Here is a 56,335-nt window from a genome sequence, read left to right on the forward strand (position 1 = left end):
TACAGGGCGCCCGCGCCCAGCAGCCCAGCAGCCCGGCGGCCAGGGCGGACCGGGTGAAGCCGCGGCTCGCGGTCTCCCTCACCGCGTACACGACGCCGATCGTCCCGGCCAGGGACAGGGCGGCGGCTCGATCCCGGCGACCAGGCGGCGCACGGCGTCGGCGGCCGGTCCCTCGTCGGGCCGGGCCGCGGTCGGGGCGGCCCCGCACTCGGCGACCCCGAGCGCCTCCAGCGCCCGGACCGGCGCGTCCCGCCCGGCGAACTGACGGTGCAGCGTGGCACGGCTGACCCCCCGCGGCCTTGGCCACCTCGTCCATGGTCGCGGTGGATCCGCGGGTCGGCAGGGCGGCGGCGCTGCGCAGCACATGGTCACGATCGACAGCCATGAGACGACAGCACCCCACATGAGACACAGATGTCCCATCCGAGGCGTACGTGTCTCATGGCCGCCGCGTGAGGAGAAGCCGCCGCTCAGTGCCAGGGCAGCTGTCCGCGCCGTTCCCAGTAGGTTCCCGGCTCCTCGGCCAGGGTGGCGAGGCGGGACAGCTGGTCGTCGGTGAGATCGACGGCGGCGGCGTGCAGGTTGGAGACGAGTTGGGCGGTGGTGGCCGCGCCGGAGAGGACCACGCCGGCCCACGGCTGCCGCAGGACCGCCGCGAGGGCGACGGCGTCGCAGCCGAGGCCGGTCTCCTCGGCGACGGTCCGCAGCGCCTCCGGGGCGTTCGCGGCGGCGAGCCGGCCGTTGGCCATGCCCTCCTTGACGATCACGGTGAGCCCGGTGTCACGGGCCTCGGCGAGCGCGGGCCCGGCGGAGGTCTCCAGGACGTTGTACGTCGACTGGACGGTACGGAAGAGGGGCTCACCGTCGACCGTGACAGCGAGGGCGGCGCGGATGGCGTCGGCCTGGGCGGGGCCGCTGGTGGAGAAGCCGACGGTGAGGCCCTCGCCCGCCGCCTCCGCGAGCCGGGCGTGCAGCTCCTTGTCGGTGAGGGCGGGGCTCTCGGGGGTCACCGAGTGGATCTGGTAGAGGTCGAGCCGGTCCCCGAGCAGCGCCTCGGTCTCGACGCGCTGACGCTCGTACGCCGTGAGGGAGTGGTCCTTGACCTCGTGCCGCTCGGCGTCGGTGGACCAGTCGGCGGTGTAGGCGTAGCCCCACTTGCTGCCGATGACGACGTCGTCGACGTCGGGACGGGCCTTCAGCCAGTCGGCGAGGAACTCCTCGGAGCGGCCGTAGGAGCGGGCGGCGTCGAAGTAGCGGACGCCCTGGGCGTAGGCGGCGTCGAGGAGCTCGTGCGTGCGGGTGCGCAGCGTCTCGACGCTGCGGTCCTCTCCGAGGTCGTCGTCCCGGCCGAGGTTGATGTAGCCGGGGCGGCCGACGGCGGCGAGGCCGAGGCCGAGGTGGCAGGTGGGGGTCGTCGCTGTCGCCAGTCGGGCGAAGGGCATCGCGGGCTCCGTCGGTCGGGTCCGGTTTCGGCGTTCCGACCAACGTAACCCGCGGTGCCCTTTCGCTCCGCCCGGGGAAGCGTGCACCGAAGAACCCGGGACCTGCCGCGCATCGGCCGGCGCGAGTGGTTCGCGGTTGTTCGCGCAGCTTCCCGCGCCCCCGGGAACCGCCCCCGCGGGGGCCGGCTCAGTTCTGCCGCCTCGCGTTCGCCCAGGCGTGCTGGGCCGCCACGTTCGCCTTCACTTCCGCCAGCTGGACCGCGACCGCGCTCGGGGCCGTGCCGCCCCGGCCGCTGCGGGAGGCGAGGGCGCCCGGGACGTTCAGGACCGACCGCACCTGCGGGGTGAGGTGGGCGGAGATCCCGGCGAACTGTTCGTCGGTCAGTTCGTCCAGCTCCTTGCCCTCGGACTCGGCGACCTTGACGCACTCGCCGGCCACCTCGTGGGCGACGCGGAACGGGACGCCCTGCTTGACCAGCCACTCGGCGATGTCGGTGGCGAGGGAGAAGCCGGCCGGCGCCAGCTCCTCCATGCGCTCGCGGTGCACGGTGAGGGTGGCCATCATGCCGGTGAAGGCCGGGAGCAGGACCTCCAGCTGGTCGATGGAGTCGAAGACCGGTTCCTTGTCCTCCTGGAGGTCGCGGTTGTACGCGAGGGGCAACGCCTTGAGGGTGGCCATCAGGCCGGTCAGGTTGCCGATCAGCCGGCCGGACTTGCCGCGCGCCAGCTCGGCGATGTCCGGGTTCTTCTTCTGCGGCATGATCGAGGAGCCGGTGGAGAAGGCGTCGTGCAGGGTCACGAAGGAGAACTCCTTCGTGTTCCAGATGATGATCTCCTCGGCGATCCGGGAGACGTTCACGCCGATCATCGCGGTGATGAAGGCGAACTCGGCGACGAAGTCCCGGGAGGCGGTGCCGTCGATGGAGTTGGCCGCGCTGCCGTGCTCGAAGCCGAGGTCCTCGGCGACGGCCTCCGGGTCCAGGCCCAGGGAGGAACCGGCGAGCGCGCCCGAGCCGTACGGGGACACGGCCGTGCGCTCGTCCCACTGGCGCAGCCGCTCGGCGTCCCGGGACAGCGCCTGGACGTGGGCGAGGACGTGGTGGGCGAAGAGCACCGGCTGGGCGTGCTGGAGGTGGGTGCGGCCGGGCATGGCCACGTCCGGGTGGGCCTCGGCGAGGCCGGTCAGCGCGTCCTGGAGGTCGGCGATCAGACCGCCGATGGTGCGGGCGTGGTCCCGCAGGTACATGCGGAAGAGGGTCGCCACCTGGTCGTTGCGGGACCGGCCGGCGCGCAGCTTGCCGCCGAGGTCGGGGCCGAGGCGCTCCAGCAGGCCGCGCTCCAGGGCGGTGTGCACGTCCTCGTCGGCGATGGTGCCCGTGAAGGAGCCGCCGGCGACGTCCGCCTCCAGCCGGTCGAGGCCCGCGATCATCCGGGTCAGCTCGTCCTCGGTGAGCAGCCCCGCCGCGTGCAGCACGCGGGCGTGGGCACGCGATCCGGCGATGTCGTAGGGCGCGAGCCGCCAGTCGAAGTGGACGGACGCGGACAGCTTCGCCAGGGCCTCGGCGGGACCGTCGGCGAAACGGCCGCCCCAGAGCCGGACGTCACCGTTGTTGCTGCTCACTTGGGTGCTCCTCGAGGGTTCCGGATGTGCCGCCGCCTCCCCACGGTCGAGTGAGGAGGCGGCTGTCAGGCCAGTGCGTGGGAGGGCCGTCGGCCGGTCACGCCAGGTCGCGCTTGGCGGCGATCTTCGACGACAGGCTGTAGATGTCGATGAAGCCCTTGGCCGCCGCCTGGTCGAAGGTGTCGCCCGTGTCGTAGGTGGCGAGGTTGAAGTCGTACAGCGACGACTCCGAGCGCCGACCGGTGACGACGGCGCGGCCGCCGTGCAGGGTCATCCGGATGTCGCCGTTGACGTGCTGGTTGGCCTCGGCGATGAAGCCGTCCAGGGCGCGCTTCAGCGGGGAGAACCACTGGCCGTCGTAGACGAGTTCGCCCCAGCGCTGCTCGACCTGCCGCTTGTAGCGGGCGAGTTCGCGCTCGACGGTGACGTTCTCCAGCTCCTGATGGGCGGTGATCAGGGCGATCGCGCCGGGGGCCTCGTAGACCTCGCGGGACTTGATGCCGACGAGGCGGTCCTCGACCATGTCGATCCGGCCGATGCCCTGGGCACCGGCGCGCTCGTTGAGCTGCTGGATGGCCTGGAGCACGGTGACGGGCTTGCCGTCGAGGGCGACCGGCACACCCTCCTTGAAGGTGATGACGACCTCGTCGGGCTCGCGCGCCACGGCCGGGTTCTGCGTGTACTCGTAGACGTCCTCGATCGGCGCGTTCCAGATGTCCTCGAGGAAGCCGGTCTCGACGGCGCGCCCGAAGACGTTCTGGTCGATGGAGTACGGGGACTTCTTGGTGGTCGCGATCGGCAGACCCTTGGCCTCGCAGAAGGCGATGGCCTTGTCGCGGGTCATGGCGTAGTCGCGGACCGGGGCGATGCACTTCAGGTCGGGGGCGAGGGCGACGATGCCGGCCTCGAAGCGGACCTGGTCGTTGCCCTTGCCGGTGCAGCCGTGGGCGACGGTGGTGGCGCCGTGCTTCTGCGCGGCGGCGACGAGGTGCTTGACGATCGTCGGCCGGGACAGCGCGGAGACCAGCGGGTAGCGGTCCATGTAGAGGGCGTTGGCCTTGATCGCCGGAAGGCAGTACTCCTCGGCGAACTCGTCCTTGGCGTCCGCGACCTCGGCCTCGACGGCACCGCAGGCGAGGGCGCGCTTGCGGATCACGTCCAGGTCCTCGCCACCCTGGCCGACGTCGACCGCAACGGCGATGACCTCGGCGCCCGTCTCCTCGGCGATCCAGCCGATGGCGACGGAGGTGTCCAGACCGCCTGAGTAGGCGAGTACGACGCGCTCGGTCACGGGTTTCTCCTCACAGTGCATTCGCTGATATGCATGAGTATGCAGCAGTCCGCATGAATCGTCAATCCGGCGGCGAAACCGCGGCCGGGTTGGACACCGGGAACCGTTCTCGCGCACTCGTCACCGGACGCAGGCGTCGTGTCGGACCGATCGAGACATCACGACGGACGACACCCGTGACACCCCGGCCCGAGTGAGGCATCCACATGCCCAGGGCCCTTCGAAGGACGACAAGCGCCGCGTCGGCTTCGTCGGCGGCGGCGCCGCGGTGGCGTCGGCCGGCGCGGCGATCACCGGCCCCGCCCTCGCCGGCAGGTCGTCCGGGGACGGCGGCGACGCGACCGCCCGCACGCCGACGGGACCGGGCCCGATCCCCTGCCCCGAGGTGGCCCCCGAGCCTCCCGCCCCCGCGCAGGCCGAGGCCGGACGCGACCTCGTCGGCCTCGACAAGCAGATCACCGAGGCCGACGAGCGCCCGGCCGGCACCGCCGGACAGGGGGCGGACCCGGCTTCGTCCGGAACGCCGTCCTCGGCCCCCTCGAGGACGAGCGCGACGCCGCCGTCGACCGCATCGCCACCGCCATCGGCCGCACCGCCGAACGCCCCTGCGGGCCGGACTCCCCGGCCGCCCGCACACCCATCCCGTGAGGTGACAGGCGCCGTGGCCGCCCCGTACAAGCGCCGGCCGGGGCGGCCACGGTCTCTCCCGGTGTCCGACCGCCGGGCAATTCCTTAGACAGGCGAAAGATCTGGCCCCATAATCGGTGGCCATGGGAAAGATCCATGAGCGCATAGACGGCCGCCTCCGCACCTTCATCGAGGAACAGCCGGTCTTCTTCACCGCCACCGCCCCGCTGTCCGCCGACGGCACGGTCAACCTCTCGCCCAAGGGGCTCAGGGGGTCCTTCGCGGTCCTCGACGAGCTCACCGTCGCCTACCTCGACTTCGCCGGCTCCAACGCCGAGACCATCGCCCATCTGCGCGAGAACGGCCGGATCACCCTGATGTGGTGCGCCTTCCAGGGGCCGCCGAACATCGTGCGCGTGCACGGCCGCGGCGAGCCCGTCTTCCGGGACGACCCCCGCTTCGGGGAGCTGCTCACCCGTTTCCCCGACATCGACCCCTCCGCCCACGGACTGCGCGCCGTCATCCTCGTGACGGCCGAACTGATCCGGGACACCTGCGGATACGCCGTGCCCTTCATGGCGTACGAGAGCGACCGGGACCTGCACGGGAAGCGGTTCGCGCGGGAGGACGACGCCTCGCTCGACGCGTACTTCACGAAGAAGGAGCACATCGCGACCAGCCTGGACGGACTGCCCGGGCTGCCGTTGCCACTGCCCCCCTCCACCGTCTGACCGCGGCGAGGTGCTGCTGGTGGCGGGCGGGGGGACCACCCCGATGCGGGCGCTGTTCGAGACGCCGCCCGGCGCCTCGGGCGACATCACGCTGCTGTACCGGGCCGACAGCACGCAGGACCTGGCGCTGTGGGGCGAGCCGGCCGAGATCGCCGACGAGCGGGGCGCCCGGCTGATGTACGCGGTGAACGGGCCCGGACGGGGAACGCCCCGGCATCTCGGCGGAGACCCTGCTACGGAAGATCCCGGACATCGGCCGCCACGACGTGTTCATGTGCGGTCCGCCCGGGTTCTCGCAGTCGGTGTACGAGGCTCTGCGCGGCGCCGGAGTCCCCGCGCGTCGTGTCCATCACGAGTCGTTCGAGATCGGTTCCCTCAGGGACGCGGGGAACCGCGCGACCGGCCACGGACGGTCCGCGGCCGGCGAATCCGCCGCCCCGTCCCTTCAGTGCCCGTTCTGGGCCAGGCGCAGCAAGTGGTCGGCCAGGGCCTGGCCCCCCGTCGGCTCCCTGCTGATCAGCAGCAGCGTGTCGTCGCCGGCGATCGTGCCGAGGATGTCGTGCAGTTCCGCCTGGTCGATCGCCGAGGCGAGGAACTGCGCGGCGCCCGGCGGAGTGCGCAGGACGACGAGGTTCGCGGAGGCCTCCGCGGAGATCAGCAGCTCCTGGGAGAGCCGCCGCATCCGCTCCTCCTTCGCGGACCCGCCCAGCGGCGCCCGGGGGGTGCGGAAACCCCCCTCGCTCGGCACCGCGTAGATCAGGTCGCCGTCGGTGTTGCGGATCTTCACCGCGTTCAGCTCGTCCAGGTCGCGGGAGAGCGTCGCCTGGGTGACGCTCAGCCCGTCGTCGGCGAGCAGCTTCGCCAGCTGGCTCTGCGACCGCACCGGCTGCCGGTTGAGGATGTCCACGATCCGGCGGTGGCGTGCGGTGCGCGTCTGCGGCACGGCAGGCCCGGCGTGCTGGCCCTGGTCGTCCTGCTCCTGGCTCATCGTCGTCTCATTCTCCGGATCGTCCTTCCCCGCCCGCCGTGCCGGCCTGGTCCAGGATGCCGGGCAGCGCCCCGAGGAAGGTGTCCACCACGTCGTCCCCGAGGTTCAGCGGCGGCATCAGCCGTACGACATCGGGGGCGGGCGCGTTCACGAGGAACCCGGCGTCCTGAGCCGCCTGTTGCACCTGGGGTGCGAGCGGCTCGGTGAGCACGATACCCAGGAGGAGGCCCGCGCCCCGGACACGGTCGATCAAGGCGTGGCCGGACCCCTCGATTCCGTCGCGGAGTTTTTCGCCCTGCCGCTTGACGTTCTCCAGCAGTCCCTCGTTCTCGATGGTGTCGAGAACGGCGAGTCCGGCGGCGCAGGCGACCGGGTTGCCACCGAAGGTCGTGCCGTGGTGGCCGGGCCGCAACAGGTCGGCCGCGCGCCCGAAGGCGACGGTGGCGCCGAGCGGCAGCCCGCCGCCGAGCCCCTTCGCCAGCGTGACGACGTCCGGCAGGACGCCCTCGTGCGCCTGGTACTCGAACCAGTTGCCGGTGCGGCCGACACCGGTCTGCACCTCGTCCAGCACGAGCAGCGCCCCCGTGGCCGCCGTGATCGCACGGGCCGCCTTGAGATAGCCGGACGGAGGCACCACGACCCCGTTCTCGCCCTGGATCGGCTCGATGACCACCAGCGCGGTGTCCTCGGTGACCGCCGCGGCCAGCGCCTGGGCGTCGCCGTACGGGACGTGCGTGACGTCACCGGGCAGCGGCAGGAACGGCTCGCGCTTGGCGGGCTGGCCGGTGAGGGCGAGCGCGCCCATGGTGCGGCCGTGGAAGCCGCCGTCGGTGGCGACCGTGTGCCGTCGTCCGGTCAGCCGGCCGATCTTGAACGCGGCCTCGTTCGCCTCCGCCCCCGAGTTGCAGAAGTAGACCTTGCCCTCGCGGCCGAAGAGCTGCACGAGCCGTTCGGCGAGCGCGACGGGCGGCTGTGCGACGAACAGGTTGGAGACGTGGCCGAGGGAGGCGATCTGCCGGCTCACGGCCTCGACGACCGCCGGGTGTGCGTGGCCGAGCGCGTTGACGGCGATGCCGCCCACGAAGTCGGCGTACTCCTTGCCGTCGGCGTCCCACACCCGCGCGCCCGCACCGCGCACCAACGGCAGTCGCGGAGTGCCGTAGTTGTTCATCAGCGCGCCCTGCCACCGCGCGGTCAGTTCCGCGTTGCTCACGACTCCCCCTGTTCGTCGGGCACGACCATCGTGCCGATACCCTCGTCCGTGAAGATCTCCAGCAGGATCGAGTGCTGGACCCGGCCGTCGATGACCCGGGCGGTGGTCACACCGTTGCGCACGGCGTGCAGACAGCCCTCCATCTTCGGCACCATGCCGGAGGACAGCTCCGGCAGGAGTTTCTCGAGCTGGGACGCGGTGAGCCGGCTGATCACCTCGTCGGAGTTCGGCCAGTCCTCGTAGAGTCCCTCGACGTCCGTGAGGACCATGAGTGTCTCGGCACCCAGTGCAGCAGCGAGTGCCGCAGCCGCCGTATCAGCATTGACGTTGTAGACATGGTGGTCGTCCTGGCTCCGGGCGATCGACGAGACGACTGGGATGCGGCCGTCGGCGAGCAGGGCCTCGATCGCGCCCGTGTCGATCTCGGTGATCTCGCCCACCCGCCCGATGTCGACCGACTCGCCGTCGATCTCGGGCAGGTGCTTGGTGGCGGTGAGGGTGTGCGCGTCCTCGCCGGTGAGGCCGACGGCGAACGGGCCGTGCCGGTTGAGCAGCCCGACCAGCTCCCGCTGCACCTGTCCGGCGAGCACCATGCGCACGACGTCCATGGCGTCCTCGGTGGTGACGCGCAGGCCGGCCTTGAACTCGCTGACGATGCCGTGCCGGTCGAGCGCGCGGCTGATCTGCGGGCCGCCGCCGTGCACGACGACGGGCTTGAGGCCGGCGTACCGCAGGAAGACGATGTCCTGGGCGAAGGCGGCCTTGAGGTCCTCGTCCACCATGGCGTTGCCGCCGAACTTGACGACGACCGTCCTGCCGTGGTGCCGGGCCAGCCAGGGCAACGCCTCGACGAGGATCTGGGCCTTGGGGAGCGCGGTGTGCTTACGCGTGCTGCTCATGACGAGTAGGCGCTGTTCTCGTGGACGTAGTCGGCGGTGAGGTCGTTGGTCCAGATGGTGGCGGTGGCGTCGCCGGCCGCGAGGTCGGCGACGACGTGGACCTCCCGGTAGCGCATGTCGACCAGTTCGCGGTCCTCGCCGACGCCGCCGTTCTTGCAGACCCACACGCCGTTGATGGCGACGTTGAGCCGGTCGGGCTCGAAGGCGGCCTTCGTGGTGCCGATGGCGGAGAGGACACGGCCCCAGTTGGGGTCCTCGCCGTGGATGGCGCACTTGAGGAGGTTGTTGCGGGCGATGGAGCGGCCCACCTCGACGGCGTCGTCCTCGGTCGCGGCGCCCACGACCTCCACCTTGATGTCCTTGCTGGCGCCCTCGGCGTCGCGGATGAGCTGCTGCCCCAGGTCGTCGCAGACGGACCGTACGGCCTCGGCGAACTCCTCGTACCCGGGAGTGATCCCGGAGGCGCCGGAGGCGAGCAGCAGCACGGTGTCGTTGGTGGACATGCAGCCGTCGGAGTCGACCCGGTCGAAGGTGACCCGGGTGGCGCCCCGCAGCGCCCTGTCGAGCACGTCGGAGGCGAGGTCGGCGTCGGTGGTGAGGACGACGAGCATGGTGGCGAGGCCGGGGGCGAGCATGCCGGCGCCCTTGGCCATGCCGCCGACGGTCCAGCCGCCCCTCGTCACGACGGAGGTCTTGTGGACGGTGTCGGTGGTCTTGATGGCGATGGCGGCCTTCTCACCGCCGTGCTCGGACAGCCGGCCGGCGGCCGTCTCCACGCCCGGGAGCAGCTTGTCCATGGGCAGCAGTACGCCGATGAGTCCCGTCGAGCAGACGGCGACCTCGCCCGCTCCCGTCCCCAGCACCTCGGCGGCCTTCTCGGCGGTCGCGTGGGTGTCCTGGAAACCCTTCGGCCCCGTACAGGCGTTGGCTCCACCGGAGTTGAGGACGACGGCGGACAGCTTCCCGCTCTTCAGCACCTGCTCGGACCAGAGCACGGGCGCCGCCTTGACGCGGTTGGAGGTGAAGACGCCGGCTGCGGCCCGGCGGGGGCCGTTGTTGACCACGAGGGCCAGGTCGGGGTTGCCGTTCTCCTTGATCCCGGCGGCGATGCCCGCCGCCGTGAATCCCTGTGCTGCCGTCACACTCACGGCGCAACTCCGATCGTCGTCAGTCCGGTGGTCTCGTCGAGACCCAGGGCGAGGTTCATACTCTGGACGGCACCGCCCGCGGTGCCCTTGGTCAGGTTGTCGATGGCGCTGATCGCGATGATCCGGTCCGCGGCGGTGTCGTACGCGACCTGGACCTGAACGGCGTTGGAACCGTGGACGGACGCGGTCGCGGGCCACCGGCCCTCGGGCAGGAGGTGGACGAAGGGCTCGTCGGCGAAGGCCTTCTCGTAGGCGGCGCGCACGGACCCGGCGGTGACGCCGGGCTTCGCCTTCGCGGTGCAGGTGGCGAGGATGCCGCGCGGCATCGGCGCGAGGGTCGGCGTGAAGGAGACGGTGACCCGCTCGCCGGCCACCGCGCTGAGGTTCTGGATCATCTCGGGGGTGTGCCGGTGCCCGCCGCCCACGCCGTACGGCGACATGGATCCCATGACCTCGCTGCCGAGCAGGTGCGGTTTGGGCGCCTTGCCCGCGCCGGAGGTGCCGGAGGCGGCGACGATCACCGCCTCGGACTCGGCGAGACCGGCGGCGTACGCCGGGAAGAGAGCGAGGGAGACCGCGGTGGGGTAGCAACCGGGCACCGCGACGCGCTTGGACCCCTCCAGCGCGGCGCGGGCACCCGGAAGTTCGGGCAGGCCGTAGGGCCAGGCGCCGGCATGCGGGGAGCCGTAGAACGCCTCCCAGTCGGCGGCGTCCCTCAGCCGGAAGTCGGCGCCCATGTCGATCACGAGCACCTCCTCGCCGAGCTGTTCTGCGACGGCGGCGGACTGGCCGTGCGGCAGGGCCAGGAACACGACGTCGTGCCCGGCGAGCACCTCGGCGGTGGTCTCCTGGAGCGCGCGGTCGGCCAGCGGCAGCAGGTGGGGCTGGAGCGCGCCGAGCCGCTGACCCGCGTTGGAGTTGCCGGTCAGGGCACCGATCTCGACCTCGGGGTGGGCCAGGAGCAGGCGCAGGACCTCTCCGCCCGCGTATCCGCTCGCCCCGGCCACTGCCGTACGTACCGCCATGTCCACCCTCCTCTAGATGGCATGACTATACGTTTCTCCGCACGTTTATGCAATCTATGCGGACTCCGCCCTCGTCGGCGTGGTCCCCGCCGTCGGAAGCATGATCCACCGGGAGACCACGAAGGTCACCGGGATCGCGGCCAGCGAGGCGAGCAGCGGGGCGAAGCGGCTGCCGACGTGCAGCAGGTCGACGAGCGCATAGACGCCCACGGTCGTGACCAGGAAATTCGCGGCGTTGGTCAGCGGGAAAATCAGGAACTTCCGCCAGGTGGGCCGCGTCCGGTAGGTGAACTTGGCGTTGAGGAAAAAGGATCCGGTCATGCTGAGCAGGGTCGCGAGGATATGGGCGACGAGATAAGGGAAACGGGTCAGGAGCAACAGGTAGGGGACGTAATAGGTGGCCGTGTTCACGACGCCGATCACGGCGAAGACGATGATCTGCCTCCGCGTCTGCCTGCGCATCAGGGAACGAGGTCCTTCGTCGTGCCGCACGGTGCGTGATCGTCGGCAGGTTCCGCGTTGGACGCCTGCACCAGGAAGTGCGGGCGCCGCTTGACCTCGTAGTAGATCCGGCCGGTGTACTCCCCGATCACCCCGAGCATGATCATCTGCACTCCGGCGAGGGCGGTGACGACGGTGATGATCGTGACGTAACCGGGGGTCTGCACCCCGTTGACGAGCGCGGCGCCCACGATCCACGCGGTGTAGAGCCCGGCGCACAGCAACAGGCCCATACCCAGGTGGAGGGCGGCGCGCAGGGGCCTGTCGTTGAAGGAGAGCAGGCCGTCGAGGCCGTAGTTGAGCAGCCGGCGCAGCGTCCAGGAGCTGCTGCCGTGCTCGCGTACGGCGTTCTCGTACTCGAAGGTGGTGCTGGGGAATCCGACCCAGGCGAACAGGCCCTTGGAGAAGCGGTTGTACTCGGTGAGGTCCAGGACCGCGTCCGTCACGCGCCGGGACAACAGCCGGAAGTCGCCGACGCCGTCCACGAGTTCGACGTCGACGAGACGGTTGACGAGCCGGTAGTACAGGCGGGCGGTGAGGGTGCGGGTGACCCGGTCGCCGCTCCTGGTGCGCCGGGCGATGACCTGGTCGTAGCCCTGCGCGTGCAGGTCGACCATGCGGGTGATCAGTTCCGGCGGGTGCTGGAGGTCGGCGTCCATGACGATCACGGAGTCCCCCTTGGCGTGGCGCAGGCCGGCGAGCAGGGCGGCCTCCTTGCCGAAGTTGCGGCTGAAGGAGACGTACCGCACGCGCGGATCACGGTCGGCCAGTTGCCTCAGGACGGCGAGGGTGCGGTCGCGGCTGCCGTCGTCGACGTACACGAACTCCATGTCGTGGCCGAGCGGCAGGAGTTCGTCGGCGACCTTCTGGACCTCGTCGTGAAACCGTTCGAGGACGTCTTCCTCGTTGTAGCAGGGTGCGACGATCGATATGAGCATGGTTCTCCCCCTGGACGTCAGGTGGCGCGGGTCAGGCGCTCGTGCGGTGGTGTGGTCGTCGGCGGTGCCGTGGTGCGCCGCCGGCGGACGGCGGTGAGGGTGCCGAGCAGGATCAGCGCCAGGAGCGAGGCGCCCCCGACGGCCCCGCCCAGCCGCAGACCGGGCGGGTGGAAGGTGCAGGTGACACTGGTCGCGGAACCGTCGAGGGGTACGGCGATCAGGCCGTAGTACTCCTTGGCGGGTACGGCGGGGGCGTCGCCCGCGGCACAGCGCCACCCGGCGATCCGGGGAGCCGCGAGCACCGCGGTCCCGGTGCTGCCGGCGGGCAGTACGGCCCGCACGGTGCCGTCGGAGACGCTCACCTCCGTGGCGCCGGTGGAGCGGAGCCGGCCGACGGCGGTGCGCAGCCGGGCACCGTCCAGGCAGCCGACCGCACCGTCCGGGACGACACCGGTGCGGTTCGGAAGCAGTTCGATCCGCAGGCGCCCGGAGGCCGGGACGGTGCCGAGCGGCTCCATGGCTGCGATCTTGGTGCCGGGGTCGGACCGGAACCGTCCGGGCGGGCCGTCGGCCCCGGTCAGCCGGGCGGTGCCCGAGAAGTGCGGCACCCACAGGTGCACCTCGCTGCCGGCCGGGCACCGGGCGGTGATCGTCGGCCTGCCCGCGGCGGTCCCGGCGGACGGGACGCCGATCTTCAGGCCCGGCCGCACACCGGTGCTGCGCTGCGGCTGCTTCCCGGAAGCGGTGCGCACGGTGAGGCGGGGCACGGTGTAGACGGGGGTGCCCAGCAGCAGTTCCTGGTTGCGGTACGGCGACGGCCCGAACGCGGAGACGTCCGTGCGCCCGTGAGCGGGGCCGTCGGACGGCCGGACCGTGACCAGGGGCGGCACGACCCGCCTGGACACGCTCACCCCTCTGCCGTCCTGCGGGAACCAGTTCTGGTGCGGGTCCGGCGGAGAGTGCACGCGCGCGCCGACGGAGAAGATCACGTCCGTGACGGCGTTGTCCAGGCTCTGGAGGTTGCGGCCCCGGGAGGTGTAGCCGCCACCGAGGGCGACGAGGGTGCGGCTGAGGACGTCGGAGGTCAGGCTGCTGTAGTACTGGGCGCCCTGGCCGCCGACCAGCAGCGGGTCGTTGGCGACGGTCTGCTCACGGCCGGGGTCGGTGCGGTAGCGGGGCCAGCCGTCGGCGGCGGCGATCACCTCCGCCTGCGCCCGCTGCCGGGCTCCCCAGGGCGCGTAGTCGTCGAGCCGGTCCAGCCGCATGTGCTCGGCCGCGGCGGCGGTGGCGGTGGTCTCACCGAGCTGCCCGCCGAGGAGCAGCGCCACGGCGAGACCCGCCGGCACCGCACGCCACCGGCCGTCGCCGGGCGGCTCGCCCGCGGCGAGGGCCTTGCGGCCCGCGGCCACGTGGCTGAGCAGGGCCAGCCCGCCCAGCGCGCCCACGGCGGCGAGCAGCAGCACCGGCCAGGTGGAGGAGCGCACCAGATCGCTCCGGCTCGCGACGGCGACGACCAGCACGAGCAGCGTGCCCGCGGCGCCCAGCGTTCGTCCGCCGGGCGGGCCGTAGGAGAGCGTGTGCCATGCGGCGATCACGATCAGCGCGCACAGCACGAAGGTCTGGCGGTACGGGCTGCCCTGCGGCGTGGCGAAGGCGTGCCACAGCAGGTGGGTGGGGCCCCACTGCAACGACAGCGCCACCGCGAGCACGAGCAGCGTCCACCCGGTGCGCACCCGTCGGGGAGCGGCTCGGTGGAAGGGCAGGGCGAGGGCGAGCACCAGCGCCGTGAGGCCCGTGTAGACGGCCGGTGTGCCGAAGCTGTACGTCGCCGGCAGCAGGCGGGCCAGCAGGTCCTCCGTCGGGACCGGCGCGAACTGCCGGACCCGGCCCGGGTAGGCGTGCTCGGTGCCGAAGTAGATCACCGTGATCAGCGGTGCGGCCAGGCCGACTCCGAGGGCGACGGTGACGGCCGCCCGGCCGGCCGCTGCGAGCCGCCGCCGACGCGGCAGGCCGGAGAGCCACAGCCGGAGCAGCAGGACCAGACCAGCGGCGAGGGTGGCCATGTAGGCGGTGTAGAAGTTGGCGATCCAGGCGAGCGCGACGACGAGCACCCCGAGCAGTCGCCGCTGTCCGGTCAGCGTCCATTCGCCGACCAGGCACAGCAGCGGCAGAGCGAGCAGCCCGTCGAGCCACATCGGGTTGTACGAGGCGTCCGCCACGGTCCAGCCGCACAGGGCGTACGCCGCGCCCAGCAGACCCGCCGCCCACCAGCGGCCCGGGCGCAGCCGCAGCAGCAGCCAGGCCATCGCGGCGCCGGCGCAGGCCACCTTCAGCAGGGTGACCACGTACACGGCGAGGTCGATCCCGTCGCGCGGGAAGAGCGCCACGAGCAGGGCGAAGGGGCTGCTGAGGTAGGTGCCGAGATCGGGCAGGAAGCTCGCGCCCAACCCGGACTGCCAGTTGACGAGGGGACCGCCGTCGGCCCGGCCGTGCAGCAGGTCCCACAGATGGGCGTGGAACGGCACGTACTGGTTGCCCAGGTCGTTGACGTTCCGGGTGTGCGGGCCGAAGGGGTAGCTGCGGGTGACGGCGCCGGCGGCGCAGAGCACCGTGACGGTGACGGCGGCCGCGAGCAGGGCGGCACGGGCCTTCGGTTCCGGAGCGGGAACCGGTGTCACGAACCTGCCCCTGCCCGCGGAGACGGCTGGAGGCAGGGTCGAGCTTTCCATTTTCAGCAGGCTCCCGAGGAAATTCGGGGCACTGGCGCCCCGTCCGTCTGTTCGCTGCCTTAGACGTACCGCGATTCCGGTTGGTTGTGTCGTACCGAAAAATGAGGAAGTGAACCCCGAATGGCCCGGCGGGTCTTTTCACGGCGAGGCGTCGCGCAATTCGGAATAAGGAATATCGAGTAGGTGGCCGGAAGGTTAACGGTCTTCGCGGGTGGGCGCGGGGACCTGCGCGCTCGGCCCGGGACGGCCCGCACACGGCGAACGGCGGGTGACGAACGGCGCGGGCCGCTGTCCCTCGGACAGCGGCCCGCTCGGCTCTTGCCCCTACCTCTGCCTGATCCGCAGGAAGGTGACGGAGTTCGCCGGGAAGGTGTACGTGAACTTGTCGGACACGCCCCGGAGGGTGGAGGTCACCGGGGCGACCGGGGTGTCCGTCTCCGTGTTGACCGCGTCCGCGTCGGCGGCCAGGGTGGTCACACGGGCCCTGGAGGAGACCCGCGCGCCGCCGAGGTCGATCGCCGTGCGGGCCTCGGACGGCTGGGCGTTGACGACCTTGACGATCAGGTCGCCGGTGCGGGCGTCCTCGGTGACCACCTGGCGGAACGGCTCGGCCGGCTTGTCGTCGGTGAAGCCGCCCCACTCCTGACCGTCGAGGTAGAGGGTCACCTGGCGGCCCCGTACCTTGATGTCGATGTCGTAGGAGCGGCCCGTCTCGATCGATCCGGCCCTGGAGATCAGCGTCGACTTGCCGCCGTCCGAGGCCTGCTCGACGGCGGACCGGGTGTTGTTCCAGCCGCCGAGGTTCCACCAGTAGTAGTTGCCGGTGTCCTTGACGCCGAAGGCGACGAGGAAGCCCTCCTTGCCGGCCTTCTTGGTGGCCCTCACGTGCAGGTCGTAGTCCTTCCAGGCCGGGTCACCGGCCGTGACCAGGGTGTTCTCGGCAGCTTCGTCGGTCTGCAGGTACTGGCCGTCCTGGACGCTCCAGCTGCCGCCACCACTGTGGGTCCACTTCGAGGCGTCACCGGAGAAGTCGTCGCTCAGCAGGGACGTACCGTCGGCGGAGGTCACCCGCACGTCGTCGTACGCCGCGCTCGTCGCCCACGTCGACAGGCCGACGGCTCCCGTGATGGGGCCGCTGACGTCCGGCGTGGTGCTCGCCTCCGACGGGACCACACGGTCGCCGACGTTGGTCATGAACAGCTTCTGCACCTCATAGCCGGCCGAGCCCCAGGAGGCGCGGTTGTTGAACCAGATCATGTCCGGACGCCACTGGACGTAGTCCTCGTTGGCGAGCAGCGGCGCGTACGAAGCCAGTTCGACGATGTCGGCGTTGCGCTCCAGTCCGGTCATGAACGCGGCTTCGGCGAGGCCGTTCTTCCAGGCGTTGTCCTGGGAGGCGTACTCGCCGAGGAAGACCTTGGGACCGTTCCTGTCGTAGGAGTCGTAGCGGTCGTTGTTCTGCAGGAACCACTGCGGGCTGTTGTAGTAGTGCTCGTCGACCATGTCGACGTCGCCCTCGCGGTTGAGCTGCCAGGCGGTGTCGAAGGTCGTACCGGAGTCGTCGGGGCCCGAGTTGGAGATGACGGTGATGTCCGGGTACTTCGCCTCGACGGCCGCCCGGAACTGCTGGAAGCGGGCGAAGAACTCGCGCGGCAGGTTCTCCTCGTTGCCGACCCCGATGTGGGTGAGGCCGAAGGGCTCGGGGTGGCCCATCCCGGCGCGGACCCTGCCCCAGGTGGAGGTGGCCGGACCGTTGGCGAACTCGATCAGGTCCAGGGTGTCCTGGATGTGCCGCTTCAGCAGTGCGGGATCCTCGGTGGCCCTGTTCTGGCCGCAGCCGGTGACCAGCGCGGGGACGACGGGCAGCGGCATCGCGCCGACGTCCTCGGCGAAGCGGAAGTACTCGTAGTAACCGAGGCCGTAACTCTGGTTGTAGCCCCAGAAGTTGGCGTTGGTGGCGCGCTCCTCGACCGGGCCGACGGTGTCCTTCCACTGGTAGGAACGCCTGCGCTGCCAGCCGGAGGCCTCGCTGTAGTCCTCCATGGAGCCGGTGTTGACCAGGCAGCCGCCGGGGAAGCGGACGAAGCCCGGCTCCAGGGCGGCGATCCTCTCGGCGAGGTCCTTGCGCAGGCCGTTGGGCTGGTTCTTGTAGGTGTCGCGCGGGAACAGCGACACCATGTCGAGGGCCGCGGTGCCGGAGGAGGCGACGGTGAGGCGGCCGCGGTTGCTGGTGCGGGACGCGGTGAACGTGGCCGTGTACTTGGCCCAGTCGCCCTTGACGGCCACCCTGCGGGCCTTCGCGAGCTCACCGACGGCGTCCTTCAGCGTGACGGTGAGGGTGCCGGCGCTCCGGGTGCGGGCCCACACGGAGAAGTCGTACCGCTCCCCCTCCTCCACGCGGATGCCGGTGTTGTAGCCGGAGTTCGTAACCGACGAACCGGCACCCAGGGCGAGGTAGTTGCGGTTGCGCTCGTTGAGCCGGCCGTCGTCGTTCACCACCTCGGCCGTACCGCCCACCGTCCAGGAGGTCAGGGGCGCGTAGGAGGCGTTGTCGGCGGTGGAGTACTCGAAGGACCGGTTCTGTACGAGCTCGGCGTACAGACCGCCGTCGGCGGCCCGGTTGATGTCCTCGAAGAAGACGCCGTACATCGTGTCGGCGATCTCCGCACCCTCGCCCTGCGGGTCGACGGTGATCGTGTAGTCCGGGGCGTCCCCGGCGTGCGCGGGGACCGGGACGAGGGTGGTGGCCGTCAGGAGCGCGGTGGCGGTGAGACCGAGTCTGAGGCGGGTGCGGCTGCGTGCGGTGCGTGACATGGATACCCAGCGGCTCTCTCTAGGAGTGGGACGGCTCTAGGAGTGTTCGACATATCGACCATTGGTCAGCACTTCGAACGGCAAGATAGGGAGGAGACAGGAGCACGTCAATGGTTCGCGCAACGACGGACACCACACGGGAACGAGGCGGGATGGGCGAGTTCTGGCCGGTGCCCGACGCGCTGGGCTACCTGAGCGGCCGCTGGTGGGCGAAGCGGACCGTGCGGGACCTGGCGAGCGGCGAGGAGGGGCGCTTCGAGGGGGTGGTCCTTTTCGGCCCGCTGGAGGGCGGCGGTCTGCTGCAGCACGAGTCCGGCGACTTCACCTGGCGGGGCGTCACCCGGCCCGCCGAGCGGACCCTGCGCTTCCTGCCCGGGCCGGGCGGCACGGCGGACGTACGGTTCGCGGACGGGCGACCCTTCCACGACCTGGACCTGACCACGGGACGGTACGTCGCCGACCACCCCTGCTCGGCCGACCTCTACCGGGGCGAGTTCACCGTCCGGGACGCGGACCACTGGCGAACGGTCTGGCGGGTGCGCGGTCCCGCGAAGGACCTGGAACTCACCACCGGCTACGCGCGCGCGGCCTGAGCGGACGCCCCCTCGATGCGCAGGCTCAGCGGCCCGCCCGCCCGGCCGGCGACGCCGATCGCCGACAGCGAGCGGACGTCGATGTTCCAGTACGTGGCGGGCGGGGCCCTGGGCACGTACACCAGGGCCGCGCGGATCACCGACGGCCCGGCGACGGCGACGACCCCGCAGCCGTCCTCGACCCGCCGGGTGTCGAGCCGACCGCCGACCCGGCCGATGAAGGCCGGCAGCGGCTCCCCGCCGTACGGGGTGGACCGCGGGCCGGCGAGCCAGGCGTCCACGGCCCCTGGTTCCCGGGCCATCGCCTCCCCCGGGGGCAGCCCGCGCCAGCGGTCCATGTCGCAGTCACGCAGGGCGGGTTGTACCAGCGGCGCGTAGCCGGGACCCTCCCCGGTGGCGCGGCTGCGCGGGGCCGGGGAGCAGGAGCGCAGATCGGCCGCGGCGAGCGGCAGCAGCTCGTGCGCGACCCGTTGCACCTCGCTCCAGCCGGCCCGGTCCAGCGGCCGGTCGCCCTCGAAGCGTTCGGCGAGCACCGAGGAGCTTCCCGCGGCGGCGACGAACGTGGCCCGAAGCGCCATGCGGCGATCGTGAGCCGCCGCGGTGCACGGGTCAAGGGGGGACGCCGAGGCGTCACTCACGGTGCGTCCGCTCCTGCCGGCCGGCCGGAACGTGCCGGACGCGGGCTCCGGAACGCGCCGTCATCCTTCGACGAGCGCCATCCAGTGGTCGGGCCGCTCCAGCGGCCGGAACCCGAGCCCGGCGTAGACGCCGTGCGCGTCGTGCGTGGCCAGCACGATCCGCTTCAGCCCGCAGGGCCGCAGCTCCTCCCGCACGGTCGCGACCAGCGCCGTGCCGACGCCCTTGCCGCGCACCGACGGGTCCACGTACACGTCGCACAGCCAGGCGAAGGTCGCCCGGTCGGTGATGACCCGGGCGTACGCCATCTGCTCCCCCGAGAGCGTGTCGTAGACGCCGAAGTTGAGCGACCCCTCGATCGCCCGGTCCTGCTTCTCTCGGGAGCGGCCCAGCGCCCAGTAGGCGTCGGTGGACAGCCACCGGTGCACGCGTTCGGCGTCGATCCGGGCGGGGTCGGTGGAGGTCTCGTAGCCCTCGGGCAGGCGCGGGGTGTCGGTCATGGCCGGATGCTCGCAGGTCGGGCGGGGCGGCGTCGAACCGTTATCCCCCGGCCCCCAGCACCTCGTCGCAGGCCGCGCGCAGGCGCCGCACCCCCTCGGTGATCTCCCCGGCGCCGGCCACCGCCGCGAAGCTCAGGCGGAGGTGGCCGGCCGGGGGTTCGGCGCTGAAGTAGGGGCGACCGGGAGTGACGGCGACGCCCGCGCGCAGGGCGGCGGCGGTCAGGGCGGACTCCGCCGCGCCGGCGGGCAACCGCGGCCACAGGTGGTAGCCGCCGGACGGGACGTGCGGCAGGACGAGTTCGGGCAGGTGCAGGCGGAGCGCGGCGGTCATCGTGTCCCTGCGGGCCCGCAGCGCGGCCGAGATCGCGCGCAGATGGCGCGGCCAGGCGGGCGAGCCGACGAGTTCCAGCGTGGCTTCCTGGAGGGGCCGGGGCACGAAGAAGGTGTCGACGATCTGGATGGCCCGCAGCCGCTCGAGGACCGGGCCGTGCGCGGCGAGCGCGCCCACCCGGAAGCTGGGCGAGGTCGCCTTGGTCAGCGAGCAGACGTGGACCACCACGCCGTCGGGGTCGTCGGCGGCGAGCGGACGCGGCAGCGGGCCCGCGTCCTCGTGCACCAGCCGCCGTACGAAGTCGTCCTCGACCACGAAGGCCCCGGCCTCGCGGGCGATGCGCAGCACCTCGCCGCGCCGGTCGGGGGCGAGCACGGCGCCGGTGGGGTTCTGGAACAGCGGCTGGCAGACGAGGACCCGGGCGCCGGTCGCCCGGAACGCGTCCGCGAGCAGCGCGGGCCGTACGCCGTCCGCGTCCACCGGGACGGGCACCGGGCGCAGTCCCGCCGCGCGGGCGATGGCCAGCATGCCCGGATAGGTGGGCGACTCGACGAGGACGGGGGCGCCCGGCGGGGCGAGCGCGCGCAGGGCGGTGGTCAGCGCGGACTGCCCGCCCGAGGCCACCAGCACGCCCGCCGCCGTCACCGGACCGCCGATGCTGCGCGCGAACCACTCCCGCAGCTCCGGCAGCCCTTCCACGGGCGGTCGTCCCCAGGCGCCCGGCCGGCGCCCGGCCCGGGACAGCGCCGCCGCCATGGCCCGCTCCGGTTGCAGGGAGGGGTGCAGATAGCCGCCGTTGAACTCGATCACGCCGGGCGGGGGCGCGGCCAGCGAGACCAGCACGCCGGAGGCGTCCACCGAGCGCGGTACGAGGTCGGCGGCGCCGTCGGCGCTGAGGGCGACCTCCTGCCAGGAGGTGTCCCCGGCGGGCGCGGCCGTCGCCCGGGGCCGGGCGCGGAAGGCGCCGGCACCCGGCCGGGTGACCACCAGGCCCTCGGCGGCGAGCCGCGCCAGCGCCCGGGAGACGGTCACCGGACTCACCCGGAACCGCTCCACCAGAGCCCGACTGGAAGGGAGCTTTCCGCCGGGAGAGTAGCGGTCCAGCTCCCTCCGCAGCTGTTCCACCAGTTCACCGACGCTGCTACGCTCATGCATGAGAGCACAGAGTAGCGCTACCGCCGCGCCTCCGATAGCAGTCACCGCCCCCCGCGACCGCCGCGGCTTCGGCACCCTCCAGGCCGCCCTCGGCGTGGTCGCCTTCTCCCTCACCTTCCCGGCCACCGCCTGGGGTCTCGAAGGCTTCGGGCCCTGGTCCCTGGTGGCCGTGCGCAGTGTGCTCGCGGCGCTGATCGCCGGCGGCTGTCTGCTCGCGCTGCGGGTGCCGCCGCCGGCCCGGAAGCACTGGTCCGGGCTCGCCGTGGTCGGCGCCGGTGTGGTGCTCGGCTTCCCGATGCTGACCACCCTCGCGCTGCAGACCTCGACCACCGCGCACGCGGCCGTCGTGGTGGGCCTGCTCCCGCTGACCACGGCGCTGCTGTCCGCCCTGCGGGTCGGCTCCCGGCCCTCGCGCACCTTCTGGGCGGCGGCCCTCGCGGGAGCGGCGGCGGTGCTGGCGTTCACCGTGCAGCAGAGCGGCGGTGCGCTGGCCACGGCCGACCTGTACCTCTTCGGGGCGCTCCTGGTGTGCGCGGCCGGCTACACCGAGGGCGGCAGGCTGGCCCGGGTGATGCCGGGCTGGCAGGTGATCGGCTGGGCGCTGGTCCTCTGCCTGCCGCTCACCCTGCCCGTCGCCGCGGTCGCGCTGACCGCCGAGCCCGTCCGGCTGACCGCGCACAGCGTGACCGGCCTGCTGTGGGTGGCGGCGGGTTCGCAGTTCCTCGGGCTGATCGTCTGGTACCGGGGCATGGCGGCCATCGGCATCCCCAAGGCCAGCCAGTTGCAGTTGGCCCAGCCGCTGCTCACACTGGTGTGGTCGGTGCTGCTGCTGAACGAGCACCTGACGGCGGCCGCCCCGCTGACGGCCGCGGCCGTGCTCGTGTGCATCGCCGTCACCCAGCGGGCACGCGGTTGAGAGGAGGCCCGATGCGCGCAACCGAGGGCGACCAGCTTGTCCAGCACGGCAGGGTGGTCGGCCAGCACGACAAGGTCGGCGAGATCGTCGAAGTGCTCGGCCCGAAGGGCGATCCGCCCTACCGGGTCCGCTTCGAGGACGGACATGAAGGCGTGTGCTCGCCCGGCCCCGACACCGAGATCCGGCACAGGGCGACACGACAGCACTAGGTCAGCGCGGGGGCTCGGCCGGCTGCCGGTAGTGGTCGGCGACCACCCGCGCCATCGCCCCGACTGGGTCCGCCGTCACCTCGCGGGCGGCGAAGAAGACATGCCCGCGCACCTCCGGGTGCTCGGCGGCCGACGTGAGGTGGCGGGACAGCTCGGCCGGGTCCCGCCAGGCCGCGGGCTGGGCCGGATCGCCCGCCTTGTAGAGGGCCTCCCCCGCGTACAGCAGGGTCCCGGAGCCCCTGACGGCCTCGGCCCACCAGGAGAGCAGCTTCGCGTAGTCGGCGGCGGCGAAGCCGATGTTCCAGTACAGCTGCGGGCAGATGTAGTCGATCCAGTTCTCCCGGGCCCACCGGCGGGTGTCGGCGTGCAGGTCGTCGTACGTCTGCACGCCCGCGCGGGTGTCGGAGCCCCGCTCGTCCACGTCTGCGTTGCGCCACACGCCGAAGGGGCTGATGCCGAAGCGGGTGCCGGGCCGGATCTCCTTGATCCCGGCGGCCGTCTCGCGCACCAGCAGGTCGACGTTGTCCCGCCGCCAGGCCGCCCGGTCGGGGAAGCCGCCGCCGTGGGTGTCGTAGGCGAGGTCGTCGTCGAAGGTCTGGCCGGCCACCGGGTACGGGTAGAAGTAGTCGTCGAAGTGGACCGCGTCGACGGGGTAGCGGCGCACCGCGTCGAGCACCGCCTCCCGTACCAGGGCGCGGACCTCGGGCAGCCCCGGGTTGTAGTAGAGCTTCCCGCCGTACGGGACGGTCCAGCCGGGGTTGCGGCGGGCGGGGTGGGAGGCGGCGAGCCGGCCGGGATCGGTGTGCAGGGCCACGCGGTACGGGTTGAACCAGGCGTGCAGCTCCAGACCGCGGGCGTGGGCCTCCGCGACGGCCGTGCCGAGCGGGTCCCAGCCCGGAGGGGTGCCCTGGGTGCCGGTGAGGTACTGCGACCACGGCTCGTACGGCGAGGGCCACAGCGCGTCGGCGGTGGGCCGCACCTGGAAGATCACCGTGTTGAGGCGGTGGCGGACGGCCGCGTCGAGGTGGGCGAGCAGTTCGGCGCGCTGCCGCGCGACGCTCAGCCCCGGCCGGGAGGGCCAGTCCCGGTTGGTGACGGTGGCCACCCACACACCCCGCGTCTCGCCGGTCGTCGCGGCCGGCACCGCGCGCCGCCGCGGCGCGGCGGACGCCCGCGGCACCATCGCCGGCGCGGCCAGCGCCGCCGTCGCGAACATCCTGCGTGACACCCGCCCCATGACGCCCCCCTGAACACCGGCGGACCGCCCGGCCGGGCACGGTCCTGCGCCCAGGATGCCCCACCCCTGCGATCGATCATCAATACTTCGGAGTAACGTGCACGGACGGAGCAGGACCCGGGACCCGGCGACCTGCCACAGCCGTAAGCAGTAGCGAAGGGAACGATGTGACCGACATCGAACGCGTCGGAGTGGTGGGCTGCGGTCAGATGGGTGCGGGGATCGCCGAGGTGTGCGCCCGGGCCGGACTGGACGTCAGGGTCGCCGAGACCACCGGCGAGGCCCTGGAGATCGGCCGTACCCGGCTGTTCAACTCCCTGTCGAAGGCGGCCGAGCGCGGCAAGATCTCCGAGGAGGAGCTGACGGCCACACAGGACCGGCTGAGCTTCACCACGGACCTCGGCGAGTTCGCCGACCGTGATCTGGTGATCGAGGCCGTGGTCGAGAACGAGCAGGTCAAGACCGAGATCTTCCAGGTCCTCGACCAGGTGGTGACCCGGCCGGACGCGATCCTGGCCTCCAACACCTCCTCCATCCCGCTGGTGAAGCTGGCGGTCGCCACCTCGCGGCCCGACCACGTCATCGGCATCCACTTCTTCAACCCGGCCCCGGTGCAGAAGCTGGTCGAGCTGATCCCGGCGCTCACCACCTCCGAGGGCACGCTGAGCCGCGCCCAGGCCTTCACCGAGAAACTGCTGGGCAAGCACGCGATCCGCGCCCAGGACCGCTCCGGTTTCGTGGTGAACGCGCTGCTGATCCCGTACCTGCTCTCCGCGATCCGGATGTTCGAGTCGGGCATCGCCAGCCGCGAGGACATCGACAACGGCATGGAGATGGGCTGCGCCCACCCGATGGGTCCGCTGAAGCTGTCCGACCTGATCGGCCTGGACACGGTGGCCTCGGTGGCGTACTCGATGTACGAGGAGTACAAGGAGCCGCTGTACGCCGCTCCCCCGCTGCTCCAGCGGATGGTCGACGCGGGCCGGCTGGGCCGCAAGACGGGCTCGGGGTTCTACACCTACGGATGACACCGCGGCCGTGGGCCCGACCCGGTGGTTCCGGGTCGGGCCCACAGTCGTTCCCGCCGGGTCGACGGCTGTGCGGAACCGCGTCGTTCCCTGGACTGCCTCTGTCCCCCTACGATGCTCCTTCGTCACCTTCGTCCGACTTCTCGACCTCCTTCGTGAAGGAGACGATCAGACGCTTCATGGCGTCGGCGTCCCTGTGGTCGGAACCGTAGGCCTGCATTCCGGTGTAGAGCTCCTGCCCGCACTTCTCGTCGACGCAATCCTCCGTCTTGCCGAACGCCTGCCAGTCGGAGTACACGTCGGCGTCGAGGGTGGCGATGCTGCTCATCTGCCGCTGGATGCAGGCCTCGTCACCGTTATGGATCCTCTTGGTGACCTGCATGTGGTTGGAGATGTGCGCGCAGGCGTCGAGGACGCTGTTCAGCTGTGTGGACCAGCGGTTCGACACGTGCTGGAGTCCGGAGCCGAGCGCGAATCCCTGCGAGGTCAGGTCGCTCGCCGCCTCGTCGACGCTCGTGTTGTCCAGGCGTGCCTGGTCCCGGAGCCGGTCGTAGAGCGCGTACGCGTGGCTGCCGATCCTGGAGAGGTCCTGCTGGTCGACGTTGAGGTCGCCCGCCTTGTCGGGCGTCGTCGGGGCCGAGCCCGGGCCGGAGTCGCCCGGGGTACTGGTTGAGCTGCGTCCGTGTCGTGCCGCCCTGCCGGCGTTCCAGCGCTTCGGCCTTCAGTCGGTCCCACTCGTCCCACGCCACCGACCCGCTCCTCCATCTCCGAAGACCGCCGTCGGCAGGCCACTGATCGGCCCCGGCGTCGCCGGCGTAGTCACTCGTCCTGGAGGTCGGGGCCTCGATCGAAGTCCTCTCCGAGGTCTCCACAGGACGCGACCCGGGGGCCGGCGAGCCGGTGGCGCGTCCTGCGGCCCGTTTCCACGTCGTCCGCCCTGCTGCCTGCCTGCCGCCTGCCCGACACTCCGTGGCAGGACGGGCGGCGTGGCGCCGCCGGTCACGCCGGGGACTGGAGGGGGCTCGGCGGATGCGTGGTGGCCGGTCGCTCGGGCGCGCGCCCCCCTGCGGGGGTGCTTCCCACATGCCGCTCGTTCCTGAGGATCAGCAGCGCCACGTCGTCCTTCGGCGGGCCGACGGTGTGCCGCAGCAGCGCCGCGAGGACCGTGTGCAGCACGGACCGGGCGGTGAGCGGGTGCTCGCGCGCGGCCTCGGCGAGGACGTCCCGCAGGGGGAGGAACCGTCCCTCGGCGTCCCGCGCCTCCTCGACTCCGTCCGTGTGCAGGACGAGTGCGTCGCCGGGCAGCAGGGGTCCGCAGACGACGGCGGGGAGTTCGGACGGCAGCGGGAACGGGCCGAGCGGCGGGAGCGGATCGGTGCGGGCGAGCGGTTCGGCCCGTGCTCCGGTCAGCAGGTGCGGCCAGGGGTGGCCGCAGTTCAGGGCCCGCACGCCCCCGTCCGGGAGGATCTCCAGCAGCAGGACGGTGACGAACTCCTCGTCGGGCGGGCCGTCCTGGGCGGGGACCGCCGGGTCGTGCCCGCCGCGGGCCCGCTCCCGCAGGTGCCGGGCCATCGCCCGCTCCAGCCGGCGCAGCACACCGGCGAGTTCCGCCTCGTCGTGGGCGGCCTCGCGGAAGCTGCCGAGGACGGCGGCGACGGTCCGTACGGCTCCGAGTCCGTGCCCGCGGACGTCACCGATGACGACCCGTACGCCGTGCTCGGTGGCGACCACCTCGTACAGGTCGCCGCCGATCCGGGCTCCCGGGTCGGCGGAGAGGTGGACCGCGGCGGCGGCCAGGCCGTCGACCCACGGGGGCGGTGGCCGCAGCAGCGTGCTCTGCGCGGCCTCCGCGACCTGGCGGGCCCGCCGCAGTTCGCGCAGCAGGCGGTGCCGGACGTGCATCACCAGGCCGGTGATGATCACGCACATCACGGCGCTGCTGACGAGGCGCGCACCGAGAGCGTCGTCGTGGGCGAGCGGGCAGGTCAGCCGGTAGGCGACCGCGGTGGCGCCCAAGGCCGTGGGCACCGCGAGGGTGGGCACGCGTGAGGACAGGAACCGGGACAGCACCCTGCGGGGAGCCCCGGGCTTGAAACGGATCATGCCGATGGCCCCCCAATAGGCCCGGACAGCGCAGACCGGCCTCGAGAGGCCGGTCCGATTCTGTCGGCCGCATGACCTGATCCGGACGCATCACCTCGAATAGTCACCCGAACGAGTGAGGTGACCGGCGGGATGAGGGATGTGGGGGTGCGAGGAGCGCGTGTCGTGCCCCTCGCACCCTGGAAGGAGGCGGTCACCGGCCCCGTGGGCCGGCTCCGGTGCGCGGTCACCCGCGCGGGCGGCTGTGGAGCATGGGTTCCCGCCCCTGCGGGCTTCGCCCTCGCCGCCCCTTCCGTCCCCGCGGGCTTCGCCCCCGGACCCCCTTCGGCCCTGAACGGACCTCGTCCTCGAACGCCGGACGGGCTGGTGGTACCGGACCGGACCGGAAAGCGGCGGACGGAGCCCAGTGGGCGCTAGCTCCTCAGGACCGCTCCGGTGCGGTCGCCCGCGAGGGTGACCGCCGATTCGCGGGCCGCCGAGGCCTCGTCGACGGTCAGCGTGCGGTCACTCGCGCGGAAGCGCAGCGCGTACGCCAGGGACTTGCGGCCCTCGCCCAGCTGCTCGGCGTTCTCGTACACATCGAACAGACGGATGGATTCCAGCAGTTCACCGGCGCCCTCGCGCAGCGCCGCCTCGACGTCCGAGGCGGGCACGAACGCGTCGACGACCAGCGCGACGTCCTGCGTGGCGACCGGGAAGGTGGAGATGCCCGGCGCCTGCGGTGTGTCGTCGCCGGCCTGCTCCAGGGCGTCCAGGTCCAGCTCCATCGCGCAGCTGCGCGCGGGCAGGCCCAGGGTCTTCAGGACGCGCGGGTGCAGCTCACCGGCGTGGCCGATGACGCGCTCGGCGCCGTCGACGACGACGGTCAGCTCGGCGCAGCGGCCCGGGTGCCACGGCCCGTACTGGCCCTTGCGGACGCCCAGTTCGGCGCCGGCCTCGCGGGCGACGGTCCGGGCGGCCTCGACCGCGTCGGCCCAGTCGGCCGGGCGGCCCCTGCCCCACCAGCCGGCCTGCTCGCGGGCCCCGGTCAGCACGACGGCGACGTGCCGCGGCTGGTGGGGCAGCGCGGCGTCCAGCGCGGCGATGTCGTCCTCGCTGGGGCGCCGGTCCACGGACAGGTTCGCGGCGACCCGCTGCTCCTCGCGCGGATGGAAGACCAGGCCGGTCTCGAACAGCGCGAGGTCGTGCGAGCCCCGGCCGTCGTTGCGGCGCAGTGCGCCGAGCAGGCCCGGCAGCAGCGAGGTGCGCAGCGCGGGCTCCTCGTCGCTGAGCGGGTTCACCAGCTTGACGACACGGCGGGCCGGGTCGTCGGCCTCCAGACCGAGCTGGTCGAAGACCTGCTCGCTGACGAACGGGTAGTTCAGCGCCTCGACGTAGCCGGCCCCGGCCAGGGCCCGGCCGACACGGCGGTGCAGACGCTGGCGGGCGGTGAGACCGCGGCCCGCCGGGGGCTTCGGCAGCGTGGAGGGCAGGTTCTCGTAGCCCTCCAGGCGGATGACCTCTTCGGCCAGGTCGTTGGGGTCGGTGAGGTCGGGCCGCCAGGACGGGACGGTGACGATGAGCTCGTCCTGCCCGTACACGTCGCAGCCGACCTCCTGGAGGCGGCGTACGACGGTCTCGCGGCCGTACGTCACGCCCGCGACCCGGTCCGGGTGGTCGGCGGGGACGGCGATGGTGTGCGGCGCGCTCGGGGCGACGACCTCGGTGACGCCGGCCTCGGCGGTGCCGCCCGCGAGCAGCACCAGCAGGTCGACGGTGCGCTGCGCGGCAGCGGCGGCGGCCTGCGGGTCGACGCCGCGCTCGAAGCGGCGGGACGCCTCGGAGGACAGCTTGTGGCGGCGGGCGGTGCGCGCGATGGAGACCTGGTCGAAGTGGGCGGCCTCGATGACCACGTCACTCGTCGCGTTCTCGGTGTCGCTGTGATCGGCGATCTCCGTGTTGGCGCCGCCCATGACGCCGGCCAGCCCGATGGGGCCGCGGTCGTCGGTGATGACCAGGTCCTCGGCGTGCAGCTTCCGCTCGACGCCGTCGAGGGTGACGATCCTCTCGCCCTCCTCGGCCCGGCGCACCCCGATGGTGCCCTGGACCAGCTTCCGGTCGTACGCGTGCAGCGGCTGGCCGAGCTCCATCATCACGTAGTTGGTGACGTCGACGGCGAGTGAGACCGGGCGCACGCCGACCTTCTGGAGCCGGCGCTTCAGCCAGATCGGGGAGCGTGCCTCGGGGCTGAGGCCGGTCACCGTGCGGGCGGTGAAGCGGTCGCAGCCGGCCGGGTCGGAGACCTTCACCGGGTAGCCGAAGGCGTTCGGCCCCGGCACGTCGAGCAGGGCCGGGTCGCGCAGCGGCAGGCCGTAGGCGATGGCGGTCTCGCGGGCCACGCCGCGGATGGACAGGCAGTCGCCGCGGTTGGCGGTGACGGCGATGTCCAGGACCTCGTCGACCAGTTCGAGGAGCTCGACGGCGTCCTTGCCGACCTCGGTCTCCGGCGGCAGCACGATGATGCCGTGCGTGCCGTCGTCGCCCATGCCCAGCTCGTCGCTGGAGCAGATCATGCCGTGGGACGTCTTGCCGTAGGTCTTGCGCGCGCTGATCGTGAAGCCCCCGGGCAGGGTGGCGCCGGGGAGGACCACGACGACCTTGTCGCCGACGGCGAAGTTGCGGGCGCCGCAGACGATCTCCTGGGGCTCACCCGTGCCGTTGGCCCGGCCCACGTCGACGGTGCAGAAGCGGATCGGCTTCTTGAAGCCCTCCAGCTCCTCGACGGTCAGCACCTGACCGACGACGAGGGGGCCCTTGAGGTCGGCGCCGAGGCGCTCGACTGTCTCGACCTCGAGCCCGGCCGAAATGAGCTTGGCCTGTACGTCACGGCCGGTCTCCGTCGCCGGCAGGTCGACGTACTCCCGCAGCCAAGAAAGCGGGATCCGCATCAGATCTCCATCCCGAACGGCCGGGTGAACCGGACGTCACCCTCGACCATGTCTCGCATGTCCTCGACGTTGTGGCGGAACATCAGCATCCGCTCGATGCCGAACCCGAAGGCGAAGCCGCTGTACTTCCCGGGGTCGACGCCGCAGGCGGTGAGTACCCGCGGGTTGACCATGCCGCAGCCGCCGAGCTCGATCCAGCCCTCGGACGAGCAGGTGCGGCAGGGCCGGTCGGGGTCGCCGACGGACGCGCCCTTGCAGACGTAGCAGAGCATGTCCATCTCGGCGCTCGGCTCGGTGAAGGGGAAGAAGTTCGGCCGCAGCCGGGTCTTCATCTCCGCGCCGAACAGCGACTGGACCATGTGGTCCAGGGTGCCCTTGAGGTCTGCCATGGTCAGGCCCTCGTCCACGGCGAGCAGCTCGACCTGGTGGAAGACGGGGGTGTGCGTGGCGTCCAGTTCGTCGGTGCGGTACACGCGGCCGGGGCAGATCACGTAGACCGGCAGTTCGCGGTCGAGCAGGGAGCGGATCTGCACGGGCGAGGTGTGGGTGCGCAGCACGACGCCGGACTCGGTGCCGCCCTCGGGGCCCTGCACGAAGAAGGTGTCGGCCTCGCCGCGGGCCGGGTGGTCCGGGCCGATGTTGAGGGCGTCGAAGTTGAACCACTCGGCCTCGGCCTGGGGACCCTCGGCGACCTCGTAGCCCATGGCCACGAAGATGTCCTCGATACGCTCCGACAACGTGGTGAGCGGGTGGCGGGCGCCGGCCGGGACGCGGTCGTAGGGCAGCGTGACGTCCACGGCCTCCTCGACCAGGACGCGCGCGTCGCGCTCGGCCTCGAGCTCGGCCTGGCGGGCGGCGAGCCCCTTGTTCACGGCACCGCGCGCCTGGCCGACGCGCTTGCCGGCGTCGGCCTTGGCGTGCGGCGGCAGGGCGCCGATCTCGCGATTGGCCAGCGCCAGCGGGGAGGTGCCGCCGGTGTGGGCGACCTTGGCCTCCTGGAGCGCGTCGAGGGAGTCCGCGGCGGCGAAGGCGGCGAGCGCCTCGTCCCGCATGCGCTCGATCTCTTCCGGTTTCAACGCCTCGACCTCGACAGGGTCGTACGACTTATTGGGTGCCGACATCTCTTCCCGTGCTTCCGATTGGCTGGCTGACGGTCCCCGTACCGACTCGTGGACGGTGCGTCCAGGTTTTTGGGACACAAAGGTGCCAAAGGACGAGTCTAACGGTGCCGGGGCAGGCGAATGCGCCCGTGGGGCGGGGGCCGGATCTCAGGTGAGATACGCGGGCGCCGCCACGGGCAACGTAAATCGGAACTGCGCGCCGCCTCCGGGGGCGCGTCCGACCGTGATGGTGCCGCCGTGGGCTTCGACGATGCCCTTGACGATGTACAGCCCGAGGCCCGTCCCGCCGCGCTTGCTGCCCCGCCAGAAGCGGGTGAAGACGCGGTTCATGGACTCCTCCGGAATGCCGGGCCCCTCGTCGCTCACCGTGACCGACGTGCCGGCGTCCTCCCGTTCGCGGGGGGACGCCGAGGGCGTGATGTCGATCGTGACGGTTCCCTCGCCGTGCCGCACCGCATTTTCCAGCAGGTTGCCGAGCACCTGGTCGATCTTGTCGGGATCGGCCCACAGCTCGGGCAGCGGGCGCTGCACCCTCAGCAGGAAGCGGTCGGCCCGCTGCCCGGCGGCGACGTGGGCCTGGATGTGCCGTCCGACGGCGGCCCCGATGTCGACGGGCTGGCGGCGCACCTCCAGGCGCCCGGAGTCGATGCGGGATATGTCGAGCAGCTCGGCGATGAGCCGGGTGACCCGGTCGGCGTCGGCGTCGACGGTCTCCAGCATCAGCCGTTTCTGGTCGTCGGTGAACCGCTCCCACTTGGCGAGCAGGGTGGCGGTGAAGCCCTTGACGGAGGTGAGCGGGGAGCGCAGTTCGTGGGCGACGGTGGCGATCAGCTCGGCGTGGCTGCGCTCGGTGCGGCGCCGTGCCTCGGTGTCACGCAGGGCGACGACGACGCGGCGGACCGGGCCGGTGGGTTCGGCGCGGAGGTAGCGGGCGGAGACGAGGACTTCCCGGCCGCCGGGGAGCAGCAGGTTGCGTTCGGGCTGGCGGACCCGGATGGCGAGGCCGCCGTAGGGGTCGGTGAGCTGCCACCAGCGGCGGCCCTCCAGGTCCTCCAGGGGCAGGGCGGTCTCCAGCGGCTGCCCGAGGGCCCGTCCGGCGGGCACGGCGGTGATGCGGGCGGCGGCGGCGTTGAAGCAGATCACCCGTCCGTGTTCGTCGGCGACGACGAGCCCGTCGGGCAGCTGGTCGGGATCGATGCCGAGTCCGGCGAGATCACCGGGCCGGGGCGCGGGCGGGCGCGCCGGCCGCTCCGCTCCCGGTGCGCTGCTCGTGCCGACGCTCATCCCCGTACCCCACCTCTCGGAACGTCCTCGGGGCGCCCCGTGCTCGAGCCCTGCCGAGAGCTTGGGGGAGGGTCCCCGAGCTGGTCACCCTACTAGCTCCCGGTGACGGAGCGGCACCCTCCGGCGGCGCGCTGTGCACGCGCCGACGCGTAGAGACATACGGCGGCGGCGGTGGCGAGGTTCAGGCTCTCCGCCTTTCCGTGGATCGGGACGCGGACGACGGCGTCGGTGAGGACGCGGGTCTCCTCGGGCAGGCCCCACGCCTCGTTGCCGAAGACCCAGGCGGTGGGCCCGCCCATGGTGCCCTTGTCGAGCTCGTCGTCGAGGTCCCGGTCCCCGGCGCCGTCGGCGGCGAGCAGCCGCACGCCCGCGTCCCGCAGTCCGGTCACGGCCTGTTCGACGGGGACGCCCACGGCGACGGGCAGGTGGAACAGGGAACCGACGGAGGCGCGTACGGCCTTGGGGTTGTACAGGTCGACGGAGGCGTCGGTGAGGACGACGGCCTCGGCTCCGGCCGCGTCGGCGCACCGCAGCACGGTACCGGCGTTCCCGGGGTCGCGTACGTGGGCGAGGACGGCGACGAGGCGGGGCCGGGCAGCGAGGATCTCCTCGAACGGCGTGTCCAGGAACCGGCAGATCCCGACGAGCCCCTGCGGGGTGACGGTGGTGGAGATGTCGGCGATGACGTCCTCGGAGGCGAGGTGCACCCGGGCCCCGGCGTCCCGGGCCGCCCCGACGATGTCGGCGTACCGCTCGGCGGCCTCGGCGGTGGTGAACAGCTCCACGAGCGTGGCGGTGCTCCCGCCCCGGTGCCCGGCGGCCTCCCGCACGGCCTGCGGCCCCTCGGCGAGGAACAGCCGCTCCTTCCCACGGAAGTTCCGCCGGGCGAGTCGCCGGGCGGCGGCGACACGGGAGGAACGGGGGGAGATCAGCTCAGGGCTGACGGGGGCCATTTTCTTCACCTTCGGAAGCTCTCGACACGCGGCAGTACGGCTACCCGGGGCCGTATCGACCTGCGGCTCCGCCGCGCGGGCGCGGTCGGCCACGACGGACCTGCAGCCGGACGACGGCCGGCGCCCCGGCAACAACAGGACCCGCAAGCCACGAAGCCTGCGGGTCCCGGAAAGTCACGTCGGTCTCAGACCGACGCGGTGTTCACGCCGCCTTGGGCGCGTTCACGTCCGCCGGCAGCGCCTTCTGCGCGACCTCGACGAGCGCGGCGAACGCGGCGGCGTCGTTGACGGCCAGCTCGGCCAGGATCTTGCGGTCGACCTCGACGTTCGCGGCCTTCAGACCCTGGATGAAGCGGTTGTACGTGATGCCGTTGGCGCGGGCAGCGGCGTTGATGCGCTGGATCCACAGCTGACGGAAGTCACCCTTGCGCTTCTTGCGGTCGTTGTAGTTGTAGACCAGCGAGTGAGTGACCTGCTCCTTGGCCTTGCGGTACAGGCGCGAACGCTGACCACGGTAGCCGGAGGCCTGCTCGAGGATCGCCCGGCGCTTCTTGTGGGCGTTGACTGCCCGCTTGACGCGTGCCACTTGTTAACTCCTTGTAGCGGGGCCGTGGTTGTCCTCACACGGCCCGGAAACGATTGGGTCCCGGTGTGGGTGGATCAGGCGCTGGGCGCCCGGTCTCACTTGCCGAGAAGCTTCTTGATCTTCGCGGCGTCGCCCGGGGCCATCTCGGCGTTGCCGGTGAGGCGACGCGTCACGCGGGACGACTTGTGCTCGAGCAGGTGGCGCTTGCCGGCACGCTCACGGAGCACCTTGCCGGAGCCGGTGATCTTGAAGCGCTTGCTGGCACCGCTGTGCGACTTGTTCTTCGGCATAGCGCCGTTCTCTCCTCGTCGGTGGCGCTCCGGTGCCCGGTCATGAGAACCGGGCACGGTGGAGCGTCATACTTGTATCGGTTTGCTTCCTGGGGTTCGCACCCCCGGGAGTCACGCCTCGGCAGGTTCCTCGGCCGGCTGAGCCTCGGCGTCCTCGGCGTCCGCGGCGTTCTGCGACTTGCCGGGGTTGGCCTTCGCCTCCGCCTTGCGGGCTTCCTGCGCCTGACGAGCCTCGGCCATCGCCTCGGTCTTCTTCTTGTGCGGACCGAGAACCATGATCATGTTGCGGCCGTCCTGCTTCGGGTTCGACTCCACGAACCCGAGGTCGGCCACGTCCTCCGCGAGACGCTGCAGCAGCCGGTAGCCGAGTTCCGGCCTGGACTGCTCGCGACCACGGAACATGATCGTGATCTTGACCTTGTCGCCCTGCTTGAGGAACCGGACGACGTGACCCTTCTTGGTGTCATAGTCGTGCGGGTCGATCTTCGGCCGGAGCTTCATCTCCTTGATGACCGTGTGCGCCTGGTTCTTGCGCGCCTCACGGGCCTTCATGGCCGACTCGTACTTGAACTTCCCGTAGTCCATGAGCTTGCACACTGGCGGACGGGCGTTCGCCGCGACCTCGACGAGGTCGAGGTCGTACTCCTGCGCAAGCTCCAGGGCCTTGGCAAGCGGGACAATCCCGACCTGCTCGCCGCTGGGACCGACAAGTCGCACCTCGGGAACGCGAATCCGGTCGTTGATGCGGGGCTCGGCGCTGATGGATCCTCCTCGGTAGCACCACGCGACGGTCTGGCGGACAGTCGCGTAACGTCTGTATTCGTTAGACCTGACCGCGCCGAGGCAAAGAAAACGCCCCGGACGATCACAGGCGGGGCTCCTCGAACTACCGGAGCACCGCCACGGGGACCGCGGGGCGCGTCATCGGGCGGATCGCCGCCTCGGGGACGGGACCGCCTGACCGGTGACCCGCCGCCCTCGGGGCGGCCAGGTGGGAGTTCGAAGCCTCCACTTATGGGCCGAACTCGCGTGCCGTGGGGCATACGGGTCCGACCGGTCGTTACACAAGGTTAGCAGCTCCCGGTGTGGCGCACCAACCGGGCGTCTCCCGCCTCCTGCCGTCAAGAGGGCGTCCCGCTGCGCCTATCGTGTGGGGCATGAGTGACACCTCTCCCTCGGACACCCCCGAGACCCCCGGCAGCCCCGACTTCGACGCCATGGCCCGCGACATCGCCGAGGTCCCGGCCGTCGAGGTGATCGTGACGGTCGCCGTCAATCTGATGAGCGCCGCCGCCGTGAAGCTCGGTCTGACCGAGGAGGGCGACACGTTCAAGGACCTGGACGAGGCCCGCAAGCTGGTGCACGCGCTGGCCGGTCTGCTGGACGCCTCCGCGACGGAGATCAGCTCGTTCCACGCGGCACCGCTGCGCGACGGTCTGAAGTCGCTGCAGCTGGCGTTCCGCGAGGCCTCCCTGGTCCCGGACGAGCCCGGCCAGGGTCCGGGTGAGAAGTACACCGGGCCGCTCTACGGCTAGGACGTCAGGGACGTACGTACAGGGGCTCGCCCGGAGGCGTGGTCCCGGCCGGCAGGACTGCCAGGTCGAGGCCGCGCATCAGGCGGGCCCTCAGTGTTTCGTCGGCGGCGAGCCGCCGGGCCACGGCACGGGCGGCCTCGGCGACGGAGGCGTCCGGGTCGAGGACCAGGGCGAGGGTGCCGTCGGCCTGCCCCGGTCCGAGATGGGCCCGCAGCACGGCGGGCTCCGCGGCGACGACGTCCCGTACCGCCCGGGCGACGGCCGGGTCGGCCAGCGGGTCGGTGCTGGTGCGGCCCTCGGCGAGGGCGAGCAGCGCGGGACCGGTCAGCTCGAAGGGCACCGGGCCGGACACGTCCAGGACGACCGTGTCCGCCTTCTCGTGCGCGGCGGCCTGCAACGCCTGGAGCAGCGGTACGGCGACGGGGCGGGCCGCCGGGTCCCAGCGGGCGAGCGACTCGGTGGACGTGAAGGCGGGCAGGGCGGTACGTCCGCCGGCCTTCAGGGTCGGTACGGCCATGTCGCTGGTCTTCTCGCGGCGCAGCGCGCTCCCCCGTCTCCCGCCACCGCCCTTCCGCTTCTCCTCCTCGTCCTCCTCCACCTCGCCGAGCAGGGCCACGACGGGGACGAGCAGCCGGGCGCCCCTGAGTGCCTCCAGGACGGGGCCGACGGCGTTGCCGTCCTCGGCCCAGGCGGCGAGCGCGGCGCTCAGCCGGGGGTCGGCGGAGCCGTCGTCGTCGCGGAACGGGGAGTCGGGGATGTTCTTGTTCGCCACGGTCACCGAGCCTATCGGGGGGCGGAGAGCGTTCCTCATCGGCCTCTCACCGAAATCTGAGCCGGCTCCCAGCTCCGTCCCACGGTTCGCACAGCCACCGCCCCGACCATCACGGCCATGGACTCCCCCAGCAGACCGCGGCGCCGTCGTGCCCGCCGGCCCCGGCGTCGTGCCCTGTTCCCCCTCGCCCTCGCCTTCCTCACCGTCGGGTGCGGCACGGCGGCGGGGACGATGTACATGACCTCCTGGGCTCGCCCACGGGCGGAGACCGTATCCTCGTCGGCCTGGCGGACGGCCGACGGGGAGGGGACGGTGGGGGGTACGACGGAGGCGGCGGACCGGGATGCGCTGCTGGCGGCGGCCATGGAGTCGGTGGGCGTGGCGGACGGCGCCGAGGTGTCGGTGGCGGTGCTCGACCCGGACTCCGGGGAGACCGCCTCGTACGGAGGGGACGTCTTCGACACGGCGAGCATCGTCAAGGTCGACATCCTGGCGGCGCTGCTGCTCCAGGCGCAGGACGCGGGGCGGACGCTGACCGCCGAGGAGAAGACGTACGCCGTCGCGATGATCGAGAACAGTGACAACGACTCCGCGTCGGCGCTGTGGCGGGCGATCGGGACGGCGGACGGGCTCGACGCCGCGAACGAGCGGTTCGGGCTGACGGAGACGGTGGGCGGGGACGGGCCGCTGTGGGGGCTGACGCAGACCACGGCCACCGACCAGATCGCGCTGCTGCGGCAGGTGTTCGGCACGGCGGACACGGAGCTGGGCGAGGTCTCGCGGGCGTATGTGCGGGAGCTGATGGAGCGGATCGCCGCGGGGCAGCGGTGGGGCGTGTCGGCGGCGGCCGACGGCGCGGCGTGGGCGTTGAAGAACGGCTGGCTGCGGCGCAGCACCACCGGGCTGTGGGTGATCAACAGCATCGGGCGGGTGACGGCCGGCGGCCACGACTACCTGGTGGCGGCGCTGTCGCGGGGCAACGCGACCCAGGAGGAGGGGATCGCGCTGACCGAGGCCGCGGCGCGGGCGGCGGTGTCCGTGTTCACCGGCGACGCCGCGAAGGACGCGGCCGGAACTCAGTCCACGTCGTAGCGGATGCGGCGACCGCGCCACAGGACCACCGCGACGACCAGCAGCACACCGCCGGCGCCACCCGCCAGGAGGGCCGCCCAGCCGGCGGTGTCGTCGTCGGAGCCGGCGGTCTCCGGGCCCGGGCCGAAGTACTTCTCGGCGTACGCCGCCGACTTCAGGCCCTCCGGCTCCATCCGGGACGCGGCCTCGATCGCGGCGGCCGGGTCGACGAAGCCGAAGCCGCGGGAGTCGTCGCGGCCGTCGACGGGGGCGTTGCGGGCGGTGTCCTCCAGGAGCCGCTTGATCTGGGCCGGGGTCAGGTCCGGATGGGCCGCCCTGACCAGGGCGACGGCCCCGGAGACGAACGCGGCGGCGGCGCTGGTGCCCCAGCCCTCGTAGTACTTGTGGTCGGGGTCGGCGATGATCACGTCGACGCCGGGGGCGCTGACCGTGGCGTACCAGCGGCGGGTGGAGAACGGGGCGCGGGTTCCGTAGCGGTCGACGGCGGTGGCGGCGATGACGCCCGGGTAGGCGGCCGGGTAGGAGACGTGGTCGCCCTTCTCGCCGCCGTTCCCGGCGGAGGCGACGACGGTGACGCCCTTGCGCAGGGCGTACTGGATGGCCTGGTCCTCGCCGGGTTCGGGGTGCGCGGAGGCGGAGTCGTCGCCGAGGGAGAGGTTGATGACGTCGGCGCCGTGGTCGGCGGCCCAGCGGATGCCCTCGGCGAGGGCGTTGCCGCGGGTCCTGCGGGCCTCGGCGCGGGAGGGGTCGCCGTCCTCCAGGATCACCCGGACGGGGAGGATCCTCGCCTCGGGCGCGATGCCCATGACGCCGTCGGCGTTGCCGGGGCCGTGTCCGTGGCCGGCGATGATCCCGGCCATGGCGGTGCCGTGGCGGGCCCAGGCGCGGTCGCCCTCGCTCGCGCCGAAGCCGACGAGGTCCTTGCCGGTGAGGACGTTGCCGTCGAGGTCGGGGTGGTCGGCCTCGACGCCGGTGTCCAGGACGGCGACGGTGACGCCCGCGCCCTTCGTGGTCCGCCACGCCTCCTCGGTGTGCATGGCCTCCAGGGACCACTGCCGGGCGCGGATGCCGTCGGCGTGCGCGGCGGTGGCGGGGACGAGCACGAGGGCGGCGGCGAGGAGGCCGCCGAGTGCCGCCGCGGCGGGGCGCCGGCCGGTGACGGGCCTCATGACGGCTGCTCCGTGACGCTGTCGGCCTTCTTGCGCAGGCCGCGTTCGACACGGTCGGCGAGGCCCCGGGCCTCGTGGCCGAGACCTGCCTGGGCGGGGGCGGTGGTGGCTCCGGACTCCATGGCGTCCTCGGCGGGTTGCGGGGTGCCGACGGTGCGCCCGTCGGCCCAGCCGGTGACGGCGTAGACGACGGCGGGAGCGTCCGTGAGGACGGAGATCGCCCAGGCGGCGCGCTGTCCGGCGCCGAATCCGGCCGCGGCGGTGCCCTTCGCCGCGTACGGCAGGGGCATCAGGTCGGTACGGCGGTCCAGGCGTTCGTCGTCGAAACGGCGGGCGAGGGAGGTCATGGCGGCGGCGTCGGCCTCGGTGAACAGCAGACCGACGGTGGTGACATGGCTCTGGGTGGCGTCGGTGTAGGTGGCGCGCAGCAGGCGCTCGCAGCCGACGGGGGCGAGGACCTTGCGCAGCAGGGCGTCGAAGGCGCCGCTGCAGCCGCTGTCGGAGGCCACGGCGATGCGGGTCCAGGTCCGGTCGGCACCGCCGGGACCGGCACCCTCGCCCTGCACGGTGGGCGGGAACAGCTGGTCGACCGGGACGCTGTGCCACATGGTCCGGACGGCGGCGAAGCCGTGCGGGACGCCGGGCGCGTCAAAGCCGCCGGCGAGCCGGCTTCCGGTGACGGCTCCGCCGATGAGTCCCGTCCCGAGGACGAGACAGGCTGCGGCCGCGACGGCCTGTGCCCGTCCCCGCCGGCCGAGCGGCCGGGGCCGCGCGCTCTCGCCGTACCCCTCCGGCTCCCCGAACGACACCAGGGGCCGTCCGCCCGGCGTCATGGGGGCACTCCAGGAGAGGGCGGGGCCGGGGGCGTCCGCCGGCCCCGCGCCGGTACCCGGCCGCACGTCCGGGGCGAAGTCGCCGACGCCGGGCCGCCGCGCGGGGCGGGGCGGCCCGTACGCCGGGTCCGTCCCGGAACGGTTCGCGTCGCCGGGGCCCCGACGTGCGCCGGACGGTGTGCCCGCACGGCGCGGTCCGCCCGGGTCCGGCCGTACGGCGCGCAGGCGGGTGGTGGTCTCCGACTCGGTTTCGGAAGGGACGTCCGTGCCGCGCGCGGTGGGCCGGCGGGCGGGCCGCGACGGTACGGAGGGCGAACCACCCGGGGACCGCGTGCCCCGGCCTGCGGTCGGCGGCGTGTCGGGGAAGCGGGCGGAGGCACGCGGAGGCGGGGGCGCGGCGGGGGCCGTACCGGTGGAGACGTCCTCACCGAAGCCCGGGAAACGCGGCCGGGGCGCCGAAGAACCGCCCGCGCCGTCCCCGTCCGGCCCCGTGTCCCCGTCCGACGGGCGCGCGGGCCCACGGATCCCGAACGCGCCGGATCCACCAGAGGTGCGCCCGCGCGGCACGTCCGCGCCGTCGGCGTCCGCACGGGCGGGCTCGCCCGGCCCGAACGCGCCCGCACCGCGTGAGGTCTCCCCCCGGGGGCCGTCGGCGTCCGTGGGGGCCGGTTCGCGGGGGGTGAAGGGGCCGGAGCCGCCGGTGGCACCGCCCCGGGGGACGCCGGCCCCCGGGGCCGTGCAGCGGGCCGCGTCGTCCGGGCCCTTCCCTTCCTCCGTGCCGGACCCGACCGGTTTCGGCGGGTGCACGGGGCGCGGGGGGACGGTGGGGCGCGAGGTGCGGCGCGCTTCGGTGCTCATGCACCCCCCGTTTCGTCGTGCCCGCCCGGCACGGACTCGTCCCGGGCACAGATACCCGCACGGACGGCGCGTCATCCCGGCCCGGCCGTCCGGCCGGTCCCGTTCCGCCGTGCGTGCGCGTCACTCTACGGCGTGGTCCGCGTCGAACGGGAACCAGTCCGCAGGGCCGCGGCATCTGCCCGGAACATCCCCTACCGTGCGGTAACCCCGTCTGGCAGGCTGCCCACATGACTGCGCGCGCCGCCGGCCGGGCCCGTTACGACCGGGCCACCGCCCACCTCGACGCCCCCTTCGCGATCGTGGACCTGGAGGCCTTCGACGCCAACGCGGACGATCTGGTCCGCAGGGCGGGCGGGAAACCGGTGCGGGTCGCGAGCAAGTCCGTACGCTGCCGTTCGCTGCTCGAACGGGTCCTCGCCCGGGACGGTTTCGCGGGCGTCATGTCGTTCACCCTCGCCGAGTCCCTGTGGCTGGCCCGCTCCGGTTTCGACGACGTCCTGCTGGCCTACCCCTCCGCCGACCGCGCCCGCTACGCCGAGCTCGCCGCCGATCCCAAGCTCGCCGCCGCCGTCACGGTCATGGTCGACGATCCGGCGCAGTTGGACCTGATCGACGCCTCACGCGCGGGCGGCGGTGAAGTGGTTCGCGTCTGCCTGGAGTTGGACACGTCCCTGAAGCGGCTGGGCGGGCGGGTGCGGATCGGCGCCCGGCGCTCCCCGCTGCACTCCCCCGCCCAGGTCGCCGAGTTCGTGCGCGTGGTGGCCCGGCGGCCCGGGTTCCGGGTCGTGGGGATCATGGCGTACGAGGGTCATGTGGCCGGTGTCGGCGACGCGGTGGCCGGACGGCCGCTGCGGTCGCGCGCGGTGCGGCTGATGCAGACCGCCGCGCGCCGCGAGCTGGCCGGGCGGCGGGCCGCGGTGGTGCGGGCGGTGCGGGCGGTCGTACCGGATCTGGAGTACGTCAACGGCGGCGGTACGGGCAGTGTGCAGCACACCGCAGCGGAGAAGGCGGTCACCGAGATCGCGGCTGGTTCGGGGCTGTACGTACCACGCCTGTTCGACAACTACACGTCGTTCAGCGGGCGTCCGGCGGCCCTGTTCGCCCTGCCCGTCGTACGGCGGCCCGGGGTCGGCGTGGTGACGGTGCTGGGCGGGGGCTATCCGGCGTCGGGCGCGCCCGGCGCGGACCGGCTGCCGGTGCCGCACCTGCCCGAGGGGCTGCGGTACGACCTCCAGGAGGGGGCCGGCGAGGTGCAGACGCCGCTGCTGGGCTCGCCCGCCGACGACCTGCTGATCGGCGACAAGGTGTGGTTCCGGCACGCCAAGGCGGGCGAGCTGTGCGAACGGTTCGACGCACTGCACCTGGTGGAGGACGACGCGGTGACGGCGACCGTGCCGACGTACCGGGGCGAGGGCCACACGTTCCTGTAGCGGCTCGGTCCGTCGGGCCGCTGCCGCCGCTGCCGCCGCCCGAGGCCGTGTCGGCGACCGAGCGGATGCCCTCGATGATGCGGTCCATGACGGCGAGGGACGTGCAGGCACCGGGTCGCACAACTCGCCCCCTGCTCGGCCCCGCCGGGCTCACCCCCGCGTCAGCGACAACAGGTCCCGCGCCGGCCCCGTCGGCCGGTGCCCCGTCGGCCACACCGCACGCAGATCCCGGGCCAGGGCGATCCCGTCCACAGGAATCCGCACCAGCCGCCGCATCGCCAGCTCCTCCCCCACCGCGAGCTCGCTCAGTACCGCCGGCCCCGCCCCGCCCACCGCCGCCGCCTTCACCGCCGTGGTCGAGGACAGCTCGATCAGCGGCCGGGCCAGCCCTCCGAGCGCCGCGTCCAGAACCTGCCGCGTCCCCGAACCCTTCTCCCGCAGGATCAACGGCGTACTCGCCAGCTCCTCCGCCGCGATCGGCCGCCGCCGGCGGGCCCACCCGTGCGACGGCGCCGCGACCACGATCAGTCGGTCATGGGCGATCACCGCGGAATCCAGCCCCGCCGGCACCGTCAGCCCCTCCACGAACCCCACGTCCGCCTCCCCCGACAGCAGCCGCTCCGCCACCGCCGCGGAGTTCCCGGCCAGCAGCGACACCGCCGTGTCCGGCCGGTCCGCGCGCAGCGCCAGCAGCCATCCCGGCAGCAGGTACTCGGCGATCGTCATGCTCGCCGCCACCCGCAGCCGCGAGTCCCTGCGGTCCCGCAGCGCCTGCGCGCCCGCGTCGAAGACCTCCGCCGCCTCCACGATCCGCCGCGCCCAGTCGGTGACCAGTGCCCCCGCGGCCGTCAGCCGCGACCCGCGCGGCGACCGGTCGACCAGGGCCACACCGAGCTGCCGTTCCATCGACCGGATCCGGCTGCTGGCCGCGGGCTGGGTGATGCCCGCCTCCCGCGCCGCCCCGCCCAGGCTCCCCAGCCGCGCCACCGCCAGCAGCAGCTCCAGCGCCCCGAGGTCCGGCACCCGGTGAGCCAGGGACCCCGGGCTCGCGGAGCGGTGCCCGGGATGGTCGTGGTCGTCCGCTCTGCTCATAAGCCCAGCTTATGCCGTGAGGGAGGGGGCTCCTCGGTGGCGGGAACGCGCTTCGCGAGGGCGTGGTGGTCGTCCCCGCCGTGACGGCGCTCGCCCGGTACGCGCCGCCGGCCGGCCCCCGGGCCCGCCTCCGCCCGGCACACGGCGCGCGGCCCGCTCAGCGGAACGCTGCTCGCAGGGCCCGCCCCAGCACCGCCGGCGCCCCGGCCAGCGACGGACCGTACCAGGTGAGGTGCCGGCCGTCGACGAGGGCGCAGGGCAGGCCGGGAAAGGCCTCCGGGCCGTCGTCGGCGGTGAAGCGGTAGGGCTCGTCGGGAAGCACGACGAGATCCGGATCGGCCGCGCGCAGCACGTCGAGCGGAATCCGCGGATAGCGCTCGGAGTGGCTCGCGTACAGGTGGTCGACGCCGAGACGGGAGAGCAGGTCGCCCGCGAAGGTGGCCCGGCCCAGCACCATCCAGGGGCGCCGCCACACGGGCACGACCGCCGTCCGGCGCTCCGCGGGCACCGGCGGCGCCGCCCAGGCCGCCTCGGCCTCGTCGAGCCAGCGGGGGCGGGCGGTCGCCCCGCATGCCGTGAGCACCCGGTCCAGCTCGCCGAAGGCCTGGGGCAGCGTCCGGACCTCGGTCACCAGCACCTCGATGCCCTCCGCGCGCAGGGCCGCCAGGTCGGGCTCGCGGTTCTCCTCCTCGTTGGCGATCACCAGATCGGGGGCGAGGGCGACGATCCGGTCGGTCCTCGGGTTCTTCGTGCCGCCGACGCGTACGACGTCCAGTCCGGCCGGGTGCGTGCACCAGTCGGTGGCGCCGGCCAGGGAGCCGGGGGCGGAGAGCGCCACCGCCTCCGTCAGCGACGGGACGAGGGAGACGACCCTGGCGGGACTCATCGGCGCGGCTTGTCCCGCAGCGCCTCGATGTGCTCGGCGACGGCGACGACCAGCAGCCGTGTCTCCGGGACCGTGGCCCGCCAGCGGTGCCGGACGCCTCCGGTGAGGTACAGGGTGTCGCCGCGGCCGAGCCGGTACGCCCGGCCCTCCGCCTCGATCTCCACGGCGCCGTCGGCCACGTACATCAACTGGTCGTTGCGGAACTGGAGTTCACGGCCGGCGTCATGGTCGCCGGTGAACTCGGAGGCGTGCATCTGATGGTGCCCGCGCACCAGGGAGCGCACGTGCGGTTCCGCCCACGGCTCGGCGCCCTCGGCGCGGACGACGTCCACGCTGCACGCGGGGTCGGCGGCGGCGAGGAGCTCCACGGCGGTGGTGCGCAGCGCGTCGGCGACCTTCTCCAGGGAGCTCTGGCTGGGGCGCGCCCGCTCGTTCTCGATCTGGCTGAGGAACGGGACCGACAGGCCGCTGCGCTCGGCCACGACGGCGAGGGTGAGATCCAGCGCGCGGCGGCGCCGCCGCACGGCCGCGCCCACCCGCAGGGGCTGTTCCTTGTGATCGCCCATCGCTCCGGCTCCCTCCTCCGCCGATCGTCCCGTACCCCGTGCCGCCCGTCCGGCGCACTCCTCGTCGTGAGCTGTCTGCACCCTACGCATGTTCGGCAAACCGTTTCAGGCGCCTGTCACGTCGCCGTCACACGCGAACGGCGCCGACCCGCCAGTTCACGCCAGCAGCCCTGCGGGCCCCTCGGTTCCTCCCGCACGCGATAAGGGGGTGTTCCCGCCATTGTCACCCCCGCCCGGCGGAAGGTCACGGGGAGGTCCGGGGAAGGCATCGCGCTGCGTGGTTGTCCGGATTCCTACCGTCCTCCCGTCCGGCCCCGGACATGCCCGAGGGGCGGGTCCGGCCGCGCCGTCAGGTGCGGATCCGGGCCCGCCCCTCGGGGCGGCCGACACGGGGGGTTACCGCGGGGTCATCCGCTCCACCATGTCCGGGTGCTCCTCCAGCCAGGCTGCCACGGCCTCCTCCTCGTGGCCCTGGCCGCGGTCCTTGATCTCGGCCTCGAGGGTGCCGAGCTCGTCCTCGCTCATCCGGAAACCCTTGATCCACTCGGTGAGCTGCGGGTACCGCTCCGGGAACTTCTCGCTGGCGATGGTGCGGATCGTGTTGCCCTCGCCGAAGGCCTTCTTCGGGTCCTTCAGCTTCGTCAGCTCGTAGTCGCTGTACGCCCAGTGCGGCGACCAGAGCGTGACCGCGATGGGCTCCTTCTTGGCGTAGGCGCGCTTGAGCTCGGCCAGCATCGCCGGCGTGGAGCCGTCGACGACCTCGTACTCGTCCTCCAGGCCGTAGCCGGGCAGCACCTCGTTCTTGAGCAGCTGCATCTCACCGGTGCCCGGCTCGATGCCGACGATCCGCCCGTCGAAGAGGCCGGCCCTGCCCTTGAGGTCCTCCAGGGACCCGACGTCCTTGACGTACGAGGGGACGGCGATCTCCAGCGAGGTGGGCTCGTACCAGGTGCCCAGGTCGGTGAGCTTGTCCTTGTGCTTGTCCCAGTAGTTCTTCTGCGCGTACGGCAGCCAGGCGTCGAAGTTGAGGTCGAGGTCCCCGGAGGCGAGGCCGGTGTAGACCGGGCCGACGTCCATCTGCTTCAGGTTCATCGTGTAGCCGCGCCGCTCGAGGACGTTCTTCCACAGGTAGGTGACGGCGATGTCCTCCTCCCAGGGGAACCAGGCCACGTCCAGCGTCCGCTTCGCCTCGGCGGGGACGTCGGCCGAGCCGGACCCCGCCGGGGCCAGCCTGTCGACGACGCCCGGGTTGTCCTTCAGCCAGGCGCGGACGGCGTCCTGCTGCCTGCCCTTGCCGGCCTTGTTGATCTCGGCTTCCAGGCCGGTGAGTTCCTCCTCGGTCATCGAGAAGTCCTTCAGCCACTTCCCGACGAGCGGGTTGTCGTCGGCGAAGCCCCGGCGCGACACCGTGTGCACGCCGTCGCCCTTGCCCCAGCTGCCCTTGGGGTCCTCCAGCTTCTTCAGGTCGTAGTCGCTGTACGCCCAGTGCGGCGACCAGAGCGTGACGACGACCGGTTCCTTCTTGCTGTAGGCCCGCTTGAGCTCGGCCAGCATCGCCGGCGTGGAGCTGTCGACGACCTCGTACTCCTTGTCCAGGCCGTACTCCTTGAGGACCTTGCTCTTCAGCAGGCCCATCATGCCGGCGCTGGACTCGATCCCGGTGATCTCCCCGCCGAAGACGGACGCCCTGCCCTTGAGGTCCTCCAGACTGTCGACGTCCTCCATGTACGCCGGGACGGTCAGCTCCAGCGACGTCTCGCCGTACCAGGAGCCGAGGTCGTCGAGCTGCCCGCCGTACTTCTTCCAGTACGCCTCGTGGGTGGTGGGCAGCCAGGCGTCCGTCTGGAAGTCGACGTCGCCCTGCGCGAGGGCGGTGTAGAGCGGACCGGCCTCGAACTGCTTGGCCTCGACCTCGAAGCCGCGCCGCTCCAGGATCTCCTTCCACAGGAAGGTGGAGGCGACGCCCTCGTCCCAGGGGATGTAGCCGATGGTGACCTTCTTGCCGTCGCCGACGTTCTCGCCGTCGGCGGTGGTGCCGGAACCGCCGGAGCCGCCGCCGAAGATCCCCATGCCGCCCGCGACCAGGGCGAGGACCACGACACCGATCACGGCGACCTGCGGGCGTGGCCGGTAGGACCAGATCCTCAGCCCCTGCGCGGCGCGTGTCTTGGCGGCGGCGCGGCGGCCGAGCGGGGAGACCTGGGTGCCCAGGGCGCTGGTCATGCGGTCCAGGTAGATCGCCAGGATGACGATGGCGATGCCGGACTCGGCGCCCAGACCGATGTTGAGCTGTCCGATGGCCTCGATGACCGCGCCGCCGAGTCCGCCGGTGCCGACCATGCCGGCGATCGCCGCCATGGACAGGCCCAGCATGATGACCTGGTTGACACCCGCCATCACCGTGGGCAGCGCCAGCGGCAGCTGTACGCGCAGCAGGGTGTTGCGGGGGGTGGTGCCGAACGCCTCGGCGGCTTCGACCAGTTCCTTGTCGACCTGGCGGATGCCCAGCTCGGTCATGCGCACGCCCGGGGCGAGCGCGAAGATCAGGGTGGCGACGATGCCCGGGGCGGAGCCGGTCCCGAAGAACAGGATCGCCGGGATGAGGTAGATCATCGCGGGCAGCGTCTGCATGAAGTCCAGGACCGGCCGGACGACGGCGCTGACCCGGTCCGAGCGGGCCGCCCAGATGCCCACCGGCACCGATACGACCAGCGCGATCACCGTGGCGACGATGACCAGCGCCAGCGTCACCATCGAGTCCTCCCACAGTTCGAGGGAGTCCAGGAAAGCGAAGCCGACGAAGGTGAGGACACCGGCGGAGGTGCCGCGCAGCCAGAAGGCGATCACCGCGAAGACACCGCAGAGGATCAGCGGTTCGGGGGCTTGGAGGACGGCGTTGACGCCGTCGTAGGCGCCGGTGAAGACGGCCTTGAAGAAGTCGAACAGCCAGGTGAGGTTGGCGAGCAGCCAGTTGACGGTGGTGTTGACCCAGTCGCCGAGCGGGATCCTAGGCACGGGCCATCACCTTCTCGCCGCCCTTGTCCCGCGGGGTGTCGCAGACCCCGGGATCGGACTCCTCGTCCCCGAGGAAGCCGACCAGGCGCTGCCGGGGCACGATCCCGACGAGCGCGTCCCCCTCGTCCAGCACCGCCACGGGGTGCGGCACGCGGGCGCTGATCGCGCACAGGTCGGTGAACGGCGTCTCGGGCGTCGCGGTCTCGCAGCCGCAGTCGGCCTCGTCGCCGCGGACCTCGCGCTCCATCACGGCGCCGGCGGTGAGCACGCGGGAGCGGTCGACGTCCTGGGTGAAGGAGGCGACGTAGTCGTTGGCGGGGCGGATCAGGATGTCCTGCGCGGTGCCGATCTGCACGATGCGGCCGTCGCGCATCACCGCGATCCGGTCGCCCAGGCGCATGGCCTCGTTGAGGTCGTGGGTGATGAAGACGATCGTCTTCTTCAGGGTCTTCTGCAGTTCGATCAGCTGGTCCTGCATGTCGCGGCGGATCAGCGGGTCGAGGGCGCTGAAGGACTCGTCCATCAGCAGCAGGTCGGCGTCGGTGGCGAGCGCACGGGCGAGACCCACGCGCTGCTGCATGCCGCCCGACAGCTCGTCGGGCCACGACCTCTCCCAGCCGGCCAGGCCGCACAGGGCGAGCGCCTCGTCGGCGCGGCGCTCGCGCTCGGCGCGGGGCACGCCCTGCACTTCAAGACCGTAGGCGGCGTTGTCACGGACGCTGCGGTGCGGGAACAGCGCGAAGTGCTGGAAGACCATGCTGATCTTCTTGGAGCGGACCTTGCGCAGCTCCCGGTCGGGCAGCGCGGTCAGGTCCTGGCCGTCGAAGCGCACGTGTCCGGCGGTGGGCTCCAGCAGGCCGTTCAGCATCCGCAGCAGGGTGGACTTGCCGGAGCCCGACAGGCCCATGACGACGAAGATCTCGCCCGGCTCCACCGTGAACGAGGCGTCGATGACGGCGGCGGTGGTGCCGTCGGCGCGCAGCTCCTCCCGGTCGGTCTTCTTCTGGCGCAGTCGTTCGACCGCCTGGTCCGGTCGTCTGCCGAACACCTTGAACAGATGCTCGGCCTCAAGCCTGGATGACACGCGTACCTCTTGTCTCGACGGCAGATGGCAGGAGCGATGCCCGGCGGACGGCTCACGCGGCCCGAAACAGTTGAATCTGTAACCGGCATTACTCCGGGGCCGCCCCTCCCCGGTTTCGCACAAGGCAAACGTGTTCGTGCGACGCCTCACACAGACGGCGCAGGACGCAACTCGTTGCGCGCGACGCATGCGCATGTGTCCGCGAGGCGCTGTCGGTGGCGTGCGGCATGATGCGGGACGTGACCGGACGACTGATGCTCCTCGACACCGCCTCCCTGTACTTCCGCGCCTACTTCGGCGTCCCCGAGTCCGTCCGGGCCCCGGACGGCACTCCGGTGAACGCCGTGCGCGGACTGCTCGACTTCATCGACCGCCTGGTCAAGGACCACCGCCCCGACCGCCTGGTGGCCTGCATGGACGCCGACTGGCGCCCGAAGTGGCGGGTGGAGCTGATCCCCTCCTACAAGGCGCACCGCGTCGCCGAGGAGCGCACGGCGGGCCCGGACCGGGAGGAGGTGCCGGACACGCTGTCCCCGCAGGTACCGGTGATCGAGAGCGTGCTCGACGCGGTGGGCGTCGCGCGGGTGGGGGTCGCCGGATACGAGGCGGACGACGTGATCGGCACGTTCACCGCCCGCGCCGGCGGACCGGTGGACATCGTCACCGGCGACCGCGACCTCTACCAGCTGGTGGACGACGCGCGCGGGGTGCGCGTGCTGTATCCGCTGAAGGGCGTCGGCACGCTCCAGGTCACCGACGAGGCCGTGCTGCGCGGGAAGTATGGGGTGGACGGCAGGGGGTACGCGGATCTGGCGCTGCTGCGCGGTGATCCGAGCGACGGGCTGCCGGGCGTACCGGGCATCGGGGAGAAGACGGCGGCCAAGCTGCTGGCCGGGTTCGGCGACCTGGCCGGGATCCTGGCGGCCGTGGACGACCGGCAGGCCAAGCTCACGCCGTCGCAGCGCAAGCGCCTGGAGGAGGCGCGGCCGTATCTCGCGGTCGCTCCCCGGGTCGTCCGGGTCGCGGACGACGTCCCGCTCCCGGACGTCGACACGGCGCTGCCGCGCGGGCCGCGCGACCCGGCCGGGGTGGAGTCCCTGGCCGCCCGGTGGGGTCTGGGCGGCTCGCTGCAGCGCCTGCTGACGACCCTCTCGGCGTGAACCGCGGGCACCGCCGAACCGGACGGAGCGTCCGCCGATGAGGTGTCGACCGGGATCGGGGTGCTAACTTAGGTAAACCTAACTACAAAAGCTGGGAGGCTCCTCATGGCAGAGCGACCGGTACGCGCCCCCCGTGCGCCGTACACCGCCGAGGTCGTCCGCACCGAGCGGCTGACCCCGCACATGCAGCGCGTGGTGCTCGGCGGTGAGGGGCTCTCCGACTTCTCGGCGGACACCTGCACCGATCACTACGTCAAGCTGCTGTTCCCGGCTGCGGGGGCGACCTACCCGGAGCCCTTCGACCTCCAGCGGGTCCGCGAGGAGTTCCCGCGCGAGCAGTGGCCGGTGACCCGGACATACACGGTGCGCCAGTGGGACCCCGAACACCGCGAGCTGACCCTGGACTTCGTGGTCCACGGCGACGAGGGGCTGGCCGGCCCCTGGGCGGCGAACGTCCGGCCGGGCGAGGTCGTCCGGTTCATGGGTCCCGGCGGCGCCTACGCGCCCGACCCGGCCGCCGACTGGCATCTGCTCGCCGGTGACGAGAGCGCGCTGCCCGCGATCGCCCGCTCCCTGGAGGCGCTGCCGCACGGCACCAGGGTGTTCACCTTCGTGGAGGTCTCCGGCCCCGAGGAGGAGCAGAAGATCGACTCCGATACGGAGGTCCGCTGGCTGCACCGCGGTGACCGGCCCGTCGGCCAGGCCCTGGTGGAGGCCGTCCGGAACCTCGACTTCCCGGAGGGCCGCGTGCATGCCTTCGTCCACGGCGAGGCCCACTGCGTGAAGGAACTGCGCCGTCTGCTGCGGGTGGAGCGCGGCATTCCGCGCGAGGATCTGTCGATCTCCGGCTACTGGCGGCTCGGCCACAACGAGGACGGCTGGCAGGCCTCCAAGCGCGACTGGAACGCCCGCATCGAGGCCGAACAGGAGAACGCGGGGACGTCCGCCTGACGGACGTGCCGCAGTCCTCCCGGCAAGCGGGGCGGGGCCTCCCGCTCCTGCGGGCAGTCGTGCCGCCGGGCCGGCACGGGCGGGCGCGACGGTACCCCGCGGACGCCGGACCGCGTCACCCGCCCCCGGCCCGTGCCAACGGCTGCGCCCCACGAGCGCGGGGCCGCGCGCCCCGCCCCGACCACACCACCGCACGGCGTCCCGCCGAGGCGCCGGAACACCCCCACGCACGTCCGCCGGACGGGGGAACCGTGGCCCGTCGCCCCGGCACGGCGGCGTGGCGAGCCCGCCGGAGCGGGGCCGCTGCCGCAGGATCCGGGCGCGTGGCACACACCTTCGACGAGCTCGTGGCCAAGCAGCGCGCGGCGGACGAGGCGCACACCCGGGTCCGGCAGCTGCGGGACGCCTACGGCCCGCCGACCCGGACCAAGTGGAGCCGGCGCCAGACCAGCACCTGGGAGACCGCCTGGCGGGCCTGGCGCGACCTGGCCCGTGACGTCCGGCTCGCGGCGGCCGAGTACGCCCGGGCCGAGGGCAGACCGCTCCACGAGATCGAGGCCGAGCTGAGACGGGCGGCCGGGGAGCACGGCTGAGCGGCCCCGTACGCTTGCCCGATGTGAGACGCAGACGGCCGGTTCCGCCCTCCCCCCTGCCGCAGCGTGACGGTGTGGACGCGATGCGGATACGGCTTCCCGCCGACGTCCGGTGGGCCACGGTGCGGGAGCACCTGGTGCAGCGCCTCTCGGCCGGCCCCGGTGTCGTGGACGGGATGTTCGCCGCGGGGCTGATCGTCGGGGCGGACGGACGGGCCGTACCGGCGGACGCACCGTACGCACCCGGCATGTTCGTGTGGTTCCACCGGGAGCCGCCCGCCGAGGCGCCGGTGCCGTTCCCGCTGGAGGTCGTCCACCGGGACGAGCACATCGTCGTCGTCGACAAGCCCCACTTCCTGGCCACCACCCCGCGCGGCAGCCACGTCACCCAGACCGCGCTCGCCCGGCTCCGCCGCGAGCTGGGCGTCCCGGAACTCGGCGCCGCGCACCGTCTCGACCGGCTCACCGCGGGCCTGGTGCTGTTCACGGTACGGCCCGGGGAGCGCGGGGCCTACCAGACGCTGTTCCGCGACCGTCTCGTGCACAAGGAGTACGAGGCCGTCGCCCCGTACGACCCGGCGCTCGACCTGCCCCGGACCGTACGCAGCCGGATCGTGAAGGAGCGCGGGGTGCTGACCGCCGAAGAGGTCGAGGGCGAGCCGAACGCCCTGACCCGCGTCGAGCTCACCGCCCACCGGGCCGACGGCCTCGGCCGGTACCGGCTGGTGCCCGGCACCGGGCAGACCCACCAGCTGCGGGTGCACATGAACGCCCTGGGCGTGCCGATCCTCGGCGATCCGCTGTACCCCGAGGTGACCGCCCCCGTCCCGGCCGGAGACTTCCGACGCCCGCTGCAACTGCTGGCACGGAAGCTGGAGTTCACCGATCCGGTGACGGGTGTGGAGCACCGGTTCACCAGCGGCCGGATGCTCGCGGCATGGTCCTCGTACGAGGAGTGGGCGGCCGGTCAGTGACCGCGCCACCAGCGCAGGAAGCGCTGCCAGACGTCCCGCGGCGGGGCCGGCTGCGGCACCGGCGGCGATGGCACGGGCCGCGGCGCGGGCGGCTCGACGTCCGGCTCGGGGGGCGCGGGGGCCACGGGCCGGGTCGCGCCGACCTGCCAGTCGCGTCGCGGGGGCGCGTCGCTCTCGTGGCTGGGCCGCTGCAGCACGTCCTGCTGCGGCCGGGGCGTGAAGTGGACGGGCAGCTCCACGAGATGCCGCGAGGCGATGGACTCGGTGAAGGACAACTCCTCCTCGTCGACGCTGAGTTCCACGTCGGGCAGCCGCATGAGCAGCGCGTCGACGCCCACTTCGGCGACCACGCGGCCGATGTCCTGGCCGGGGCACTCGTGCGCGCCGCCGCCGAAGGCGAGGTGCGAGCGGTTGCCCTGCATGTCGGCGGTCGGGTCGGGCCGCACCCGGGGGTCGACGTTGGCCGGCGCGGGTGCGAACAGCAGTCCGTCGCCCTTGCGGATGCTCCGGCCGCCGAGCTCCGTGTCCTGCTTGGCGAAGTAGGCGAAGATCGTACTGAACGGCGGCTCGTCCCACAGCAGCTGCTCCACCGCCTGGGGCACGGTCATCTGGCCGCCGTTGAGCTGGGAGCGGAAGCGCGGGTCGGTCAGCACCTGGCGCAACACGTTGGCGAGGAGGTTGGCGGTGGCCTCGTAGGCGGCGATGAGCACCACCCTGAGGTGCTGGGCGACCTCCTCGTCGGTCAGCCCGGCCGGGTGCCTGACGAGGTGGCCGGCGAAGTCCTCCAGCGGCTCGGCCCGGCTGCGGGCCGTGAGGCGTTCCAGGGCCTCCATGACGTAGCCGTTGCTGGCGATCGCGGTCTCGGTGCCCCTGATCATGTCGCGGGCGGCCTCGACGATCCGGTCGCCGTGCTCGTCGGGCATGCCGAGGACGTGGCACATCACGGCCATCGGCAGGTGTTCGGCGTACTGGCCGACCAGGTCGGCCTCGCCCGCCTCGCAGAACCGGTTGACGACGCGCTGGACGCTGCGGTTGACGTGCCGGCGCAGGCTGCGGAAGTCGGTGGCCGCCACCACGGCGTCGATGGCGTCGCGCAGCCGCCGGTGCTCGTCGCCCTCGGCGTGGGCGCACATCGGCTGCCAGGCGATGTGCGGCATCAGCGGGTGGTCGGGTTTGACCAGGCCTTCCGCGAGCGCGGACCAGATCCGGCTGTCCTTGCAGTACTGCGCGGGGCTGCGCAGCAGTTGCTGGTTCTCGGCGTGGCCGAGTACCGCCCACACCGGCACGTCGTCGTGGAGCAGCGCGGGTGCCACCGGGCCGTGCTCGGCGCGCAGTTCCTCGTACAGCTTCTTCAGGTCCGGCGACTCGTGCAGCCGGCTCAGTCCGCCGGGGCCCAGGCCGTGCGCGGGACAGCCGGGGGGCGGGCCGGGCCGGGGGGCGTCCGGGCCGGCCGGGGAGTCTCCCGTCAGGGAGGTGGGTTCAGGCGTCACAGTGGTCGCTCCGGAGGGGGAAAGCGGGGCGGGAGGGGTCCCGGGGGTCAGGTGAGCGAGCCGGTCATGGCGAGCGAGTGCAGGAACCGCATCAGGGTCATCAGCACGTCACGGCTGGAGGCGCGGCGCCGCACATCGCACTCCATGATCGGGATCCGCTCGGACAGATCGAGGGCGGACCTCAGGTCCGCGATGGGGTAATGGGGGGCGTCCGGGAAGGAGTTGACCGCGACGACGAACGGCACACCACGCTCCTCCAGCCGCCCCATGACGTCGAAACTGACTTCCGGACGGCGGGTGTCGACCAGCACGACCGCCCCGAGCGCCCCCTCGAACAGCCCGTTCCACAGGAACCAGAAGCGCTCCTGGCCGGGGGTGCCGAAGAGGTACAGCACCAGCTGGTCCGTGATCCTGATGCGACCGAAGTCCATGGCGACCGTGGTGGCCGTCTTGGACGCGGAACCGAAGTCGTCGTCGACCCCGACGCCGGCCTGTGTCATGGTCTCCTCGGTGGTCAGCGGTTTGATCTCGCTGACCGAGCCGACCATGGTCGTCTTGCCGACCCCGAACCCGCCCACGATCACGATCTTCACCGCGGCCTGTGCCGTGTGCGGCAACCGGTCCTCGGCGCGGGGGCCGGGGAGGGTCTCAGAGTCCTTGAAGTCCATGCATCACCGCTTCGAGGAGGGAACGGTCGGGCAGCGCCTTGCGGACGATCGGGAAGCGCGCCTGGACCAGTTCCGCCGCCAGCATCTCGGTGAGCAGCACGGTCACCACGCTGAACGGCAGGTTGAGGTAGGCCGACAGTTCGGCCGCGGACAGGGGGGCGGCACAGAGCCGGAGCAGCGCCGCCTGCTCGGGGGTGGCGGAGGGCGGGGGATCCGGGGAGCCGGCCACGATCAACGTGACGAGATCGATGTCCGCACGTTCACCGTCCGGTCCGGCGACGACGTACAGCCGCTCCGGGTTGCCGCCCCCGCCCCTCTTCCCGGCAGGTCCGGCCGGCTGTGGAGGGGGGACGTTCCGAGGGGAGCGCCGCTGGCGTTGCGGAGGAGTCATACGGTCTGCCCGTCCCGTCGGGGCGGACTGGTCAGGTGGGCGCCGATACGGACGACGAGGTCGCGCATCATGCCGCCCATGCGGCCGGGTTCGCAGGTCATGTCGGAGAGCACCGCGAGGTAGGCGTTGGCGCCGGCCGCCATCAGGTAGAAGTAGCCCTGGTCGATCTCGATGAGCACCATCTTCATCTCGCCGTCGCCGTGCGGGAGCTCCTGGGCGACGGCCCCGGCGAGGCTCTGTACGCCCGCGCAGGCGGCGGCCACCCGGTCGGCGGCGTCCGGCTCGCCGCCGTAGCGGGCGATGCGCAGGCCGTCGGCGGAGAGCACCACGATCATCTCGACGCCGGGTACGCCGTCGGCGAGCTCCTTGAGCATCCAGTCGAAGTTGGCTCGTTGCCGGATCACTTGGGGTCCCCCTCGTCATCGGCCTCGGTGCGGGCCGGTTCGTTGATGAGATGCAGGTAGGCGGTCGGGTTCCGGGTGAAGTCGGTGGGGTGGACGCCCGGGTCGAGGTCCTTCTTCAGGCCCTCCCAGAAGGCGTCGACCCACAGCCCGGGTTCACGGTCGTCCCGCTTCTTCCTCCCGGGCTCGGGCCGGGCCCAGATGTCGTGGTACTCCTCTCCCCGTTCCCTGGCCTCCCGTTCGGCCCGCTCGGCGGCCGCCTGCTCGGCGTACTGCTGGGCCAGCGGGGTCCTCACCCGGCTGCGGCGCTGCGGCAGCCCGCTCGCGGCCCACTCGGTGACCTCGGGGACGTCGCCCTCGGGGGAGACGGTGGCGGGGACGCGCGGGCTGGTGGGACGGCGCCTCTTGGGGGGTGCGCTCGGGGCCCGGCAGGGCCTCGACCGGGCGGGGCACGGAGGTCGCCCCGATGCCGTGGGCGAGGCCCACGCCGGGTTCGTCGGTGATCATCTCGCTGGGCACGACGAGGACGGCGCGGACGCCGCCGTAGGCGGAGGCGCGCAGTGAGACCTGCATGTCGTAGGCGGTGCAGAGCCGGCCCACGACGGCGAGGCCGAGGCGCGGGTTCTCCCCGACCTCCTGGAGGTCGGTGCCCTTCTGGGCCTGTTCGAGGATGCCTTCGATGCGGGCTCGGGCCTGTTCGTCGAGGCTGACGCCGGCGTCCTCGATCTCGATGGCGACGCCGGTCTGCACCTCGGTGGCGGTGACGCTCACCTTGGCGGTCGGCGGCGAGTAGCGGGTGGCGTTGTCGAGGAGTTCGGCGGCGGCGTGGATGACCGGCTCGACGTGGATGCCCTTGATGTTGACCTTGGCGATCGCCTTCAGGTCGATGCGGCGGTACTCGAGGATGCGGGACATGGCGCCGCGCAGCACGCTGTAGAGGGCGACGGGGCTGGGCCACTGGCGTCCGGGACGGCCGCCGCCGAGGACGGAGATGGAGTCGGCGAGGCGGCCGATCAGCGCGGTGCCGTGGTCGATGCGCAGCAGGTCGTCGAAGACCTCGGGGTTGCGGCCGTGGTCCTCCTCCATCTCGCGGAGTTCCTTGGCCTGCTGGTGGACGATCGACTGGACGCGACGGGCGATGCTGACGAAGGAGCGCTGGGCGGAGTCGCGCAGGTTCTCCTCGTCGTCGATGATCTTGAGCATCGTCCGCAGCATCCGGATCTGGTACTCCGGCAGATCGCGCCAGGCCGGGTCGAGCCGGGGCAGGTCGCGAAGCACCTCGTCGGGGTCGTTGCCGCTGTGCAGGTGGTCCAGGGCGGCGGGGGCGACCCGACGGACGAAGTGGTCCGTCTCCATGTCGTGGGCGGCGATCCGGGACTCCAGATACGCACGGTGACGGTCGTGCTCGGCCCGCGCCTCCCGCAGGGCACGGCCGCGGCGCACCGCCTCGGCCGCGGCGGCGGTCACCAGCAGGGTCGCGACGGCGCCGCACACACCGACGGCGTTCCGGGCGGGCTCCGCCACCAGGGCGACGGCGGC

Annotated in this window: 49 protein-coding genes and 4 pseudogenes (2 of these 53 cut by a window edge); 13 read left to right on the forward strand and 40 right to left on the reverse strand. The window is 72.6% G+C overall.

The features are described from left to right. From KYY02_RS09550 to KYY02_RS09570, 5 genes and pseudogenes are all read right to left on the reverse strand, one after another. Positions 1-127 (reverse strand): annotated as a pseudogene (locus tag KYY02_RS09550) (MFS transporter); its annotated part reaches 776 nt to the left of the window's first position; the annotation flags it as partial. Then, positions 124-385 (reverse strand): annotated as a pseudogene (locus KYY02_RS09555) (TetR family transcriptional regulator); the annotation flags it as partial. The pseudogenes KYY02_RS09555 and KYY02_RS09550, both read right to left, overlap by 4 nt. Before the next feature lie 85 nt (positions 386-470). Next, positions 471-1,442 (reverse strand): aldo/keto reductase, encoded by a 972-nt coding sequence (locus KYY02_RS09560; protein WP_371237247.1) that lies wholly within the window; start codon positions 1,440-1,442, stop codon positions 471-473. 187 nt (positions 1,443-1,629) lie between these two features. After that, positions 1,630-3,063 (reverse strand): argininosuccinate lyase, encoded by a 1,434-nt coding sequence (gene argH / locus KYY02_RS09565; RefSeq protein WP_371237248.1) that lies wholly within the window; start codon positions 3,061-3,063, stop codon positions 1,630-1,632. 97 nt (positions 3,064-3,160) lie between these two features. Further along, entirely contained in the window at positions 3,161-4,354 is a 1,194-nt protein-coding gene (locus KYY02_RS09570) for an argininosuccinate synthase (RefSeq protein WP_371237249.1), read from the reverse strand. 770 nt (positions 4,355-5,124) lie between these two features. Here KYY02_RS09570 and KYY02_RS09575 point away from each other — a divergent pair. Beyond that, positions 5,125-5,712: a pyridoxamine 5'-phosphate oxidase family protein gene (locus tag KYY02_RS09575; protein ID WP_371237250.1), complete on the forward strand. Its 588-nt coding sequence runs from the start codon at positions 5,125-5,127 to the stop codon at positions 5,710-5,712. Between the two features lies 1 nt (position 5,713). Beyond that, positions 5,714-6,080 (forward strand): annotated as a pseudogene (locus KYY02_RS09580) (ferredoxin reductase domain-containing protein); the annotation flags it as partial. Between the two features lie 77 nt (positions 6,081-6,157). Here the strand turns inward: KYY02_RS09580 and KYY02_RS09585 are convergent. The 9 genes from KYY02_RS09585 to KYY02_RS09625 all read right to left on the reverse strand — a co-directional run bounded on the left by KYY02_RS09585 (position 6,158) and on the right by KYY02_RS09625 (position 17,967). Then, positions 6,158-6,700 carry an arginine repressor gene (locus tag KYY02_RS09585; RefSeq protein WP_371237251.1) on the reverse strand — a complete coding sequence of 181 codons (543 nt, stop codon included), beginning with the start codon at positions 6,698-6,700 and terminating at the stop codon, positions 6,158-6,160. Between the two features lie 7 nt (positions 6,701-6,707). Then, positions 6,708-7,913 (reverse strand): acetylornithine transaminase, encoded by a 1,206-nt coding sequence (locus KYY02_RS09590; RefSeq protein ID WP_371237253.1) that lies wholly within the window; start codon positions 7,911-7,913, stop codon positions 6,708-6,710. Next, positions 7,910-8,812: an acetylglutamate kinase gene (gene argB, locus KYY02_RS09595; protein WP_371237255.1), complete on the reverse strand. Its 903-nt coding sequence runs from the start codon at positions 8,810-8,812 to the stop codon at positions 7,910-7,912. Before argB ends, KYY02_RS09590 begins: the two co-directional genes overlap by 4 nt. Further along, positions 8,809-9,960 (reverse strand): bifunctional glutamate N-acetyltransferase/amino-acid acetyltransferase ArgJ, encoded by a 1,152-nt coding sequence (gene argJ, locus KYY02_RS09600; protein WP_371237257.1) that lies wholly within the window; start codon positions 9,958-9,960, stop codon positions 8,809-8,811. The genes argB and argJ overlap by 4 nt, the downstream gene beginning before the upstream one ends. Further along, a complete protein-coding gene (argC, locus tag KYY02_RS09605) occupies positions 9,957-10,985 on the reverse strand; it encodes an N-acetyl-gamma-glutamyl-phosphate reductase (RefSeq protein WP_371237259.1) in 1,029 nt (342 codons plus the stop codon). Before argC ends, argJ begins: the two co-directional genes overlap by 4 nt. A gap of 54 nt (positions 10,986-11,039) precedes the next feature. Then, positions 11,040-11,447 (reverse strand): GtrA family protein, encoded by a 408-nt coding sequence (locus tag KYY02_RS09610; RefSeq protein WP_371237261.1) that lies wholly within the window; start codon positions 11,445-11,447, stop codon positions 11,040-11,042. Next, positions 11,447-12,424, reverse strand: a complete 978-nt coding sequence (locus KYY02_RS09615) for a glycosyltransferase family 2 protein (protein ID WP_371237262.1) — start codon at positions 12,422-12,424, stop codon at positions 11,447-11,449. Before KYY02_RS09615 ends, KYY02_RS09610 begins: the two co-directional genes overlap by 1 nt. Before the next feature lie 17 nt (positions 12,425-12,441). Then, on the reverse strand, positions 12,442-15,153 hold the full coding sequence (locus KYY02_RS09620; RefSeq protein WP_371237263.1) for a YfhO family protein: 2,712 nt from the start codon (positions 15,151-15,153) through the stop codon (positions 12,442-12,444). A gap of 324 nt (positions 15,154-15,477) precedes the next feature. Continuing rightward, entirely contained in the window at positions 15,478-17,967 is a 2,490-nt protein-coding gene (locus tag KYY02_RS09625) for an alpha-L-arabinofuranosidase family protein (RefSeq protein ID WP_371237265.1), read from the reverse strand. A 152-nt stretch (positions 17,968-18,119) separates the two neighbouring features. On the opposite strand from KYY02_RS09625, the gene KYY02_RS09630 reads away from it, so the two are divergent. Beyond that, on the forward strand, positions 18,120-18,560 hold the full coding sequence (locus KYY02_RS09630; protein WP_371237419.1) for a DUF6314 family protein: 441 nt from the start codon (positions 18,120-18,122) through the stop codon (positions 18,558-18,560). On the opposite strand, the gene KYY02_RS09635 is transcribed toward KYY02_RS09630, so the two are convergent. The 3 genes from KYY02_RS09635 to KYY02_RS09645 all read right to left on the reverse strand — a co-directional run bounded on the left by KYY02_RS09635 (position 18,542) and on the right by KYY02_RS09645 (position 21,182). Continuing rightward, entirely contained in the window at positions 18,542-19,138 is a 597-nt protein-coding gene (locus KYY02_RS09635; RefSeq protein WP_371237267.1) for a histidine phosphatase family protein, read from the reverse strand. The genes KYY02_RS09630 and KYY02_RS09635 overlap by 19 nt on opposite strands. Before the next feature lie 120 nt (positions 19,139-19,258). Then, positions 19,259-19,696, reverse strand: coding sequence for a GNAT family N-acetyltransferase (locus tag KYY02_RS09640; RefSeq protein WP_371237268.1), 438 nt, complete (start codon positions 19,694-19,696; stop codon positions 19,259-19,261). Between the two features lie 40 nt (positions 19,697-19,736). Further along, entirely contained in the window at positions 19,737-21,182 is a 1,446-nt protein-coding gene (locus tag KYY02_RS09645) for an aminotransferase-like domain-containing protein (RefSeq protein ID WP_371237269.1), read from the reverse strand. Here KYY02_RS09645 and KYY02_RS09650 point away from each other — a divergent pair. Both KYY02_RS09650 and KYY02_RS09655 read left to right on the forward strand, forming a co-directional pair. Next, positions 21,181-22,098: a DMT family transporter gene (locus KYY02_RS09650; protein WP_371237271.1), complete on the forward strand. Its 918-nt coding sequence runs from the start codon at positions 21,181-21,183 to the stop codon at positions 22,096-22,098. The genes KYY02_RS09645 and KYY02_RS09650 overlap by 2 nt on opposite strands. Positions 22,099-22,109: 11 nt before the next feature. Next, the gene (locus KYY02_RS09655) at positions 22,110-22,307 is read left to right on the forward strand and encodes a DUF1918 domain-containing protein (RefSeq protein WP_371237272.1); all 198 of its coding nucleotides are present in this window, start codon (positions 22,110-22,112) and stop codon (positions 22,305-22,307) included. Between the two features lies 1 nt (position 22,308). On the opposite strand, the gene KYY02_RS09660 is transcribed toward KYY02_RS09655, so the two are convergent. Continuing rightward, on the reverse strand, positions 22,309-23,544 hold the full coding sequence (locus KYY02_RS09660) for a glycoside hydrolase family 10-like protein (RefSeq protein WP_442538145.1): 1,236 nt from the start codon (positions 23,542-23,544) through the stop codon (positions 22,309-22,311). Positions 23,545-23,711: 167 nt separating this feature from the next. On the opposite strand from KYY02_RS09660, the gene KYY02_RS09665 reads away from it, so the two are divergent. Further along, a complete protein-coding gene (locus tag KYY02_RS09665; RefSeq protein WP_371237274.1) occupies positions 23,712-24,572 on the forward strand; it encodes a 3-hydroxybutyryl-CoA dehydrogenase in 861 nt (286 codons plus the stop codon). 109 nt (positions 24,573-24,681) lie between these two features. Here KYY02_RS09665 and KYY02_RS09670 read toward each other — a convergent pair whose 3' ends face one another. The 9 genes from KYY02_RS09670 to infC all read right to left on the reverse strand — a co-directional run bounded on the left by KYY02_RS09670 (position 24,682) and on the right by infC (position 34,598). After that, positions 24,682-25,020, reverse strand: coding sequence for a hypothetical protein (locus tag KYY02_RS09670; protein ID WP_371237276.1), 339 nt, complete (start codon positions 25,018-25,020; stop codon positions 24,682-24,684). A 551-nt stretch (positions 25,021-25,571) separates the two neighbouring features. Then, entirely contained in the window at positions 25,572-26,675 is a 1,104-nt protein-coding gene (locus KYY02_RS09675; RefSeq protein WP_371237278.1) for a PP2C family protein-serine/threonine phosphatase, read from the reverse strand. Between the two features lie 413 nt (positions 26,676-27,088). After that, positions 27,089-29,602: a phenylalanine--tRNA ligase subunit beta gene (gene pheT / locus KYY02_RS09680; protein ID WP_371237280.1), complete on the reverse strand. Its 2,514-nt coding sequence runs from the start codon at positions 29,600-29,602 to the stop codon at positions 27,089-27,091. Next, on the reverse strand, positions 29,602-30,723 hold the full coding sequence (gene pheS, locus KYY02_RS09685) for a phenylalanine--tRNA ligase subunit alpha (protein WP_371237282.1): 1,122 nt from the start codon (positions 30,721-30,723) through the stop codon (positions 29,602-29,604). Before pheS ends, pheT begins: the two co-directional genes overlap by 1 nt. Before the next feature lie 147 nt (positions 30,724-30,870). Further along, positions 30,871-32,007: a sensor histidine kinase gene (locus KYY02_RS09690; protein WP_371237284.1), complete on the reverse strand. Its 1,137-nt coding sequence runs from the start codon at positions 32,005-32,007 to the stop codon at positions 30,871-30,873. Positions 32,008-32,099: 92 nt separating this feature from the next. Further along, a complete protein-coding gene (locus KYY02_RS09695; RefSeq protein WP_371237286.1) occupies positions 32,100-32,960 on the reverse strand; it encodes a TrmH family RNA methyltransferase in 861 nt (286 codons plus the stop codon). 202 nt (positions 32,961-33,162) lie between these two features. Beyond that, the gene (rplT, locus tag KYY02_RS09700) at positions 33,163-33,546 is read right to left on the reverse strand and encodes a 50S ribosomal protein L20 (RefSeq protein WP_371237287.1); all 384 of its coding nucleotides are present in this window, start codon (positions 33,544-33,546) and stop codon (positions 33,163-33,165) included. A 95-nt stretch (positions 33,547-33,641) separates the two neighbouring features. Then, positions 33,642-33,836, reverse strand: a complete 195-nt coding sequence (gene rpmI / locus KYY02_RS09705; RefSeq protein ID WP_003977225.1) for a 50S ribosomal protein L35 — start codon at positions 33,834-33,836, stop codon at positions 33,642-33,644. Between the two features lie 111 nt (positions 33,837-33,947). Beyond that, the gene (gene infC / locus KYY02_RS09710) at positions 33,948-34,598 is read right to left on the reverse strand and encodes a translation initiation factor IF-3 (RefSeq protein ID WP_371237422.1); all 651 of its coding nucleotides are present in this window, start codon (positions 34,596-34,598) and stop codon (positions 33,948-33,950) included. Between the two features lie 395 nt (positions 34,599-34,993). Here infC and KYY02_RS09715 point away from each other — a divergent pair, with 395 nt between their 5' ends. After that, the gene (locus tag KYY02_RS09715) at positions 34,994-35,371 is read left to right on the forward strand and encodes a DUF1844 domain-containing protein (protein ID WP_371237288.1); all 378 of its coding nucleotides are present in this window, start codon (positions 34,994-34,996) and stop codon (positions 35,369-35,371) included. A gap of 4 nt (positions 35,372-35,375) precedes the next feature. Here the strand turns inward: KYY02_RS09715 and KYY02_RS09720 are convergent, their stop codons facing one another. Then, on the reverse strand, positions 35,376-36,143 hold the full coding sequence (locus KYY02_RS09720) for an SseB family protein (protein ID WP_371237290.1): 768 nt from the start codon (positions 36,141-36,143) through the stop codon (positions 35,376-35,378). A 117-nt stretch (positions 36,144-36,260) separates the two neighbouring features. Here KYY02_RS09720 and KYY02_RS09725 point away from each other — a divergent pair, with 117 nt between their 5' ends. After that, positions 36,261-37,235, forward strand: a complete 975-nt coding sequence (locus tag KYY02_RS09725) for a serine hydrolase (RefSeq protein ID WP_371237292.1) — start codon at positions 36,261-36,263, stop codon at positions 37,233-37,235. Here KYY02_RS09725 and mycP read toward each other — a convergent pair. Both mycP and KYY02_RS09735 read right to left on the reverse strand, forming a co-directional pair. Then, positions 37,220-38,404 carry a type VII secretion-associated serine protease mycosin gene (gene mycP / locus KYY02_RS09730; RefSeq protein WP_371237293.1) on the reverse strand — a complete coding sequence of 395 codons (1,185 nt, stop codon included), beginning with the start codon at positions 38,402-38,404 and terminating at the stop codon, positions 37,220-37,222. The genes KYY02_RS09725 and mycP overlap by 16 nt on opposite strands. Further along, positions 38,401-39,237 (reverse strand): hypothetical protein, encoded by an 837-nt coding sequence (locus KYY02_RS09735; RefSeq protein ID WP_371237294.1) that lies wholly within the window; start codon positions 39,235-39,237, stop codon positions 38,401-38,403. The genes mycP and KYY02_RS09735 overlap by 4 nt, the downstream gene beginning before the upstream one ends. A gap of 1,085 nt (positions 39,238-40,322) precedes the next feature. On the opposite strand from KYY02_RS09735, the gene KYY02_RS09740 reads away from it, so the two are divergent. Then, complete coding sequence (locus KYY02_RS09740) at positions 40,323-41,525, forward strand: amino acid deaminase/aldolase (RefSeq protein WP_371237295.1); 1,203 nt, start codon at positions 40,323-40,325, stop codon at positions 41,523-41,525. A gap of 150 nt (positions 41,526-41,675) precedes the next feature. Here KYY02_RS09740 and KYY02_RS09745 read toward each other — a convergent pair whose 3' ends face one another. The 5 genes from KYY02_RS09745 to KYY02_RS09765 all read right to left on the reverse strand — a co-directional run bounded on the left by KYY02_RS09745 (position 41,676) and on the right by KYY02_RS09765 (position 48,168). Beyond that, positions 41,676-42,617, reverse strand: a complete 942-nt coding sequence (locus tag KYY02_RS09745) for a LysR family transcriptional regulator (protein WP_371237296.1) — start codon at positions 42,615-42,617, stop codon at positions 41,676-41,678. A gap of 157 nt (positions 42,618-42,774) precedes the next feature. Beyond that, on the reverse strand, positions 42,775-43,503 hold the full coding sequence (locus KYY02_RS09750; protein WP_371237297.1) for a helical backbone metal receptor: 729 nt from the start codon (positions 43,501-43,503) through the stop codon (positions 42,775-42,777). Next, positions 43,500-44,069 (reverse strand): helix-turn-helix domain-containing protein, encoded by a 570-nt coding sequence (locus KYY02_RS09755; RefSeq protein ID WP_030835653.1) that lies wholly within the window; start codon positions 44,067-44,069, stop codon positions 43,500-43,502. Before KYY02_RS09755 ends, KYY02_RS09750 begins: the two co-directional genes overlap by 4 nt. Positions 44,070-44,465: 396 nt before the next feature. After that, entirely contained in the window at positions 44,466-47,084 is a 2,619-nt protein-coding gene (locus KYY02_RS09760; protein ID WP_371237299.1) for an ABC transporter permease/substrate binding protein, read from the reverse strand. Continuing rightward, positions 47,077-48,168, reverse strand: coding sequence for a quaternary amine ABC transporter ATP-binding protein (locus tag KYY02_RS09765; RefSeq protein WP_371237300.1), 1,092 nt, complete (start codon positions 48,166-48,168; stop codon positions 47,077-47,079). Before KYY02_RS09765 ends, KYY02_RS09760 begins: the two co-directional genes overlap by 8 nt. A gap of 254 nt (positions 48,169-48,422) precedes the next feature. Here KYY02_RS09765 and KYY02_RS09770 point away from each other — a divergent pair, with 254 nt between their 5' ends. The 4 genes from KYY02_RS09770 to KYY02_RS09785 all read left to right on the forward strand — a co-directional run bounded on the left by KYY02_RS09770 (position 48,423) and on the right by KYY02_RS09785 (position 51,846). After that, positions 48,423-49,328 (forward strand): 5'-3' exonuclease, encoded by a 906-nt coding sequence (locus tag KYY02_RS09770; RefSeq protein WP_371237423.1) that lies wholly within the window; start codon positions 48,423-48,425, stop codon positions 49,326-49,328. A 105-nt stretch (positions 49,329-49,433) separates the two neighbouring features. Continuing rightward, positions 49,434-50,279 (forward strand): siderophore-interacting protein, encoded by an 846-nt coding sequence (locus KYY02_RS09775; RefSeq protein ID WP_371237302.1) that lies wholly within the window; start codon positions 49,434-49,436, stop codon positions 50,277-50,279. A gap of 323 nt (positions 50,280-50,602) precedes the next feature. Beyond that, positions 50,603-50,872 carry a hypothetical protein gene (locus tag KYY02_RS09780; protein ID WP_371237303.1) on the forward strand — a complete coding sequence of 90 codons (270 nt, stop codon included), beginning with the start codon at positions 50,603-50,605 and terminating at the stop codon, positions 50,870-50,872. Positions 50,873-50,895: 23 nt separating this feature from the next. Continuing rightward, positions 50,896-51,846 (forward strand): RluA family pseudouridine synthase, encoded by a 951-nt coding sequence (locus KYY02_RS09785; protein WP_371237304.1) that lies wholly within the window; start codon positions 50,896-50,898, stop codon positions 51,844-51,846. Here KYY02_RS09785 and KYY02_RS09790 read toward each other — a convergent pair. From KYY02_RS09790 to KYY02_RS09810, 5 genes and pseudogenes are all read right to left on the reverse strand, one after another. Continuing rightward, complete coding sequence (locus tag KYY02_RS09790; RefSeq protein ID WP_371237306.1) at positions 51,840-53,336, reverse strand: cytochrome P450; 1,497 nt, start codon at positions 53,334-53,336, stop codon at positions 51,840-51,842. The two genes, KYY02_RS09785 and KYY02_RS09790, sit on opposite strands and share 7 nt — an antisense overlap. A gap of 47 nt (positions 53,337-53,383) precedes the next feature. Beyond that, positions 53,384-54,004: a GTP-binding protein gene (locus KYY02_RS09795; RefSeq protein ID WP_371237307.1), complete on the reverse strand. Its 621-nt coding sequence runs from the start codon at positions 54,002-54,004 to the stop codon at positions 53,384-53,386. Then, positions 53,985-54,395 (reverse strand): DUF742 domain-containing protein, encoded by a 411-nt coding sequence (locus KYY02_RS09800; protein WP_371237308.1) that lies wholly within the window; start codon positions 54,393-54,395, stop codon positions 53,985-53,987. Before KYY02_RS09800 ends, KYY02_RS09795 begins: the two co-directional genes overlap by 20 nt. Then, on the reverse strand, positions 54,392-54,799 hold the full coding sequence (locus KYY02_RS09805) for a roadblock/LC7 domain-containing protein (RefSeq protein ID WP_371237310.1): 408 nt from the start codon (positions 54,797-54,799) through the stop codon (positions 54,392-54,394). Before KYY02_RS09805 ends, KYY02_RS09800 begins: the two co-directional genes overlap by 4 nt. After that, positions 54,796-56,335, reverse strand: a pseudogene (locus tag KYY02_RS09810) (ATP-binding protein); it runs 72 nt beyond the window's last position. The gene KYY02_RS09805 and the pseudogene KYY02_RS09810 overlap by 4 nt, the downstream one beginning before the upstream one ends.

Source organism: Streptomyces pimonensis (assembly GCF_041380215.1).
Lineage (GTDB): Bacteria > Actinomycetota > Actinomycetes > Streptomycetales > Streptomycetaceae > Streptomyces > Streptomyces pimonensis.

What these genes read in the sequence shown, in the direction of transcription:
- KYY02_RS09560 (WP_371237247.1), bottom strand. Translation starts at nt 1,442, where the DNA reads ATGCCCTTCGCCCGACTGGCGACAGCGACGACCCCCACCTGCCACCTC.
- KYY02_RS09575 (WP_371237250.1), top strand. Translation starts at nt 5,125, where the DNA reads ATGGGAAAGATCCATGAGCGCATAGACGGCCGCCTCCGCACCTTCATC.
- KYY02_RS09585 (WP_371237251.1), bottom strand. Translation starts at nt 6,700, where the DNA reads ATGAGCCAGGAGCAGGACGACCAGGGCCAGCACGCCGGGCCTGCCGTG.
- argB (WP_371237255.1), bottom strand. Translation starts at nt 8,812, where the DNA reads ATGAGCAGCACGCGTAAGCACACCGCGCTCCCCAAGGCCCAGATCCTC.
- argC (WP_371237259.1), bottom strand. Translation starts at nt 10,985, where the DNA reads ATGGCGGTACGTACGGCAGTGGCCGGGGCGAGCGGATACGCGGGCGGA.
- KYY02_RS09610 (WP_371237261.1), bottom strand. Translation starts at nt 11,447, where the DNA reads ATGCGCAGGCAGACGCGGAGGCAGATCATCGTCTTCGCCGTGATCGGC.
- KYY02_RS09615 (WP_371237262.1), bottom strand. Translation starts at nt 12,424, where the DNA reads ATGCTCATATCGATCGTCGCACCCTGCTACAACGAGGAAGACGTCCTC.
- KYY02_RS09620 (WP_371237263.1), bottom strand. Translation starts at nt 15,153, where the DNA reads ATGGAAAGCTCGACCCTGCCTCCAGCCGTCTCCGCGGGCAGGGGCAGG.
- KYY02_RS09625 (WP_371237265.1), bottom strand. Translation starts at nt 17,967, where the DNA reads ATGTCACGCACCGCACGCAGCCGCACCCGCCTCAGACTCGGTCTCACC.
- KYY02_RS09630 (WP_371237419.1), top strand. Translation starts at nt 18,120, where the DNA reads ATGGGCGAGTTCTGGCCGGTGCCCGACGCGCTGGGCTACCTGAGCGGC.
- KYY02_RS09635 (WP_371237267.1), bottom strand. Translation starts at nt 19,138, where the DNA reads ATGGCGCTTCGGGCCACGTTCGTCGCCGCCGCGGGAAGCTCCTCGGTG.
- KYY02_RS09640 (WP_371237268.1), bottom strand. Translation starts at nt 19,696, where the DNA reads ATGACCGACACCCCGCGCCTGCCCGAGGGCTACGAGACCTCCACCGAC.
- KYY02_RS09650 (WP_371237271.1), top strand. Translation starts at nt 21,181, where the DNA reads ATGAGAGCACAGAGTAGCGCTACCGCCGCGCCTCCGATAGCAGTCACC.
- KYY02_RS09645 (WP_371237269.1), bottom strand. Translation starts at nt 21,182, where the DNA reads ATGCATGAGCGTAGCAGCGTCGGTGAACTGGTGGAACAGCTGCGGAGG.
- KYY02_RS09655 (WP_371237272.1), top strand. Translation starts at nt 22,110, where the DNA reads ATGCGCGCAACCGAGGGCGACCAGCTTGTCCAGCACGGCAGGGTGGTC.
- KYY02_RS09660 (WP_442538145.1), bottom strand. Translation starts at nt 23,544, where the DNA reads ATGGGGCGGGTGTCACGCAGGATGTTCGCGACGGCGGCGCTGGCCGCG.
- KYY02_RS09675 (WP_371237278.1), bottom strand. Translation starts at nt 26,675, where the DNA reads ATGATCCGTTTCAAGCCCGGGGCTCCCCGCAGGGTGCTGTCCCGGTTC.
- pheT (WP_371237280.1), bottom strand. Translation starts at nt 29,602, where the DNA reads ATGCGGATCCCGCTTTCTTGGCTGCGGGAGTACGTCGACCTGCCGGCG.
- pheS (WP_371237282.1), bottom strand. Translation starts at nt 30,723, where the DNA reads ATGTCGGCACCCAATAAGTCGTACGACCCTGTCGAGGTCGAGGCGTTG.
- KYY02_RS09690 (WP_371237284.1), bottom strand. Translation starts at nt 32,007, where the DNA reads ATGAGCGTCGGCACGAGCAGCGCACCGGGAGCGGAGCGGCCGGCGCGC.
- KYY02_RS09695 (WP_371237286.1), bottom strand. Translation starts at nt 32,960, where the DNA reads ATGGCCCCCGTCAGCCCTGAGCTGATCTCCCCCCGTTCCTCCCGTGTC.
- rpmI (WP_003977225.1), bottom strand. Translation starts at nt 33,836, where the DNA reads ATGCCGAAGAACAAGTCGCACAGCGGTGCCAGCAAGCGCTTCAAGATC.
- KYY02_RS09715 (WP_371237288.1), top strand. Translation starts at nt 34,994, where the DNA reads ATGAGTGACACCTCTCCCTCGGACACCCCCGAGACCCCCGGCAGCCCC.
- KYY02_RS09725 (WP_371237292.1), top strand. Translation starts at nt 36,261, where the DNA reads ATGGACTCCCCCAGCAGACCGCGGCGCCGTCGTGCCCGCCGGCCCCGG.
- mycP (WP_371237293.1), bottom strand. Translation starts at nt 38,404, where the DNA reads ATGAGGCCCGTCACCGGCCGGCGCCCCGCCGCGGCGGCACTCGGCGGC.
- KYY02_RS09735 (WP_371237294.1), bottom strand. Translation starts at nt 39,237, where the DNA reads ATGACGCCGGGCGGACGGCCCCTGGTGTCGTTCGGGGAGCCGGAGGGG.
- KYY02_RS09740 (WP_371237295.1), top strand. Translation starts at nt 40,323, where the DNA reads ATGACTGCGCGCGCCGCCGGCCGGGCCCGTTACGACCGGGCCACCGCC.
- KYY02_RS09745 (WP_371237296.1), bottom strand. Translation starts at nt 42,617, where the DNA reads ATGAGCAGAGCGGACGACCACGACCATCCCGGGCACCGCTCCGCGAGC.
- KYY02_RS09750 (WP_371237297.1), bottom strand. Translation starts at nt 43,503, where the DNA reads ATGAGTCCCGCCAGGGTCGTCTCCCTCGTCCCGTCGCTGACGGAGGCG.
- KYY02_RS09755 (WP_030835653.1), bottom strand. Translation starts at nt 44,069, where the DNA reads ATGGGCGATCACAAGGAACAGCCCCTGCGGGTGGGCGCGGCCGTGCGG.
- KYY02_RS09770 (WP_371237423.1), top strand. Translation starts at nt 48,423, where the DNA reads ATGCTCCTCGACACCGCCTCCCTGTACTTCCGCGCCTACTTCGGCGTC.
- KYY02_RS09775 (WP_371237302.1), top strand. Translation starts at nt 49,434, where the DNA reads ATGGCAGAGCGACCGGTACGCGCCCCCCGTGCGCCGTACACCGCCGAG.
- KYY02_RS09795 (WP_371237307.1), bottom strand. Translation starts at nt 54,004, where the DNA reads ATGGACTTCAAGGACTCTGAGACCCTCCCCGGCCCCCGCGCCGAGGAC.
- KYY02_RS09800 (WP_371237308.1), bottom strand. Translation starts at nt 54,395, where the DNA reads ATGACTCCTCCGCAACGCCAGCGGCGCTCCCCTCGGAACGTCCCCCCT.